At 72.6% G+C, this 43,629-nt stretch carries 38 protein-coding genes, 6 pseudogenes and 1 riboswitch; of the genes and pseudogenes, 21 read left to right on the forward strand and 23 right to left on the reverse strand.

The window, feature by feature from the left end:
* Nucleotides 1-148: 148 nt before the first annotated feature.
* From ACFXAE_RS30315 to ACFXAE_RS30350, 8 genes and pseudogenes are all read right to left on the reverse strand, one after another.
* A complete protein-coding gene (locus tag ACFXAE_RS30315) occupies nt 149-1,369 on the reverse strand; it encodes an FAD-dependent monooxygenase (protein WP_384720832.1) in 1,221 nt (406 codons plus the stop codon).
* Nucleotides 1,366-2,763, reverse strand: a complete 1,398-nt coding sequence (locus ACFXAE_RS30320; RefSeq protein ID WP_384720835.1) for an MFS transporter — start codon at nt 2,761-2,763, stop codon at nt 1,366-1,368. The genes ACFXAE_RS30315 and ACFXAE_RS30320 overlap by 4 nt, the downstream gene beginning before the upstream one ends.
* Nucleotides 2,764-3,187: 424 nt before the next feature.
* Nucleotides 3,188-5,731, reverse strand: coding sequence for an FtsX-like permease family protein (locus ACFXAE_RS30325; RefSeq protein ID WP_384720839.1), 2,544 nt, complete (start codon nt 5,729-5,731; stop codon nt 3,188-3,190).
* A complete protein-coding gene (locus tag ACFXAE_RS30330) occupies nt 5,728-6,558 on the reverse strand; it encodes an ABC transporter ATP-binding protein (RefSeq protein WP_384720842.1) in 831 nt (276 codons plus the stop codon). Before ACFXAE_RS30330 ends, ACFXAE_RS30325 begins: the two co-directional genes overlap by 4 nt.
* 441 nt (nt 6,559-6,999) lie before the next feature.
* Nucleotides 7,000-7,299: pseudogene (locus ACFXAE_RS30335) on the reverse strand (response regulator transcription factor); the annotation flags it as partial.
* 451 nt (nt 7,300-7,750) lie between these two features.
* The gene (locus ACFXAE_RS30340; RefSeq protein WP_384720845.1) at nt 7,751-8,962 is read right to left on the reverse strand and encodes an acyltransferase; all 1,212 of its coding nucleotides are present in this window, start codon (nt 8,960-8,962) and stop codon (nt 7,751-7,753) included.
* A complete protein-coding gene (locus ACFXAE_RS30345; protein ID WP_384720848.1) occupies nt 8,962-9,936 on the reverse strand; it encodes an alpha/beta hydrolase in 975 nt (324 codons plus the stop codon). The genes ACFXAE_RS30340 and ACFXAE_RS30345 overlap by 1 nt, the downstream gene beginning before the upstream one ends.
* A 294-nt stretch (nt 9,937-10,230) precedes the next feature.
* Nucleotides 10,231-10,486 (reverse strand): annotated as a pseudogene (locus ACFXAE_RS30350) (response regulator transcription factor); the annotation flags it as partial.
* Nucleotides 10,487-10,620: 134 nt separating this feature from the next.
* Between ACFXAE_RS30350 and ACFXAE_RS30355 the strand changes: the two are divergent.
* On the forward strand, nt 10,621-12,531 hold the full coding sequence (locus ACFXAE_RS30355) for an SMI1/KNR4 family protein (RefSeq protein WP_384720851.1): 1,911 nt from the start codon (nt 10,621-10,623) through the stop codon (nt 12,529-12,531).
* A 79-nt stretch (nt 12,532-12,610) separates the two neighbouring features.
* Here the strand turns inward: ACFXAE_RS30355 and ACFXAE_RS30360 are convergent, their stop codons facing one another.
* Nucleotides 12,611-12,796, reverse strand: coding sequence for a DUF397 domain-containing protein (locus ACFXAE_RS30360; protein ID WP_384720854.1), 186 nt, complete (start codon nt 12,794-12,796; stop codon nt 12,611-12,613).
* Nucleotides 12,750-12,965, reverse strand: a pseudogene (locus ACFXAE_RS30365) (Scr1 family TA system antitoxin-like transcriptional regulator); the annotation flags it as partial. The pseudogene ACFXAE_RS30365 and the gene ACFXAE_RS30360, both read right to left, overlap by 47 nt.
* On the opposite strand from ACFXAE_RS30365, the pseudogene ACFXAE_RS30370 reads away from it, so the two are divergent.
* The 3 genes and pseudogenes from ACFXAE_RS30370 to ACFXAE_RS30380 form a co-directional block, all read left to right on the forward strand.
* A pseudogene (locus tag ACFXAE_RS30370) lies at nt 12,963-13,178 on the forward strand (hypothetical protein); the annotation flags it as partial. The pseudogenes ACFXAE_RS30365 and ACFXAE_RS30370 sit on opposite strands and share 3 nt — an antisense overlap.
* Before the next feature lie 131 nt (nt 13,179-13,309).
* Nucleotides 13,310-14,329 (forward strand): hypothetical protein, encoded by a 1,020-nt coding sequence (locus tag ACFXAE_RS30375; protein ID WP_384720857.1) that lies wholly within the window; start codon nt 13,310-13,312, stop codon nt 14,327-14,329.
* A gap of 297 nt (nt 14,330-14,626) precedes the next feature.
* Entirely contained in the window at nt 14,627-15,058 is a 432-nt protein-coding gene (locus ACFXAE_RS30380; protein ID WP_384720860.1) for a hypothetical protein, read from the forward strand.
* A 138-nt stretch (nt 15,059-15,196) separates the two neighbouring features.
* On the opposite strand, the gene ACFXAE_RS30385 is transcribed toward ACFXAE_RS30380, so the two are convergent.
* A complete protein-coding gene (locus ACFXAE_RS30385; RefSeq protein WP_384720863.1) occupies nt 15,197-16,123 on the reverse strand; it encodes an SDR family NAD(P)-dependent oxidoreductase in 927 nt (308 codons plus the stop codon).
* A gap of 100 nt (nt 16,124-16,223) precedes the next feature.
* On the opposite strand from ACFXAE_RS30385, the gene ACFXAE_RS30390 reads away from it, so the two are divergent.
* Both ACFXAE_RS30390 and ACFXAE_RS30395 read left to right on the forward strand, forming a co-directional pair.
* Nucleotides 16,224-16,889, forward strand: a complete 666-nt coding sequence (locus tag ACFXAE_RS30390; protein ID WP_384720866.1) for a TetR family transcriptional regulator — start codon at nt 16,224-16,226, stop codon at nt 16,887-16,889.
* Nucleotides 16,890-16,995: 106 nt separating this feature from the next.
* Nucleotides 16,996-17,484, forward strand: a complete 489-nt coding sequence (locus tag ACFXAE_RS30395) for a carboxymuconolactone decarboxylase family protein (protein ID WP_384720869.1) — start codon at nt 16,996-16,998, stop codon at nt 17,482-17,484.
* A 263-nt stretch (nt 17,485-17,747) separates the two neighbouring features.
* On the opposite strand, the gene ACFXAE_RS30400 is transcribed toward ACFXAE_RS30395, so the two are convergent.
* Nucleotides 17,748-18,158: a (4Fe-4S)-binding protein gene (locus tag ACFXAE_RS30400; RefSeq protein WP_384720872.1), complete on the reverse strand. Its 411-nt coding sequence runs from the start codon at nt 18,156-18,158 to the stop codon at nt 17,748-17,750.
* A gap of 31 nt (nt 18,159-18,189) precedes the next feature.
* Nucleotides 18,190-18,498 (reverse strand): GNAT family N-acetyltransferase, encoded by a 309-nt coding sequence (locus ACFXAE_RS30405; protein ID WP_384720875.1) that lies wholly within the window; start codon nt 18,496-18,498, stop codon nt 18,190-18,192.
* Nucleotides 18,499-18,703: 205 nt separating this feature from the next.
* Between ACFXAE_RS30405 and ACFXAE_RS30410 the strand changes: the two genes are divergently transcribed.
* The gene (locus ACFXAE_RS30410) at nt 18,704-19,171 is read left to right on the forward strand and encodes a MarR family winged helix-turn-helix transcriptional regulator (RefSeq protein ID WP_384720878.1); all 468 of its coding nucleotides are present in this window, start codon (nt 18,704-18,706) and stop codon (nt 19,169-19,171) included.
* Nucleotides 19,172-19,498: 327 nt separating this feature from the next.
* Here ACFXAE_RS30410 and ACFXAE_RS30415 read toward each other — a convergent pair whose 3' ends face one another.
* Nucleotides 19,499-20,155 (reverse strand): hydrolase, encoded by a 657-nt coding sequence (locus tag ACFXAE_RS30415; RefSeq protein ID WP_384720880.1) that lies wholly within the window; start codon nt 20,153-20,155, stop codon nt 19,499-19,501.
* A gap of 322 nt (nt 20,156-20,477) precedes the next feature.
* On the opposite strand from ACFXAE_RS30415, the gene ACFXAE_RS30420 reads away from it, so the two are divergent.
* Nucleotides 20,478-20,630, forward strand: a complete 153-nt coding sequence (locus ACFXAE_RS30420) for a hypothetical protein (RefSeq protein ID WP_384720883.1) — start codon at nt 20,478-20,480, stop codon at nt 20,628-20,630.
* A gap of 113 nt (nt 20,631-20,743) precedes the next feature.
* On the opposite strand, the gene ACFXAE_RS30425 is transcribed toward ACFXAE_RS30420, so the two are convergent.
* Nucleotides 20,744-21,058: a trypco2 family protein gene (locus tag ACFXAE_RS30425; RefSeq protein WP_384720886.1), complete on the reverse strand. Its 315-nt coding sequence runs from the start codon at nt 21,056-21,058 to the stop codon at nt 20,744-20,746.
* A gap of 91 nt (nt 21,059-21,149) precedes the next feature.
* Here ACFXAE_RS30425 and ACFXAE_RS30430 point away from each other — a divergent pair, with 91 nt between their 5' ends.
* The 6 genes from ACFXAE_RS30430 to ACFXAE_RS30455 all read left to right on the forward strand — a co-directional run bounded on the left by ACFXAE_RS30430 (nt 21,150) and on the right by ACFXAE_RS30455 (nt 30,620).
* Nucleotides 21,150-22,472: a serine protease gene (locus tag ACFXAE_RS30430; RefSeq protein WP_384720888.1), complete on the forward strand. Its 1,323-nt coding sequence runs from the start codon at nt 21,150-21,152 to the stop codon at nt 22,470-22,472.
* A 43-nt stretch (nt 22,473-22,515) separates the two neighbouring features.
* Complete coding sequence (locus tag ACFXAE_RS30435) at nt 22,516-24,825, forward strand: tetratricopeptide repeat protein (RefSeq protein WP_384720891.1); 2,310 nt, start codon at nt 22,516-22,518, stop codon at nt 24,823-24,825.
* A gap of 63 nt (nt 24,826-24,888) precedes the next feature.
* Nucleotides 24,889-26,283: a hypothetical protein gene (locus tag ACFXAE_RS30440; protein WP_384720894.1), complete on the forward strand. Its 1,395-nt coding sequence runs from the start codon at nt 24,889-24,891 to the stop codon at nt 26,281-26,283.
* A complete protein-coding gene (locus ACFXAE_RS30445; protein WP_384720897.1) occupies nt 26,280-27,299 on the forward strand; it encodes a hypothetical protein in 1,020 nt (339 codons plus the stop codon). Before ACFXAE_RS30440 ends, ACFXAE_RS30445 begins: the two co-directional genes overlap by 4 nt.
* Entirely contained in the window at nt 27,296-28,564 is a 1,269-nt protein-coding gene (locus ACFXAE_RS30450; RefSeq protein ID WP_384720900.1) for an ABC transporter substrate-binding protein, read from the forward strand. The genes ACFXAE_RS30445 and ACFXAE_RS30450 overlap by 4 nt, the downstream gene beginning before the upstream one ends.
* Nucleotides 28,565-28,904: 340 nt before the next feature.
* Complete coding sequence (locus ACFXAE_RS30455; protein WP_384720903.1) at nt 28,905-30,620, forward strand: hypothetical protein; 1,716 nt, start codon at nt 28,905-28,907, stop codon at nt 30,618-30,620.
* A 25-nt stretch (nt 30,621-30,645) separates the two neighbouring features.
* Here ACFXAE_RS30455 and ACFXAE_RS30460 read toward each other — a convergent pair whose 3' ends face one another.
* Genes ACFXAE_RS30460 through ACFXAE_RS30470 form a run of 3 tightly spaced genes read right to left on the reverse strand, consistent with a single transcriptional unit; the run spans nt 30,646 to nt 33,303 of the window.
* The gene (locus ACFXAE_RS30460) at nt 30,646-31,902 is read right to left on the reverse strand and encodes an NAD(P)/FAD-dependent oxidoreductase (protein WP_384720906.1); all 1,257 of its coding nucleotides are present in this window, start codon (nt 31,900-31,902) and stop codon (nt 30,646-30,648) included.
* Complete coding sequence (locus tag ACFXAE_RS30465; RefSeq protein WP_384720909.1) at nt 31,899-32,312, reverse strand: GtrA family protein; 414 nt, start codon at nt 32,310-32,312, stop codon at nt 31,899-31,901. The genes ACFXAE_RS30460 and ACFXAE_RS30465 overlap by 4 nt, the downstream gene beginning before the upstream one ends.
* Entirely contained in the window at nt 32,299-33,303 is a 1,005-nt protein-coding gene (locus tag ACFXAE_RS30470; protein WP_384720912.1) for a glycosyltransferase family 2 protein, read from the reverse strand. The genes ACFXAE_RS30465 and ACFXAE_RS30470 overlap by 14 nt, the downstream gene beginning before the upstream one ends.
* 121 nt (nt 33,304-33,424) lie before the next feature.
* On the opposite strand from ACFXAE_RS30470, the gene ACFXAE_RS30475 reads away from it, so the two are divergent.
* The 3 genes and pseudogenes from ACFXAE_RS30475 to ACFXAE_RS30485 form a co-directional block, all read left to right on the forward strand.
* Nucleotides 33,425-34,549, forward strand: coding sequence for a hypothetical protein (locus tag ACFXAE_RS30475; RefSeq protein WP_384720915.1), 1,125 nt, complete (start codon nt 33,425-33,427; stop codon nt 34,547-34,549).
* A gap of 119 nt (nt 34,550-34,668) precedes the next feature.
* Nucleotides 34,669-34,970: pseudogene (locus ACFXAE_RS30480) on the forward strand (histidine kinase); the annotation flags it as partial.
* Nucleotides 34,964-35,200 (forward strand): annotated as a pseudogene (locus ACFXAE_RS30485) (response regulator transcription factor); the annotation flags it as partial. The pseudogenes ACFXAE_RS30480 and ACFXAE_RS30485, both read left to right, overlap by 7 nt.
* A gap of 24 nt (nt 35,201-35,224) precedes the next feature.
* Here the strand turns inward: ACFXAE_RS30485 and ACFXAE_RS30490 are convergent.
* The 5 genes from ACFXAE_RS30490 to ACFXAE_RS30510 are packed head-to-tail and all read right to left on the reverse strand — an operon-like array spanning nt 35,225 to nt 40,322.
* Entirely contained in the window at nt 35,225-35,884 is a 660-nt protein-coding gene (locus ACFXAE_RS30490) for an ABC transporter ATP-binding protein (protein ID WP_384720918.1), read from the reverse strand.
* Nucleotides 35,877-36,854 carry an ABC transporter ATP-binding protein gene (locus tag ACFXAE_RS30495; RefSeq protein WP_384720921.1) on the reverse strand — a complete coding sequence of 326 codons (978 nt, stop codon included), beginning with the start codon at nt 36,852-36,854 and terminating at the stop codon, nt 35,877-35,879. Before ACFXAE_RS30495 ends, ACFXAE_RS30490 begins: the two co-directional genes overlap by 8 nt.
* Nucleotides 36,851-37,738: an ABC transporter permease gene (locus ACFXAE_RS30500; RefSeq protein WP_384720923.1), complete on the reverse strand. Its 888-nt coding sequence runs from the start codon at nt 37,736-37,738 to the stop codon at nt 36,851-36,853. The genes ACFXAE_RS30495 and ACFXAE_RS30500 overlap by 4 nt, the downstream gene beginning before the upstream one ends.
* A 5-nt stretch (nt 37,739-37,743) precedes the next feature.
* Nucleotides 37,744-38,712, reverse strand: coding sequence for an ABC transporter permease (locus ACFXAE_RS30505; RefSeq protein WP_384720940.1), 969 nt, complete (start codon nt 38,710-38,712; stop codon nt 37,744-37,746).
* 20 nt (nt 38,713-38,732) lie between these two features.
* Nucleotides 38,733-40,322, reverse strand: coding sequence for an ABC transporter substrate-binding protein (locus ACFXAE_RS30510; RefSeq protein ID WP_384720926.1), 1,590 nt, complete (start codon nt 40,320-40,322; stop codon nt 38,733-38,735).
* A 202-nt stretch (nt 40,323-40,524) separates the two neighbouring features.
* A riboswitch (cobalamin riboswitch) is annotated at nt 40,525-40,708 on the forward strand.
* Nucleotides 40,709-40,737: 29 nt separating this feature from the next.
* On the opposite strand from ACFXAE_RS30510, the gene ACFXAE_RS30515 reads away from it, so the two are divergent.
* The 4 genes from ACFXAE_RS30515 to ACFXAE_RS30530 are packed head-to-tail and all read left to right on the forward strand — an operon-like array spanning nt 40,738 to nt 43,429.
* Entirely contained in the window at nt 40,738-41,448 is a 711-nt protein-coding gene (locus tag ACFXAE_RS30515; RefSeq protein ID WP_384720929.1) for an energy-coupling factor ABC transporter permease, read from the forward strand.
* The gene (locus tag ACFXAE_RS30520) at nt 41,445-41,813 is read left to right on the forward strand and encodes an energy-coupling factor ABC transporter substrate-binding protein (RefSeq protein WP_384720931.1); all 369 of its coding nucleotides are present in this window, start codon (nt 41,445-41,447) and stop codon (nt 41,811-41,813) included. The genes ACFXAE_RS30515 and ACFXAE_RS30520 overlap by 4 nt, the downstream gene beginning before the upstream one ends.
* Before the next feature lie 6 nt (nt 41,814-41,819).
* On the forward strand, nt 41,820-42,569 hold the full coding sequence (cbiQ, locus tag ACFXAE_RS30525) for a cobalt ECF transporter T component CbiQ (RefSeq protein WP_384720934.1): 750 nt from the start codon (nt 41,820-41,822) through the stop codon (nt 42,567-42,569).
* Entirely contained in the window at nt 42,566-43,429 is an 864-nt protein-coding gene (locus ACFXAE_RS30530; RefSeq protein ID WP_384720937.1) for an energy-coupling factor ABC transporter ATP-binding protein, read from the forward strand. Before cbiQ ends, ACFXAE_RS30530 begins: the two co-directional genes overlap by 4 nt.
* Nucleotides 43,430-43,629 lie beyond the last annotated feature (200 nt).

Raw genomic sequence — 43,629 nt, forward strand, 5'->3', positions numbered from 1 at the left:
GGTCCCGGGATCTCCCGGGACGCCGCGCCGACGGCGGCGGGCGGCTCCGCTTCTTCCGCTGCGCGAGGCCGTTGTCACACCACGCCGCGGGACTCCGCTCTCGATCGCACACGCACCCACCCGCCGTCGTCGGCGGTCGGGGCCGGACTCATGTCGTGGGCATGAAGTCGGGCAGCGTGAGGGCCGAATGGGCCGGTCGTCCCTCCGCGGAGGGAATGGCGCCGAGTCCGCGCAGCCTGCTGTTGCGTTCCTCCAGAGCCTGGGGGGTGGCCGGGAAGAGGGTGGCACCGCCCTTGCCGACCAGCGCCTGGTTCACGGTCACGAAGTTCCGGGTGTCGTGTTCGTAGGCGGCGAAGCCCGCGGTGTGGTCCCGGTCGGCCAGGGAACCGGCAAGCATGTACGCGCCGACGAGTGCGAGGCTGGTGCCCTGTCCGGTGAGGAACGAGGGCGCGTACGCGGCGTCGCCCACCAGCGCGACCCTGCCGCTGGACCAGCGGGGCATGCGGATCTGGCCGACCGCGTCGAAGAACACGTCGTCCGCGTCGCGCATGGCGGTCAGCATGCCCGGGACCTCCCATCCCGCGTCGGCGAAGACCGTGGCGACCAGGTCCCGTTGGGATTCCGGGTCCCGGAACGCGCCGGACGGCGGTTCCGGCTGGACGAAGTTCAAGAAGGCGTGCACTTCGTCGTCGTCCTCCACGGCGTAAAGAGCCGCGGCCCTGCCCGGGGCGTTCCACATCACGGTCTCGTGGGAGAGGCCGAAGGTGTTGCGCATGGTGAACACGGCGAAGCAGTAGCCGAGATAGTGGTGGAACTGCTCTTCGGGGCCGAACAGCGTCTCCCGGGTACGTGAGTGCATGCCGTCCGCGCCGAAGACCATGTCGAAGGTACGCCTGCCGCCCCCGCGGAAGGTGACGTCGACTCCGTGGCCGGTCTGGTCGAGGGTGTCGATGGAGTCGTTGAACAAGAACTCCACGTCGTCACGGACCGCCGTGTGGAGAGCGTCGGTCAGATCCCCGCGCCGCACCTCCAGGTCCTGTCCCGCGACACCGCCGGTGACGGTGTGCGGGTGCAGCGAGGCCACCTCGCTGCCGTCCCCTTCGAGGAAGGTCAGGCGGCGCAGGTCGATGTGCGCGTCCCGCAGTCGCGGCAGGATCCCCATCCTCCGGACGACCTCCAGTGCGGTGCCGCGCACGTCGATGGGGTAACCACCGCTGCGCAGCGCGCCCGCCTTCTCCACCAGCGTGACCGCGTATCCGTAGCGGTTCAGCCAGAACGCGAGGACGGGACCGGCGATGCTGGCCCCGGATATCAGGACCTTGCGCCTCGGCGTGGTACGGATATCCGTCGGATGGTCGGTGAGGGTCATTCCTTGACTCCTTTGTTCATGGTGCGGACGACAAGCAGGGACAGCACCGCGACGACGCCGGCGATGAGGAAGCCGGTGGTGAAGGCCGATTCGGCCGGGACCTCCGACCCGGAAGGGGTCCCCGAGGTGAGGAGCGCGCCGCCGAGCATCCCGCCCATGGCGGAGCCCAGCACGCGGGCCACCAGGACCAGGCTGGTGGCGATGCCGGTGTCGCCTTCATCGACGGAAGAGGCGATGCCGGTCACCATGGCCGTGACGCACAGGCCGTTGGCGAGCGCGATCAGCGCCTTGCCGACGACGATGTGCCAGACCTCGGTGTGTGCGGCTGACAGGGCGAGCAGAGCGGCGGCCATGATGACGGTCGCAGTCATGACCACGGCACGCGAGCCGAAGCGCCGCTCCCCGATCCCGCCGAGCGGCCCGGCCAGCGTCGCGGCCACGGCGCCGGGCAGGAGGATGAAGCCGATCTCGGTGGGACCGGCCCCGAATCCGTATCCGTCGCCGGACACGTCGAGCAGTTGCGGAACGAGATAGACCCCCGTCGCGGTACCGAGGCATATCACGAACGTCACCACACACGACTTCCAGATCACAGGCCGTGCCAGCATGCGCAGATCGACCATCGGCGCGGCCGCACGGCGTTCGACGGCTGTCCATCCGGTCACGAAGGCGGCCAGAACGACGATGAGGGCGCCGAGCACGAGTGGTTGCGAGCCGGCCTCGGGCGCCAGCGCGAACACGAGCATGAGCGTGACCAGGATCCCGCTCAGGAGAAGCAGGCCGGGCCAGTCGATCCCGGCATCGTCCGACCGGCCCGGCGGATCGGACGGCATCAGCCTGTTCACCAGCAGGGTGAACCCGATGACCGCGAACGTCGGCACCGCGAACATCCAGTGTCGGGAGAACGCTTCCGCGACGGGTCCGGCCGACAGCAGTCCCACCATCGAGCCGCCCACGAACATCCCGCTGACCAGCCCGATGGCCGCCTTCGACTCTCCCGCGGGGAGGTGTTTGCGCACCACGATGAACGACAGGGGCAGCGCGCCCACCATCGCCCCCTGCAGGATCTGACCGAGCAGCAGCACCGGCAGGCTGGGCGCCAGGGCGGACACCAGTCCACCCACCGAGACCACCGCCATCAGCCGGATCAGGACTCGTTTTCCGCCGTAGCGGTCGCCGAGCTTGCCCGCGAGTGGTGTGACGAGCGTGCCGGTGATGGCGAGCACGATGTTGAGGAGCGCCCCTTCGGCCGGACTCATGTCCAGTTCGCGTTGCAGGAGCGGGAGCGTCGGTGACACGACCGACTCCAGGGCACCGGTGGAGACGGCCAGCATGCCGAGGGCCGCGACAGCGGCCTTCCCCATGCGGACCGGGGGAGCCAGGGCTGTGGTCATGAGCGTCCTTTCCGTTGTTGCCGGGCGAGTGAGGGGCCGGCCGTACGCGCAGCGCTGCCGCCCGCGCGGGCCGTCGACGGCGCGGTCGCGGAACCGCTCGTCGGGGACGTGGCCGATCCGGTCGTGGCTGCCGCCGCGTGGTCGGCGGAGTGGACGGGGTGGGCGGAGTGAGCGGAGTGGGCGGACGCGTGGCCGAGGCCGCTCACGGCCGGCGCGACGAGCGCTGCCGCCACCACCGCGAGACCTTCGTGCACCCGGCACAGCGCCGCGCCGGTGACCGCGCCGGCGATGACGAGCGCGACGGCCGCGGCTCGCCGCAGTGCCCCTTGACGGCGGGCCGCTCCCGGCCGGGAGCGGCCGCGGGGCCGGTCGGCGCGGAGGCCACGACCACGGTGGTGGACGACTCCCGGCCCGTCTGCGTGCGCTACGACCAGCGGCGCAGCGCCGCTCGGGCCGGCAGTGTGACAGCGAGCAGTGCCAGGCCTCCGGCGGCGGCCGCGAAGGATCCGTACACCAGCGGGGGCACGTACGGCGCCTCACCGGTCACGCCCCTCATCATCGGGATCAGCGTGGCCGCGGCGATCGCGGAGCCGAGGACCAGGCCCACCGCGGCCACCAGCAGGCCCTCCCAGCGGAGCATCGTCATCACCTGGCGCCGGGTGGAGCCGACGAGGCGCAGTGTGCCCAGTTCGCGGCGGCGGTCGAGGACCGTCATCACCAGGGTGTTGACGGCGGCGACGGCGGCGAAGCCGCCGAGGACCGCGGCCATGGTGTTGTTCATCCAGGCGCCCAGCTTCGCGTCGAGGTTCTGCTCGGTGGCGTAGCCGGAGGCGTCGGTCACCTGGCCCAGGGCCGTGAGCGACTGCTGCGAGCCGCCCCGTACCAGCAGCGTGCTGTCGAAGCCGGAGGTGACGTGCCCGTCCAGGGTCGCCCGGTCCATGGTCACCGTGGCCAGGCCGAGGCCGCGGCCGTAGACGGCGACGATCTCGGGGGCGGCCCCGGTGCCGTCGGGGAGGTAGAGCGGGAGTCGGTCGCCGACGCCGACGTCCGCCGAGTTCGCGAGGGTCTTGTCGATGGCGATACGGCCCTTGCCGAGCCGGTCGAGGCTGCCTTCGCGTACGTCCAGGTCCTGGACCTTCGCGAGCTCGGCGCCGGAACCGGTGACGCCCTGGGCCGCCGCGCCCTGCAGCGACTTGAACTCGCCGGAGCCGGTCGGCACGAGCACCTGTGTGTTCAGCAGTCCGACGGCCGCGTCCACACCCGGTGCGCGGGCGGCCTGTGCGACCGCGTCGACCGGGAGCCCCGCCGGGTCCGTGACCACGTGGTCCGCGGTGATGCCCGCGCGCCGTTGCTTGTCGGCGGCGTGGGTCTCGCTCGTGTGCATGAACACGAGGGTCGAGGCGAAGGCCACGGCGAGCACGATCGGGGTGATCGCGGAGGCGAGGCGGCGGGCGTTGGTACGGGAGTTGGCGGCCGCGAGCTCGGCCGCCGGGCCCGCGCCGCGCAGCGGGAGGCCGAACAGGCCGGCGCACAGCCGGGCCACCAGCGGGCCGAGCAGCCCGACGGCGAGCATGAAGAGCATGACGACACCGAGGGCGGCGCCGGCCGCGTCGTCCCCGGCGGAGTTGGCGGACACGCCGGTGAGGATCGCGCCTCCGACGAGGGCGCCGACGCCGAGGAGGGTACGGATCAGGCCGGGCCGCAGCCGCTCCACCGACGCCTCCGACAGCGCCTGGCCCGGCTTGATCCTCGCGGGCCGGCGCCCGGCCGTCCAGCCTGCGCCGAGCGCGGTGAGCAGCCCCATGACGACGGCGGCGAGCAGCGGGAGCCCGGAGACGTGCAGGTCCACGGCGCGCGGGATGGCGCCGCGGTCCTGTAGCTGCCCGAACCACCAGTGCGCGAGCCCGATGCCGGGCAGGCAGCCGACGATTCCGGCGAGCGGCGCGACGAGCAGTGCTTCGGAGGCGACCGCTCGGCGGATCTGCCGCGGGGTGGCGCCGACGGCGCGCAGCAGCGCGAATTCGCGGGAGCGCTGACCGACCGAGAGCGCGACGGTTCCGGCGGCGGTGAAGACCGCGACGATGGCGGCGATGCCGCCGAAGGAGCCGCCGATTCCGAAGAGCGTCACCTTGGCGTACCCGAGGCCCGGGTCCTCGACGGCACCGCGGTCGTCACCGGTGTGGACCTGGGCGCCGGAGCCGGCCAGGGCCTTCTTCACGGCGTCGGCGAGGGCGTCGGTGTCGGTGCCGTGCTTCGCCAGCACGACGACGGCGTCGGCCTTGCCGGGGTGTCCGGCGAGCGTGGGGGCCTGGGCGTCGGCGAACCAGGCCAGGGCGCCCGCGGCGCCGGTGTTCCGGGCAGTGTCCGCGGGTCCGGCCTTGGCGACGCCGGCGACGCGGAAGTCCTGCCGCCCGGCGGCGGTCTCCAGCACGACGGTGTCGCCGACGGCGGCCTGCGCGGCGCGGGCCGTACCCGCGTCGAGCACGACTTCGCCCTCGCGGGGCGCGGAACCGGTGGTCAGCGAGGTGCCCGTGAAGGTGTGCGAGCCCCATCCGTGCGCGGTGAGCACACCGCCCTCGACGGGCAGTTCACGAGCACCGGAGCCCGCACCGTCGTCCGTCGTGCGCACCGGGAAGGTGAAGTCCGCGACGGCGGTGGCCGCACCCGGCGCCTCGGCGGCCTGCACCGCCAGCCCGGCGTCCATTCGTGCCGTGTCCGGCAGCGGCGTCGCCTCCTTCTCACGGTCCTCGCCGCTGCCGGTGACCACGTACTCGTACTGGTCGGCCGCCGCGACGACCGGCGCGTTCGCGTACCATTCCGCCGGCACCGAGGCGCGCAGGCCGGTCTCGAGCAGGATTCCGCAGGCCGAGACGATCAGTGCGGACATCAGCAGCGCGAGGAAGGTCCCCGCGAAGGACGCGGGCTTGAAGCGGACGGCCTCACGGGCGAGTCCGTTGGGGCGCCTCATGCCGCCACCCCCGCGCTCGCACCCGCGTGGGAGGTACGGGAGGTGAGCAGTGCCATCCGTGCCGCGATCTGTTCCGCCGAACCGCGCTCCAGGCGGTCGGCGAAGGCGCCGTCGGCGAGGAACAGCACGCGGTCCGCCCAGGCGGCCGCGACCGGGTCGTGGGTGACCATGACGACGGTGGCGCCGAGGGTGTCCACCGCGTGCCGGAGCAGGCCGAGGACCTCGGCGGCGGTGCCGGTGTCGAGGGCGCCGGTGGGCTCGTCCGCGAAGATCACGTCGGGGGTGGTGACCAGGGCGCGGGCGACGGCCACGCGCTGCTGCTGGCCGCCGGAGAGCTCGCCGGGCCGGCGCCGCGCCAAGCCGTCGAGCCCGACCTGCGCCAGCACCGCGGCCGCCCGGTGGCGGTCCTGGCGCTGCCCGGCCAGACGCATGGGCAGCAGGACGTTCTGCTCCACGGTCAGCGACGGCAGCAGGTTGAACGCCTGGAAGACGAAGCCGAGGCGGCTGCGGCGCAGCTCGGTGAGCTCGTTCTCGCTCATCCCGGTGATCTCCGTACCGCCGAGGCACACCGACCCCGAGGTGGGCCGGTCGAGCCCGGCCGCGCACTGCAGGAAGGTGGACTTGCCGGACCCGGACGGGCCCATGACCGCGGTGAACGTACCGCGCGGGAGGCCGAGGTCGACGCCCGCGAGGGCGTGCACGGCGCCCGCGCCCCGGCCGTACTGCCGCCGGACACCGCGCAGTTCGACGGCGAGACCGGGTGCGGCGGCCGGGGCCGGGACCTCCGGTCGTTCGTCCGTCTTCTGCCGCTTGCTGCGTAGCCTCATGTTCCGCCCTCTCGCGATCTTCTCGTGCTGACAGGAGGGAGTGTGCGAGGACGGCTGCGTGCCCGGCGTCATACCCGGGAGCCAATGTGGAGGTGATACCCCGGTAGGGGGTGGAGGAGAGACGGCAGGCCCTCTCCGTCGCTGGTGCTACCGCCGTGGCCTGGGGGACGAGGCGCGGCCTGCGCCGGACTGAGACACCCGGGCTCGGAGCCGGCAGGAGAGCCTGGGGAAGGATCGACCGGGCTGCCCCCGGCAGCCACCATGCCGGGTGGGAAACGCCCACCCCGCCCCGGGAACACGGAGCGAACCGCCCCGAACAGGACCACGACCCGTCAGGCGCGGCTCAGGGAGACCGGCACCAGCAGCGTGCGAACACCAGGACCGCAGGAGGCCCCTCCGTCTCCGACGGCGACGTGCGCGCGGTCCCGGTCGGGGGCCGTGCTACTCGCCCGGGGCCACCAGCCCCGATTCGTAGGCGAAGACCACCGCCTGGGCGCGGTCGCGCAGGTCGAGCTTGGTGAGGACACGGCTCACATGCGTCTTCACCGTCTGCTCGGCCAGCACCAGCGTCTGCGCGACCTCCGCGTTGGACCGACTGCGGGCCACCAGGGTGAGGACCTCGGTCTCGCGTTCCGTCAGGGCCTTGAGCCGCAGCGCGGGCCTGCCCCGGGCGGCGGGACGCTGCCGGGCGAAGTCCGCGAGGAGGCGGCGCGTCACGGAGGGGGCGAGCAGCTCCTGGCTCCTGACGTCGCGCAGCAGGGGCGTGAACTCGCTTCCCGTGTCCGGTGGGGACTGCCTTCCGGTGGCGTTCTCGGGGTGTGGCAGAGCGGTTTCGCCGACCGAGGACATGGTTGTACTCCTGTGTTCGGTGGATGGTGTGGATGCGGGGGCGTGGATCGTCAGCCCGGTCCGAACGGTTGTGCGGCTTCCGGGTTCGGTAGGTCCTGAAGGCATCGCCCGGCCCGTCGGGCCGGGCCTGGCACATGGCGTGGCGCAGGCTGCCGCGGTACGGGGATCCGCTCGGCCGCGCAAAATGCTGTGCCGCGTGTCATGGGTGACGAAGCGGCGGGACGTGGCGGTCACGGCCTTGACCGGAGCGCCGGGCCGGCCGCCCGACGACGCCGCGGCCGGGGAAGCGAGTGCCCGCGCGACGGCCCCGGACCGCAGTGGTACGGCGGTGCGTGTCCATCACTCACGCCGCCAGCGCGAAGTAGGCGAAGCCCGCCGCCAGCACGCCCGCCGCCGCGCGGCGGGCCGTGCCGGTGCGGTTCCACGGGGTCTCCAGGGGCCGGGCGAACGTCGCGATCGCCACGAGCAGCCCCGCGAAGAGCGGCATCCAGGCCGTCCGCGCCAGGATCCATCCGGCCGTGTCCGGTGCGGTGGTCAGGCCGGGGATCTCGCCGACGTACGAGGCGGGGACCGCGGCGGCCAGCATCGCCGTCTGGTGCCAGCACAGGATCGTCATCGCCGACAGGTTGATGATCGCCACCGGGGCCCACAGGGCGGGGCGCTTCAGGAGGCGCGCCAGCTTGTCGCGCAGCAGGATCGCCGCACCGGACTGAGCGGCCGCGAGCGCCAGGACCAGCAGGGACGGCGGGTGGGAGTTGGTACGGGCCTCGCCGGGCACGCCCACCATCGACGCCGGGTAGTGGAAGGCGAGCAGCAGGGTGGCGAACAGGGCCGCGCCGCCCACGAGCAGCAGCCACGCCTCGCGGCGGCCCAGCCGCCTGTCCGCCCAGGACACGCCCAGTTGGTAGGCGAACATCCACCCCGGAAGCAGATTGAGCAGACTCAGCCAGGACGGCATCGCGTCCGCGTACGGCCCGTAGCGCAGGAGGTCGACCACCGCCACCGAGCCGAGCAGCGGGGCCGCCGCCCGGAAGCCGAGGCGCTCGGACGCGCGGACGCAGTACGGCGTGAGGGCCGTGATCACGGCGTAGACGCCGACGAACCACAGGGGCTGGACGACCAGTGTCGACGCGGTGTGCAGGGTGGCGGTCGGGACGCCGAGACCGTAATGGAGGGTGGGAAGCAGCAGCGCCCATACGGCGGTGACGCCGATGACCGGGCGGCCCAGGCGGGTGAGCCGGCCGGTGATCCACTCGCGGGCCGATCCCTTGCGGCGCCGGTAGGAGAGGTACGAGGAGTAGCCGCCGACCAGGAAGAAGATGCCCAGCATCTGGAGGATCCAGCTCGCCGGGGCCAGCGCCCCGAACGTGGTCAGCGGGCTGGCGTTGTGCAGGCCGCCGCCGGTGTCGAGGGTGAAGCCGCCGAGCAGCCAGTGGCCGGTCGGGACGGCCAGGAGCGCCAGCGCGCGCAGGCCGTCGACGGCACGGTCGCGGTGGGCGGGGGTCCGGTCGTCGATCCTGGCGGTGATCTTCGCGAGCTTCGTGGGCGTCTTCATCACAGGTCTCCGCCGGCGATCGCCGCGAACGCGGTCAGGGTGGAGGTGCCGGGCGTGAAGTACGCGTCGTGCGCCGGGACGTCGTCGGCGGGCAGGACCCTCGCGCCGAAGCCGGGCGCGGTGGGGTCCGCGCCGTGGCCCAGGCCCAGGAACTCGACATGGGGGACGCGGTCGATCCAGTCGTCCGGGGACTTCGCCGCCCAGACGCGGGCATCGGTGTCGAGTGCGGTGACGTCGTCGGCGCGCATGCCGGGCGAGCCCATGACGACGATGTCGCCCGCGTCGGTGTCGTCGGCGGCGAGGCCGCAGACCACCGAGCCGTAGCTGTGGCAGAACAGGGACGGGTCGGGGAGGCCGGCCGCGTCCAGGCCGTCGGTGAAGCGGGCGAGACGCTCGGCGCCGGTCCCGGCGAGCCGGCCCGTCGCCAGGTCCGGGCCGATGCCGGAGGGGGTGGTGTAGCCGGCCCAGGCGATGACGGCCGTGTCGTCGCCCGCCTCCTCCTGGAGGTCGGCGGCCCACTGTGCCGTACCGTCGGACGTCGAAGCGTCGATGTCCGAGCCGGGGACGATCACCGACACGTGGGCGGCGTGCTCCAGGTCGCCCACGACCCGCGCGATCAGGCCGCGACCGCGCGGGTCGTACGCCAGGACCCGGTCGCCCGCGGGGCCGTTGGCCTCGTAACGGAGGCTTACGGGGGTGCCGTCGAGGTTGCCCACCACGGTGGGGTGGTCCTCGGCCAGTCGCCGCTGCTGAGCGTCGGTCAGGCCCGCGAAGAAGGCCGCCACCTCGGACGGGGTGGCCGTGGCCGGGTCCGGCAGCTGCTTGCCCAGAGAGCTGTCCGCCAGCCAGGCGGCGGTGCCGGGGAGCGGACCGCTCGGCGCGCTCTCGCTGCTCGCCGAGGCCCAGCCCGCCGTGCTGCCGACCAGCAGTGTGGTCAGTACGGCGGCGGTCAGGGTCTTCCTGAAGCGGCGCATCCGTCCGTCTCCCTCTGTCTCGTCCGTGGTGACGGGGAGGAAGGTAGGAAGACGGTGGAGGGCGGAACGTCACCCTGGGGAGCCAAGTCGGGAGTGATACCCCGGTAGGGGGTGGGTGAGCGCGTGTCCCTTCGATGGTCGGTCAGCTGATCGAATGTGTCCGTCCGACCAGTGATCGCCGATGAGAGCCCGTCGGGGTGATGCCGTCGACATGCCCGCCGAGGTCGGTGCCGGCCACCGAAACGCGCCGGGCCGCCCGGGCGGTCCGCGAGGTGCTGGAGGAGGTCACCTGTGTCACCCGGCAGTCCGGGGCGTGTTCCAGGATGCGGCGGGTGGCCTCCAGGCCGTCCATGTTCGGCATGCGGATGTCCATCAGCACGACGTCCGGCTGGAGTTCGCGTGCCGCCGCGACCGCTTCCGCCCCGTCGGCCGCCTCACCCACCACCTCGATCCCGCGGGCGGTGGGAATCATCCGGAAGCGGGTTCTGATCAGTGTCTGGTCGTCGGCGACGAGCACGCGGGGCCGGCGCCCGGCTGCGCCCGATGTCATGGGCGGTCCAGGGGAATGCGGGCCCGGACGCGGTAACCGCCGCCGAGGCGGCGCCGGTCGTCCAGTGGTCGGGCCACGGCCGCCGGGACCCTAGGACCGGCATCGATGTCAGTGGCGGCTGCCACACTCGGCCCGTGACCGAGGAAACCGAAAACCGCTTCGACTGGCAGCAGTTCCTCCGTCGTTGGCAGGAGGAATGGGTCCCGGGCGAGGACGACCTGGAGGACCTGGCGGAGGGCGGCATGACCCTCGCCGACCTGGCTCTCTCCGCCCCGCCCGCGACCGAGGCGGAGACAGCCGCCGCCGAGGAGCGCCTGGGAACCCGACTCCCCCCGTCCTACCGGCAATTCCTCGCCGCCAGCAACGGCTGGCGGCTCGACGGGGGGTCCATATACCGGCTGGGCGCGGCCCATGAGATCGGCTGGTTCGGGGATCCGTTCGACATGACCCCGGCCTACCAGCAGGGGCTGACCGAGCGCTCGACCGAGCAGGAGGTGCTGCTGGCCGGGATGTGGCGGCGGGCGCTGCAGCTGGAGACCGACTCGGACATGTCCTACGCCCTGCTGGACCCGGGTGACACCGACGAGGACGGCGAGTGGGCCCTGTACGTCCACAAGGGGTGGAGCGGCGAGTTCCCGGACCGGTATCCGTCGTTCCGCGCCTATATGCAGCGGATGTACCAGAGCTTCCACTCCGACCGGGCGCGCGATCCCGGCTTCGTGAACGCCACCACCCGCGCCCTGGACGCCGACGTGGAGCGGGCGCGGGAGGAGGCCCTGAGCGGGAGGTGGGAGACCGCCCGGGAACTGCTCACCGAGGCGCACCACTACGGGCGGCCCCGCGCCTGGGGCATGCTGCGGCAGCTGGACGCGCTGGCGCACGGCGTCGGGTACGGGTACCACGGCTTCGGTGAACTCGTCGCCGATCCTCGCTGCACGGGCGAGTTGGTGCCCGTGATGGCCGCCGCGCATCTGAAGGACGACCGGACCGGCCGCATGCCCCACCGGTTCGTGCTGGGCACCGAGACCGATGACGGTGTCACGGCGGCCGCGGACGAGATCCTGGCCCAGGTGCGCGACCGCACCTACCGCTACGCGCCGGGCGGTGCCTTCGGAGAGGCGGTGGCCGAGGCGTGGGAGTCGGCGAGGTGGGGGGACACGGACACGGCGTGGCGGGTGATCCGTGCCGCGCTGCCGTCGTGGTCGCCGCCGGGGCCGGACCTGCTGGCGCCCCTCGGTCTGCTGGGGGACCCCGTGCTGGGCCCGGTGGTGACGCGGGAGCGCGGCCTGGAGCTGCTGGCCACGCCCCGGGCCGGCCGACCGGGCCCGGCGCCCGATCCGGCGCCGGACCTGGATCCGCCGGGACTGTGCTGGCTGGCGGAGACCATGCGGTGGAACGCCCCGCACGGCTCCTACCGGTGCCTGTGGGTGGAGGGCGCGGAGCCGGAGGCACTGCCCGGTCTGGCCGGGGAGGACGGGGGTGCGGGCCTGACCGCTCCGCCCCGCCGTCCCGCCGGGTGGTTCCCCCACGACGTCAGGCAGCGGGACGACTCGGCGCCGTGGGAGGACCGGGCCGTGGTGGCGGTGGGCCGGACGGGCTCCGGGTGGACGTTCGGCTTCGACACGGCCCCCCGGTCGTCGGAGCCCGGGACCTTCTTCGTCTCCCCGGCCGCCGCCGCCTCGCGCGACGGACGCGCGGTGGTGCTGTGGGTACGCCGCGGTCGCGACGACGCCCCGGCGGTGTTCCACCTCTCGGTCGCCGAGCGGGGCGAGGAGCTGTACGCGTACACGCTGCGCGGCACGGACGTCGAACGCACGGCCCCGGTGCCCGCGGCCCTCGACCCGGAGCACCTGCTGCACGGCGTCGACGAAGCGGACCGCGAGCGGCGCCTGCTGGCCGCCGTGCAGGACGAGTTCGGTCTGTCCCTGCCCCGGCACGCCCTGGCCGAGGGCATCCTGCCGCACTTGACCACCCGGTCCTGGAACCGGGCGCCGCGGGAGGACGAGAGCTACGCGTACGTCACGGTCCACTTGGGGCGGCGATGAGGACGCACGGCCCGCGCTCCAGAACGCGGTGAGGGCGTGCCGTCCGCCGCTCCGGCGGACGGCACGCCCTCAAAGTCGCTCAGCGCTCCGACGCGAACCGCACGAACTGCCCCCGGCCTTCACGGCCGACGGTGAAGGCCGGGCGGGTCACGTTCTTGGAGTCCCGTACGTGGATGGCCTGCTCGGTGACGGCGACCTCCACACAGTCGTCGCCCGAGCTACCGCTGTAGCTCGACTTGAACCAGGCGAGTTCCGTCGCGCTCATGCCTCTCCTCGCAGGGGTGCAGGGCCTGCGACCGCAGTGTGTCATAGCGCTGTTGGAGAACTCTCACCTCTTTCGAGTCACCGATCAGCCACCCGCTCTCCTGGCCTTCCGAGTACGCGAATCGACGCCCCTCCGGGGTCCCCAGCAGGCGCAGAGGCCCATCCATGCACGGCTGGCCGAGTACGCGCCCCGGTTCGCGGCGGAGGCCGACCGGGACATCGCGCGCCTGGCCCGGCTGGTGGACGCCGCCGCCGAACGCCTGGGCGCGGGCGCCGACGTGTCGTACGGCCACTACCTCGAACGCCCCTCGTACCTCACCCTGACCGTGGTGACGTGCTCCCCGAACCGCGCGGTCCCCGGACTTCCCTGCCCGTGCGCGTAGCGCAGGCTCGGCACTCGCCCCCGCTCTGATCGCACACCTCTGCGTCAACTTCCTCCCCGAGAGCTCCATCAAACGGGTGATCGCATCTCAAAAGCCAACGAATGTTCTTGCCTCGTGCATAGTTTCCCGTCATGCCCAACGTCAGTCACGACACCCTGCACGGCTTCCTGCCGGGACGTCCGAAAGCGCTGAACCGTGCGCTGGACCTCCTGGACCTCGGAATCCCGCCCGGTGTCACCACCGAGACCCTTCCGACGGACGCGTCCGGCGCCCCGAAGATGTTCACCCGGCAGATGGACTCCGTGCTGCGGGTGGTCCGTCCCGACGGGCGTGATCCGTTCATCCTGCTGGTCGAGGCGCAGACCCGCATCGAGGCGAAGAAGGAGACCTCCTGGCCGTACTACGTCGCCTACTTGCGTGACCGGTACAGACTCGAGGTCGTCCTGCTGGTCCTGTGCGTGGACACGGCGACGGCGGCATGGGCGGCCAGACCTCTGCGCACCGGCCTGGGGCGCCCCACCCAGGTGACAGTGCCTCACGTGCTGGGCCCGTCCAACGTTCCGCGGGTGAGCCGGATCCAGGACGCCTCGGCCGACCTCGACTTCGCCGCGTTCTGCCTGTGGATCCACAGCAACGACCCGGACATCGAGGGCATACTGACGGTCATGGGCGAGGCACTGGCCCAGGACACGGACCGCGAAGCCCGGGACGACCTGGCGGGACTGATCGAGGACGGCTTGGGCAGCGAACACGCCCGGAAAATCTGGAGGAACCTGATGGAAACCCTCTTCACCCCCAGGCGAGGCACCATCGTGGGCGACGCCCGCCTCGCAGGACAGGAAGAAGGACTCAAGGAAGGACGCCAGGAAGGACGTCAGGAAGGACGCGTGGCCGGAAAGGCCGAGCAGCTGCTGCGCCTGATGGAGCGCCGCGGCTTCTCGCTGACGGAGGAGACCCGACAGCGCGTCACCACCTGCACGGACATGCCGCTCCTGGATCTCTGGTTCGACCGCGCCATCGACGCCACCGCCCTCGACGAGATCTTCGCCGCCCCCTCCTCCACGGACCGCGTCCCCGCCCCCGCCCAGAGCCCGCAGCACACCGAAGTCCCCAGCCGAGGGCCGACGGACCCCGGGCCCGCGGCCGACTGACACCAAGGGCGCACACCCGGCCGCACCCCACTGCGGGGCGCGGCCCGCTCGGTTCACGGCCCGGTCCCCAACACCTCGTGAATGCCCGTTCCGGAAGCACACGGACTTCTCTCCGCCTCCGTACGGCCACTGCGCGCACGGGACGTGGCGCCCGTCCCGCCCAGCGGCAGGATCGTCCGGGCGATGCCGACCGGTCCCTGAGGGCAGGTGCGCCCACGGATGCAAGATGATCTGGAGAAGTTCACCGACAGGCACAACTCCCCCGTCCCACAAGCCAGTCGGGAAGGACCGACCACGATGAGGACACGGATCAAGCCGACCGGAGTCGGGGAGGCGTTCCAGGGGCGGCTCACGGCAACGCAGACGGACCTGATGCGCGAGGCGTTGAGCGCACTCGACGGCTGGGCCTCCACGGACGAGGCCCTGGTCGTCCAGCTCGGCGCGGACCGCGAAGAGGTCGGCCGGCTGCGCGACAGGCTCAAGGGGGACCACAGGACCAGCCGGGAGTTCACCCTGACCGCCCGCGAACTGCATGTCATCCACGCGGCGCTCACGGCCGTCGCCCCGATGTTCCTGACGAGCGGGGGATTCTCGGAGGAGGGGTTCCACAACAGGACCGGCTTCTTCCGGGAGAACTTCGACGCCATGGCGTCGAGCATCGTCAGCGCGGTGTCCGAGGCCACGGCACTGCAGGTGACCCGGCCGTCCCGCCCGGCATCACGCCCGTGACAGCACCCGCCCGCCGGCGCCGCCCGGCGTCACCTGACGACTCGACTCTGCCGGGCCCCACGCCCCCACCGGCCTCATATCCCGGGGATCGCGGGTTCGCATCCGGTTGCGGCCTCAGAGAACCTCTCCGCCGTGAAGTCACCGCTTCACCGCACGGGAAACGTCACCCACGGGGAACGTCACCCCGGTGAGCTCCTCGGAGACGGTCCACAGGCGCTGCTGAACGGCCCGGTCATGGGAGTCGGGGCTGGACGTGACCGGCTTCGGGTAGCCCCGGGTCTCGATCCGGTTGCCGGGGCCGTAGTACTGCCCGCCGACGACCGCGGGATCGGTGGCGGCGCGCAGCGTGGGCAGGGCGCCCATCTCCGCCTTCTGGGTGAGCAGCGGCGCGAGCCAGGTGACGGGCGTGCGAAGCGGGGCGGGCATGTTGCGGGCGAGCTCGGTGTTGGACACGCCGGGATGGGCGGCCACCGCGATCGTGGTGCCGTGCGCTGCGAGCCGGCGCTGCAGTTCGTACGTGAACATCAGGTTGGCGAGTTTGGCCTGGCCGTAGGCGGCGACGCGGCTGTAGGAGCGCTCCCACTGCAGGTCGTCGAAGTGGATGGCGGCCTTGATGCGGTGACCGGTACTGCTGACCGTCACGACGCGGGAGCCGGGGACGGGCAGCAGCCGGTCCAGCAGCAGGCCGGTCAGGGCGAAGTGGCCGAGGTGGTTGGTGCCGAACTGCAGCTCGAAGCCGTCGGCGGTGGTCTGCCTCGGGGTGTACATCACACCCGCGTTGTTGACCAGGAGGTCGATGCGCGGGTGGACCGCACGCAGGTCGGCCGCCGCGGACCGGATCGACTCCAGGGAGGTCAGGTCGAGGGCTTGGACGGTGACGTCGCCGGCGATGCGGGCGGCTGCCCGCTCGCCCTTCTCGACGTCGCGGACGGCCAGGACCACCGCCGCCCCGCGCGCGGCGAGCATCCGGGCGGTCTCGAAGCCCAGCCCGGTGTTGGCGCCGGTCACGACCGCCACCCGGCCGCTCTGGTCGGGGATGTGCTGTTCGGTCCAGTCACTGCTCATGACACTCTCCTAAAGAACCGCCGGTCCGTTACAAGGACCAACGTAAAAGACCGCCGGTCTCCTGTCAAGGGACCGCCGGTCTTTAAGCTAGGATGAGGGTGTGACATTTCAGCGGGCGCGAAGCGAGGAGCAGCGGAAAATCCGCCGCCGGGCGATCCTGGACACCGCGGCGGCGATGCTCGACGAGATGCCCGTGGCCGAGGTGAGCCTCAACGAGCTCAGCCGGCGGGTGGGCCTGGCCAAGTCGAACGTCCTGCGGTACTTCGAGTCACGCGAGGCGGTACTGCTCGAACTGCTGGACACCTTCCTGGAAAGGTGGCTCGCCGAGCTGGCGGAGGAGCTGGCCGCGGGCATCGAGGCGGATGCCGCACCAAAGGTGCGGGCGGGCCAACTGGCCGAGACCCTCAGCCGCTCGCTGGCCGGCCGGGTGGTGCTGTGCGACCTCTTCGGCGCGCAGGGCGGCGTCCTCGAGCACAACGTCTCCGTCGAGGTGGTCAAGCGGCACAAGCGTTCCTCCCTCACCAGGCTCGCGGACATGGTCGAGCTCGTGCGCCGCCACGTGCCCGAACTCGGCGACGACGCGCAGACGTTCTGCCTGATGAGCCTCGTCTCGGCGGGCGCCCTGTCGTCCTACGTCCCGCCGCCGCCCAGCCTCCTCGCCGCCTACGCGGAGGAGCCCGCCCTCGGCGTGCTCCACATGGAGCTGCGTGACGCCCTGCGGGTCTCCTTCACCTCGATGCTCCTGGGCATACTGCCGCGCACCTGAACATCTCCGTGACCGGCGCTTCCGTGCCCGCCCGCGCCGGGGCCGACGGCCACAGCATCCGCACGCGCACAGGCCACTTCGAACGTGGCCCGGAGGAGGCCCCGACATGAGCAACCGCACCCACGGCTCCCCGCCCCGCAGGATCTTCATCGACAAGCAGAGCCCCAAGGCCTTCCATGCCCTGGTGCAGGTCTCGGAGGCGGTCCGGGCGACGGCCTCCGAGGCCGGACTCGACCGTGCCACCGTGGAACTGATCAACCTCCGCGTGTCGCAACTCAACGGCTGCGCCTACTGCCTCGACGTGCACACCAGAACGGCCCTGCGCGCCGGTGAATCACCGCAGAGGCTCGGAGTCCTGAGCGCATGGCGGGACACCGGCCTGTTCACCCCCTCGGAGCGCGCCGCCCTGGCGCTGGCCGAGGCCACGACCGATCCGGGGAACGCCGCGACCCAGACATCCGCCTACGAGACCGCCCGGGAGGTTCTCTCCGAGGACCAGATCTCAGCCGCGATCTGGGTGGCGGTCACCATCAACGCGTTCAATCGCGTGTCGATCATGAGCAAGCACCCGGTGTCGCAGCTCCACGAGGAGTAGAGGCGGTCGGCCCGCCGCACCGCCGGCCTCCGCCCGCGGAAGCCCGCGACAGACCGTGGCGTCATCCGGCAGCGTGGCGGGCCTCCACCTCGCCAGGACGAGTCGGCGCCCACGCCTCGGGAGGACCGCTGAACACGGTCCCCGCGAACGCCCGCGGCCCGTACCGCGAGCCGTACCCGCCCGGGGCCCGCGGTGAGCGGCGGGACATCGACGACACGCAGCACATCAGGAGTGCCGCACGGGGGAAGGCCGGCACGGCCGCGTCACTGGCCGCAGGGCCCCGCGTGGTCGCAGTACGGCTGGAGGCGGCTCTGTCCGCAGCCGCACAGCACGGCTCTGGTCTCGGCGCGCGGGCCTCGCGGCGTGTCCACGCTCAGTTCCCCGCGCACGGTCAACTGCCCGGTGGCACCGCGGGTGACCGTGGTGGGCCGGTCGGGGGTTTCCGTCCCGCCGTCCACGAGTTCGTACCGGAGCGCGCCCGAGGGACAGCGCCGTACGACCTCCGCCAGGCGCTCGGCCGTAGCCTTGTCCGGCTGGATCCACGGCCGCTTCGCCGGGTCGAACACCTCGGGAAGGCCATGGACGCATGCGGCGGCGTGCAGGCAGCGCCCGGCCTCGAAGGTCACCGTGATCGACTCCGTCCGGTATGCCTTCCGCCCGGATTCGCCGCTCACGCCCGCCTCCGTTCCTGCCGTGCCCGGCCTGTCAGTCACTGACCCTGCTCCGGGACTGGTACAGCAGGTCCTGGTACTCGGGGTGCCGGCCGATCCAGCCCGCGAAGAAGGGGCAGGTGGCCAGCACCCGCAGGTGCGCGGCGCGTGCCTCGTCGAGGGCGGTGCGGACCAGCGCGGACCCGACTCCCCTGCCCTCGTACTCCGGCTCGACCTCGGTGTGCACGAACGCGACGAGTTCCGTCGTGCGGATGTACTCCGCGACGCCCGCCACCTTGGACTCCCCGTCGACACGGGCCTCGTAGCGCTTCGCCTCGGGCACGTCGCCCACTTCGACCGTCATGTGTCCTCCTCGTGGGGGCCCGATCCCGCTCGACTCGGCAGGATTCCGTCAGCCGGGACATCAGCCTAACCCTACGAGGTTGATGCATCAACTTAACTTTCGGCGAGGACGTCCGCGGCGCAGAGCGAGCGCGCCGCCCCACCCGGGGCCGCATCGCCACCACCGCCAGTAGATGAGCTGTCAACGATTTCGTTAGACTGCCCCCATGGACGCACAACCACGCTGGCTCGACCCGGAAGAGAAGGCCGCCTGGGACAGCTTCATCCGCATGCAGGAGACGCTCATCGGACGGCTGTCCCGCCGCGTCCAGGCCGACTCCGGAATGTCAGCAGCCGACTACATCGTGCTCGTCAGCCTCACCGAAAGGGGCGGCGGGCGGATGCGCTTCCTGGATCTGGCCAAACTCGTGGAGTGGGAGAAGAGCCGGATGTCCCACCAGGTCACGCGGATGGCGAAACGCGGGCTCGTGGCCAGGGAGGAATGCCCCGAGGACGGGCGCGGAGCCTTCATCGTCGCCACCCCGGCCGGCTACAGGGCGATCGAAGAGGCCGCGCCCCAGCACGTCGAGCACGTCCGCCGCCTGTTCATCGACGCCCTGACCCCGAACCAGCTCAGCACACTCGGCCGGATCTCCAAGCGCGTCCTGGAGCACATGGAGAAGCAGCCGGACTGACCGGGCGAGGGGCGCGGCTCCCCGGGCACGGGAGGGCGGCCCCGCGCCGGCCCGGCGAGGACGTCCTGGTGCGCGGGCCGCCGGCCGAGTCCGCGACGGACGCGCTCACCGCCGAGGCCGCTGAACAGCGGGGCACGGATCTCGTGACGTGGGGCGCGGAGAGCCCGCTCGACGAGAAGCCGCCCGTCGCCGGTCAGTGCGGCTTCGGACGCGCGACGCCCGCCCGCCGTGGGGAGACGCGGGACGAGCCGACCGGCTGTTGTCCGCGAGGGAACCGGTCGACGACAGGCAGTACCGATACGGACCGGTGCCGGGGCGGCGGCGATGTCAGGCCTCGTTTCCCGTGGGTGTGGCCAGGAGCTGCGTCTCCCAGGCGAAGGCCACACCGCTGGCACCACCGTGCTGCGCCTGGACCTCGGCAGCGCCCGGCACGGTCTTCTCACGGGCCCAGTCGCGCTGCCACTCGCCCAGCGCGACCATCCAGGTGATCGGGACCACGCCCGCCTGGACCATGCGCCGCACCGCCATGTCGTGGGCCTCCTTCGAGACACCACCCGACGCGTCGGTGACGGCGAAGACCTCGAAGCCCTCGCCCGCCGCCTGTATGGCCGGCATGGCCACACACATCTCCGTCCAGAGACCGGCGATGATCAGTTTCTTGCGCCCTGTCGCCTTGACGGCATCCACGACCCGCTCGTCCTGCCAGGTGTTGATGAAGGTCCTGTTGATCGGCTTCTGCTCCGGGAACACATCCTGCAGCCCCTGGATGAGGAGGCCACCGCGCTCTTCCAGAACGGTCGTCAGGATGGTCGGGACGTCGAACACCTTGGCGGCCTTGGCGAGCCCGACGACGTTGTTGACGATCATCGTCGGTTCATGGCTGTTCAGATTGGCGAACTGGAACGGCTGGTGGTCGATGAGAACGAGCACGCTCTCCTCGGGCGTCAGCAGCGCGCCGAGTCCGTTCTTGTTCTCAGTACTCACGAGGTTTCCCCTTCTGGAACTTCGCGTCCGCGGGTCTCCGCGGTGCACCGGCATCCCGATGCCCCGCGGCGAGCCGGATACGGGCCGACCGGGCGGCGACCCCGAACCATTTGGTTGACGCATCACCCACGCTAGATGCCAGTTGATGACGCGTCAACAAGCGTCGGCCCCGGGCGTTCGGGCGAGCCGGTCGGGCACGGCCCGCCGGCATCGGTGAAGCGCGACCGCGCTGCGGGGAGGGGTCACACACGCCGGTTCCGTGCGGAACCACACGTGAGCGGCGCGCTCGTCGACGCCCCGGGACACGCCGGCGCGCCGGGTGGTGACCCGGGACCCCGCGTGCGACTCCTCCTCGGCCGCCGCGCCGGCGTACGGCTACGACGCCTCCGGCCCGGAGTCCTGGCGCACCGCCGAGGGGCATCCGCTCTCCGGCCGGCGCCTGCCGGGCGGGCGGTACGCCGAGGCCGTCCAGTGAGAGGCTCGAGGCGTCGGCGTACAAGGCGTGCAGGACGGAGCCGGCGGCCCCGTCGGCGCCCGACGACGCACGGCCACAGCAGCGCGACGGGAGGGCTTCCGGGACGAAGCGGCTCAGCTTCGGGCGGCGGTGTCCTCGCGGCCGACCTCGTGGTGGCGGCCGTCGGGGCGGGGAAGGGGCTTGAGGGCGACCTCGACGCGGTGCGTGGAGTCGTGGCTCACCGAACCGCCCAGGCGCGCCTCGACCACGCCCAGGCGCAGGCCCGCCCCGCCCTCGCCGGCCCGGTGGAACTGCACCGAGAACTCCAGGCTGACCTGCTCCACGTGGAACCGCCAGTCGCTCTCCGCGCCTTCCGCCTGGGCCCGCGCCAGCTCCGCGCGCACCGTGCCGATGGCCTCCGCCAGACCGATCGGTTCCGCATTCGTCATATCAACACACCGCCACTTTCGGCTGATTGAACGATGCACCCTGCTCACAAGTCTAGGGAGGTCCCGTGCTTTGCACGTAGTGTGAGACGGCATGGGGGAACTGCGTGCGGACTGGAGACTCAGGCTGCGGCGCGAGGACGCGCACGGCCCCGTCTGTGGCGCCGGCGTGCTCGTCGACCAGTACACGGCACTGACCTGTGCGCACGTGGTGCGCCGGCCGGACGCCGTGATGTGGCTGGAGTTCGCCGAGAACGGCGGGCTGGAGCCGGTCTCCGCGCGCGTCATGCCCGGCGGCTGGCTGGCGGAGGGCGCCGGCGGTGAGGACGTCGCCGTGCTGCGCCTGGACAGCCCCCGCCCGCAGGCGCGCCGCGCTCCGCTGGACACCCGGCTGCGGGGTGGCATGGAGGTGTACGCGACCGGTTACGCGGAGGGCTTCGACGACGGCATGAGCCTGTGGGGGCGGATCGGCGGCGCCAGCGGTGAGCGGGTGCAGCTCGACGCCGTCACCCGGTCGGAGGTGGTGCGCGCCGGGTTCAGTGGCGCCGGCGTGTGCACCCGGCCCGAGGAGGGCCGGCCCGCCCGGGTGGTGGGCCTCGTCGTCAGCTGGCGCGGGGACCTGGGCGCGGCTCTGCCCGAGGACAACCGGCTCTCCTTCTCGTATCTGATCCCCGTCGACCGCATCGCCGAACTCTCGCCCGTGATAAAGGAGTTGAGCAGCCCGGGCGCCTGGGACCACGGCTTCGAGGAGCGGCTCGGCCGGTGGTTCGACGATCCGGACGAGGACCCGGTGAAGATCACCGTGGTGTCCCCGGGCAGCGGCAAGGACCGTTCCCTGCGCCATCTGCTGCACCGTGCCCACGTCGTCCATCGCGGCGGCGCCAGCAGACCCGATCTCATCGACCACGCCCTGGACCAGGTCACCTTCCCGGCCGGTGAGTACCTGGCGTACTGGGACTGGCTGCGCGGCGCCAAGGCCCGGCCCGTACGGGCGGCCGACCGCGCGCCCGTACGGCCGGTCACGGTCCTCGTCGACGGTCTCGACGAGGAACCCCGGCCGGAGCTCCTCATCGACGTCCTCGCCCGATTACGGATGTTCGGCTTCCGGCTGCTGCTCGTCTTCCGTCACGAGGGCGGCCCCGGCTGGACCGCGTCCCGCGACCTCCTCCTGCGGCCCGCGCTGCTGGACCACGCGGACACGCTGCTCGACCGCCTGCGACGCGCGGAGTTCGGCCGGGCGATACGCCGCGACATCGTCGACAGCGCCTCCCTCGGCTCCGTGACCGAGACCGCCGACCGGCACCGCGCCACCCGCCGCCACCTCGACGACGTACGGGATCCGCAACAGCAACTCACCTTGCTGCGCGCGCTGATCAGGGCCCTGCGCGCCGACCTGAGCCGCTGCGGGGACCGGTGACGCGGCGCGCCGTCCGGCCCGGGCGGGGAAGGAGCACGAGAGGATGACGACCTGCCCGCACCGGCGCTTCACCGGAGCCCCCTGCGGCGGCACCGTACTGCCCACCGGCTACTGCGCCGCCTGCGGCCGTGCGGCGAGCGGCCCCGGGCTCCCCGAACTGCCCGGGGTCCCCCGGGAACTCGGGCCCCGCGAACTCCTCGCCCTCCCCGAGCGCGAGCCGCGCCCCGCCGAGGAGCGCCTCATCCGCCCCGGGGCACCGCCGCGCATCCGCATGAGCTGCTCCTCCGCCGACTGCGGCATCACCTTCGCCCCGCCCTACACCGAGGGCCCGGTGCCGATCGAGGGATTCTGCCCGGCGTGCGGGGAGCGCTACTCGTACCGGCCCGAACTCGTCGAGGGCGACCTGCTGCGCGACCAGTACCGCGTCATGGGACCCATCGCACACGGCGGCCAGGGCTGGGTCTACCTCGCCGAGGACACCCATCTCGGTGACGTCGTCGCCGTCAAGGGACTGCTCAACCGGTACGAGCACGACGGCGCCCGTCTCGCCGACGTCGAACGCCGCAACCTCGTCGCCATCCGCCACCCCCGCATCGTCCAGATCCGCGACTTCGTCGCCCGCAGGGACGACAGCGGGCAGGTCACCGGCGGCTACATCGTCATGGACGACGTCGGTGACGGCACCCTCGCGAAGGTCGCCGAGGAGGTCCGGCGCGGGGAGTCCGTCCTCGACATCGAGCACGTCGCGGCGTACGGCTGCCAGATCCTCGAAGCCTTCGTCCACCTGCACGCCGACGGCGAACGGGTCTTCGTGTACGGGGACATGAAGCCCTCCAACGTGGTGCACCACCGGGACGGCATCAAGGTCATCGATCTCGGCGGCATGCGCGAACAGGGCCAGAGCCTGCCGCCCGCCCACGTCACGCCCGACTACATGGCGCCCGAGACCGGGACGTCGGCCGTGCCCACCGTCGCCCACGACCTGCACACCGTCGGCGTCACCCTGCGGGAACTCGCCCGCTGGGCCGTCACCGAGGTGCCCGGCCTCGGCACCGCCTCCTTCGACCGGGTCGTCGACCGTGCCGTGCGGACCGACCCGGGCCGCCGCTTCACCGACGCCCGTGAGATGGTCGGTCAACTGCGCGGCGCCCTGCGGGAGATCCGTGCGCTGCGCGGCAAGAGCGATCCGCCGGAGCCCTCCGACCACTTCCGGCCGTCCACCCGGCTGCCCGGCGCCCGGCTCGGCATGGTGCCGGCCATCGGGCACTGGCTGGAGAGGCCCCGCCGCGACCGGTACCAGCCGCCCGTGGCACCGGTCCTCGACCTCGGCACGCCCACACCCGCCGAGATCGCCGACTGCCTGCCGGTGCCCAGGCCCTATCCGGGCGACCCCCAGGCCACACGGTTCGAGGTGAGCAGTGGTTACGCCCCGGACCGGCTCCTCGACCAGGAGGACGAGAAACCGCGCTCGGTGGAGATCTGTCTGCACAACGTGCGCGTCCTGCTGGGCCGGGACACCCCCGACGACCTGTGGCGGGCCCAGGAGGAGCTCAACACGGCCGACTCCGTCCCCGGACCGTCCGCCGTGCGCCGATGGCGGCTGGAGTGGCACCGCGCCCTGCTCGCGCTGCGCGGCGCCGACCTCGACGACGACCCGCGGCAGGTCGCCGAGGCCCGGAACCACTTCACCCGGGTCCACCTCGAACTGCCCGGCGAGTACGCGCCCAAACTGGCCCTCGCCCACTGCGCGGAGTGGCTCGGCGACGACACCGCCGAGCCCACGGCCAAGGAACTGTACGAGGCCGTGTTCGCCCGCAATCCCGCGCACGGCGGCGCCGCCCTCGGCCTGGCCAGGCTCGCGCTCCGGGCACGCGACCGCCGGGCGGCCATCGACGTGCTCGGCCGGGTCCGGCAGGGCACGCTGGACCACACCGTCGCCCGGATCGCCGCCTTGCGCATCCGCGCGGCCCGGCTGCCCGGAGACGGTGATCCGCTGCCCCTGCCCACCGAGGTCGACGCGGCGCTGGCCGACCTGCACGGCCTGGTGGGCCGGCGTCCGGGCGACGGGGAGCCGGGCCTGTCCGAGGACGAGGCGCTGCGCCTGAGCGCCGAACTCCACGAGTGGAAACTGGACGCGGTGCACAGTCTCAGCGACCGTCCCGGCTCCCCGGGAAGCGGTGCCGGACGGCTCACCGCCCGCGCCCTGCGCCGTCTGAGCATGCCGGAGCGCGCGTTGCGCGAGCAGCTGGAGTCGCACTACCGGCGGCTGGCGGCCCACCACCAGGAACCGGCCACCGCCCACGAGCACCTCGTGGACCTCATGCACGCGGTACGGCCGCAGACCGTTTTCTGACCGCACGACCCGGCGGACGGAACAGCACCCGGCGACGAAGGCGAAGGAGCGGTGACATACGACATGAGCAGCCCCACCCGGCCGCCGCAGCCGGGCATCCGACTCCGCGTCGACCTCGGCGGCGATCCGCGCCCGCACCGCAGTGCGAAGATCGAGGCGCATCTGCGGGTCGACGTGTCCGCCGACGGCGCCCCCGCCGACCTGCCCGCGGTCCGACTCGCCGTGATCATCGCGGTGGACGTCGCCGAATCCCACCGGGCGGCCGTCCGGCACGCCCTGCCGGCGGCGCTGCGTGCCCTGCCCGACCGCCTCTCCTTCGCCGTGCTCGGCAGCGGTCCCGAGCCGGTCCGGTGCTATCCGCGGGGGGACGACGAGTGGGCCGTCGCCGATCAGGACGCGAGACGCCGGGCCGCCTTCGTCGCGGGATCGCTCCCGCTGCACCGGGAGGGGCCGCGTCCCGTCGGGTACGCCGCCTGGGTGGCCGCGGCGCGCGCCCTGCTCGTCGGCCGGCCGGTGTCCGTGCGCCATCTCGTACTGATCACCGACGGCAGCAGCGCCCGCGCCGACGACGGGAACCGTATGGAGGAAGAACTGGACGCCTGCGCCGGGCAGCTCACCTGCGATGTGTTCGCCGTGGGCACGGACTGGGCGCCCGACCCGCTCCTGACTCTCGCCGAACGGCTGCACGGCACGGCCGAGTTCGTGGACGACGGGCTCGGCCGTGCGATCACCGCCGCCATCCAGCGGCTGCGCCGGGTGCACACCCCCCAGCTGCCGATCGAGGTGACCGTACGGCCCTCCGTGCGGCAGGTCTCGCTCAGCGAGAAGGCGCCCCGGCCGCACCGGCTCGGCGGCCTGCCCGCACCCGGCCGGCCGCACTGCTGGAGCTTCCCGACCTACCAGTGGGAGCAGGGCCGACGCGACTACCTGCTCACCCTGGTCGCCGACTCCGACGCCGACCCGCTGGAGACCGAGCTGCAGTTCGCCATGGTCTCCGTCGGTGACGTCCACGCGCCCGTCACCGCCCGCTGGCACCTCCCCGAGCAGCCCTCGCCGCACGCCGCCGCGGGGGCCGACAGCGTGCGTACCCTCAACGCCACCGCCAGGATGCGCAGCGCCCTTCGCCAGGGACTCGTCGCCCTCCAAGAACACCGGCGCGACACCGCGGAGGACCGCTTGGGGGAGGCCGCCCGGCTGGCGGTGCGGTTCGGCACGGACTGGGTGCTGGACGAGATCCGCGCGGTCGCCCGCATCGAGGACGCGGCCGGGGGGCGGGTCCGGCTGCGCACCGTCGACGCCGGCACCCTCGGCCCGATGATCCTGCGCGCCGGGTCCCGTCCCGGCGGGCCCCTGGCCGATCCCGTCGCCGCGCCGCCGGGTCCGCGCTGCGCCGGCTGCGGCACCCCGGCGGGGAGCGAGGCCCGTTACTGCATCGCGTGCGGGGAGAGGCTGCTGTGACGGCCGGGCGCGCCGTGTCCTGGCGCCGGTACTCCCCCGCCGCGTTCTGGCGCGGGCGCCTGGGCTCCTGGCGGACCCGCCGGCTGCTGGAGGTGCACCTGCTGGTGCTGTTGCTGCTCACGGCCGTCGCGTCGGCCGCCCTGTTCCTCTCCAGCCGTCAGGTCCAGCACAGTGCCGAAGCGCTCGCGTCCCGCGAGGCGCCGGCCGTGCAGGGGCTCGCCGCCAGCCGGCTCGCGGCCCTGCGCGCCGACGAGGAGGTCGACCGCCTGGCGAGGATGGACCTCATCGGCGTCGCGGGCTCGGGCGAGGCCTACCGTTCCCAGCTCTCGGCCGCCGACCAGGGCCTGTCCCGGATCGCCGACCGCACGGACCAGGACCTCGGCACGGTCAAAGGGCTGCTCGCCACCTACAGCGAATCCCTCGCTCTCGGCACCTCCCTCTACCGTGACCAGCCCCTCATGCGGGAGCTGAGGCTCCTGGAGGCCAAGTCGCTGCTCACCCGCGACACGGTGGGAGTCGCACCGCGTCTGAAGGTCCTGCAGCAGACCCAGTTGGAGCACGCCGAGGGCACGGCCGCCATGGGGTGGTGGCAGCGCGCCGGATGGTGGGTCGCCGAACTCGCCCTGGCCGCGGTGGCGCTGACCCTGCTCTCGGCGCTGTTCGTGCTGCGCGACCGCTGCGGCCGTGACTGGAACCCGTACCTGCTCGCGGCCTTCGTCCTCACCGTGCTGCTCGCGGTGGTCCCGCTGATGACGGCGTACTCCACCCAGAACGATCTCGCCGGGATGCTCGGGGATCTGCGGAAGATCACCGAGGAGTCCTGGCGGAGCGGTCCGCCGACCGTGGTGCAGCAGAAGGTCACGGAGATGTCGGAGGGCGTCCGGCAGCGGCCGGCCGAGGGCGCGTGGGCCGAATCGGTGTACCGGGGCGCTCTCGTCGGCAGCCTGCTGGCCGTCGTCCTGCCCGCGCTGGGGCTCGGTCTGCGGCTCGACCACGACTACTGGAGGCGACGGTGACCCGGCGGTTCAGGATGCTGGTGTTCGGTGTGGTCCTGCTGCTGATCGCGGCCGGCGGCATGGTGGTGGTCTGGGCGCAGCACGACGACGAGGAGCCGGTGACCATCCTCGGGACGTGGACGGCCGGGCAGGCGGAGCAGTTCGAGAAGGTGCTGCGGGGCTTCGGCATCCCCTTCCGCTACCAGGGCACCGCGGCCCAGCGGGAGGTGCTGCTCTCCAAGGTGCAGTCGGGAGAGCCCCCGGACATCGTGATCATGCCGGGCCTCGGTGAACTCGCCGAGTACGCCGACCAGAAACTTCTGGAGCCGCTGGACGATCTCTACGATCCGCGGGAGTACGGCGCCCCCTGGATGCCGGCCGCCTCGTCCTTTGGGCACGTGTACTGGGTGCCGGTCAAGGCGGACCTGAAGAGCATCGTCTGGTACCGCGAGGGCCAGAAGCCAAACGGCGCACCGGCTCCGCTGAAGAGGTGGTGCGTCGGCATGGGGGACGACGGCGCCTCCGGCTGGCCCGGCACCGACTGGATCGAGGACCTCGTGCTGCAACGGGAGGGCCCGGGCGTCTACGAGAAGTGGGCGCTGGGCACCGGCGGGGCGAAGTGGTGGCGAAGCGATCCGGTGCGCACCGCCTGGGAGGCCTGGGCCGGTCTGCTCCGGCAGGACGAGGAAGCGGCCGAGTCGGCCCTGCTCACCGACCACCGCGGCGCCCCGCACGGCAACGGGCTGCTGTTCGACGGCCCGGACGGGTGTGCCCTGGAGCACCAGGGCTCCTTCGCGCTCTCCTTCTACCGGGACGACGCGAGGCGTGCGCGCTTGACGGACTCCGCCCCACTGCTGCCCGAGGGGGACGGCCGGGTCCGGGGGCGCGAGGTGGCCGGCGACTTCGCGGCGCTGTTCAGCGACCGCCCCGAGGCCGGTGAGCTGATCGAACGGCTGGCTTCGGAGAAGGGCCAGCGGGAATGGGCCGAACAGGCGGGCGTCTTCTCGGCGAACCGTCAGGTGACGCCGCGAGGCGACGCGGTCAAGGGCGAGATCGCCCGGCGGCTTCGCGAAGGGCCCCGCTGCCTGGACGCCTCGGACGTCATGGCACCCGCCGTGCGGGACGCCTTCTACGAGGCCGTACTGCTGACCATCGCCAGGGCCGCCGCCGGCAAGGACCCCGACGTTCCGGGCCTCCTCCACGATGTGCAGCGGGTGCAGGACGCGCAGTCCGCACGGGGCGCCGGCGGCAGGGCGGCTCCGAAGACGGTGTGCAGCAGGCGGTGAGCGGAACTCCGGGCCTCTTCCCGCGGGAGGACGCCCCGGGGCGCCGCGCGACGGTGAACCCTGCGCCGCCCGCCCACAGGCCGTGACCGGATGCGGCCTGCGTTCCCGTCAGCCGTCTCCGCCTCGTGGAGTGATAAGGATCGACCGGTGACCGATGCGGGGCGTGCTCCCACGGGAGCGACGATCCCGACGGGATTCGGCGGCACTCGCGCGTAGCGCCGAATCCCGGCACGGTGTCCCCAGGAATTCTCCCGCGAATTCACGGGCAACCGGAGATGTCCGGAGAATGAACGACCCGGTGCGCCGAATTCCCTGCGAAGGATTTCACGGCATACTGTTAATGTCCCGCATCGTGACCGACTCGCTGATATCGCAGATCCGTACGCAGCCGTCGGCCGGGCGACGAACGCGCGTGGCGCGGCCGGTCGTCGGGCTCGTAGCGGGGGCCGTGCTGGTGTACTCCGTGGCGACGGCCCGACTGCATGGGGACATTCGGTATGTGCTGGCGTGCCTGCGGAGTGGTGAGGCGGTCGGCATTTCACCGTCGGAGACCTTTACTCACCGGCCGTATTTCTACCGGTGGTTCCTGTACGGCCTCGATCAGCTGAGCGCCGGGCCCACCGCGGTGCGCGAGGCGGTCCTGCGTGGCGTCGGTGTGCTGTTGTGCCTCGCCGCCGGGCTCGCTCTGCGTGCCGCGCTGCGGCGGCGGCTGCCGGGGCGGGAGGCGGATCTGGCCGGTGGCGCGGTGGCGCTGGTGCTCGCGCTGGCGCCGCGCACCGACTTCCTGCAGCCGGAGTGGACGGCGGCGCTGCTGTCGGTGCTCGCGGTGGCCGTCGTGCTCGCCGGCGTAGAGCCCCTGCCCGCCGCGGCGCTCGCGGCCGTGCCGCTGGGGCTCGCGGTGATGATGAAGTACTCCACGGCCGCCACCGCCCTCGTCGCGCTGCTGGCCGTCTTCGCCGCCGACCGGGTGCGCGCGCTCCTCCTCGCCGCCACGACGGCCGCGTCGAGCGCGCTGCTGCTGGGCCTCAGCCTCTGGTCGGGGTCGCGGGAGTGGCAGTGGATCCGGGACATGCCGCGGATCAACCAGGGTTCGCTGTCCCGGCAGGGCGTGCGGCCGGGTGAGCTCTTCGCCCGGTCGGTCGACTTCCTCGCGGACCGGGCCGTCCTGAGTCCCGTACTGCTTCTGCTGCCCGCGGCGCTGCTCCTGCTGCTCGCCTGCCAGGACGACCGGCGCCGGCGCACCGAGTGGGCGGTGCTCGCCGCGGCGGGGGCCGCCGCAGGGCTGGGCGCGGTCGTGGTGCAGGGCAACTGGTTCGCGTACCACGCCGCCGCGCTGCCGGTGGGCGCCGCCGCGTTGTGGGGGCTGGCGGTGGCGCGGTGGTACGGGGCGCGGGGGCGGGTGCCGCTGGGTTTCCTGGCGGTCAGCGGCGTGATCGCCGTCCTGACGCCGCTGTACTCCGCCGCCCCGCACGGGCTGCAGCGGTCGGCGGTCGTGTGGGGGGCGGGGGGCGTCGCGCTCGGCGCCGCGTTCTCCGACGTGCGGCGCCCGGTCGGGGGCGGTACCGGGTTCCGGGTGCCGGCCGCCGTGGTGGGGGCCGCCGTGGCGGGGGTCGGGCTGGCCGCGGTGGCCGTCTGGCCGTCCTCCCCCCATCTCATGGACCGCGGCGAGGTGCTCGGGACCAACGCCGCGTACCTGCGGGACTCGGAGCAGAGGGCCGGCGCGGCGGCCGAGGTGCGGCGGCAGTTGCCGGACGGGGCTCTCGTGCAGTACCTGGCCTTCGGCCACGAGGCGTACTTCATCGGGCACGCCTCGCCCTGCCCCTACCCGATCCCGACGTTCCTGCAGCGCACCCGCTACCTGCCGGACGTCCGCACCCTCGACTCGTACGCCGAGAACGCCCGCTGCCTGGACGAGGACCCGCCGCGGTACGCGGTGCTGCACCGCGGCTGGTTCCCGCCGGGGAGGATCGACCCGGGGCTGGCGCGGCGGATCGAGGCGCGCTACGACTGTCCGCCGGCGCCCGCGGAGGAGTTCGTGGTGTGCCGGCTGCGGTGACCGCGGGCCGTCGCCGTACCGCGGCTCACCGGGCGCCGATCAGCTCCATGACCCGGTGTGCCATCGCCACGGCGTAGTTCTGTCCCCGGTCCTGCGGGTAGACCTGCGCCATCGTGGCCAGCGTGACCCGGCTCATCGTCGTCTCGTGCGGCGGGATGAGCTCCCGGTACTCCGGGGTGACCACGGGCTGCGCGAAGGGGGCGCGGGAGAAGTGCCGGCGGGAGATCCAGGAGCGGTCGAAGTCCGGGTTCAGGCATCGCAGCCAGGGCATGTACGCCTCCAGCAGGTCCTCCGGGTCGGAGGTGAAACGCCAGTCGTCGCGCGGCACGTAGTTCCCGACGTACACGACGTGCTTGCCGCCGTACTCCGCCGGGTCCACCATCCGGGTGTGCTCGACGACGGCCAGGAACGGGAAGTCGGTGTCGTTGACGTTGAGCCAGTAGTACGGGATGAGGCTGCGGTCCAGCTCCAGCACGAGGCAGGTGGCGCCGAGGTACTGGTTGCGCCACGTCACGTCGTCGGACGGCAGTCCGGCGGCGCGGGCGAAGGCGGGCTGCGGGGTGGTGACGACCACGTGGTCGAAGCCGTACGACGCCCCGTCCCCGGTGTCGACCGTCACCGTGTCGCCGTCCTGCCGGATGCGCGTCAGCCGCTTGCCGAACTCGATCTTCCCGCCGCGCGAGGTGACCGCGTCCGCCAGCGCCGCGTACACCTTGTCGAACCCGCCGTGCACATAGCCCAGTTCGAAGGTGCGGCAGTGCACCCGGGCCCACAGCCAGGCCATGGACACCTCCTCGGCGCGCTCCCCGAACTTGCCGCGCAGCAGCGGCTCCCAGATCTCCTCCGTGGCGCGCCGCCCGGCCCAGCGGCGCAGCCAGCCCAGCGCCGTGCGGTCGTTGAAGCGCTCCCCCTTGCGTACGGCCTTCAGCGCGGCGGAGGACAGCGCGAAGCGCAGCGCCGGGAGCGGCGGGAGGAAGCGCAGCATCTGCAGCGGGGTGCTGAAGGGGCGCAGGCGTCCGGCGCGGTAGATGCCGGTGGTGGGCCTGTGGAAGCGCAGGGACGCGCCCAGGCCCAGTTCCTCGATCAGTTCGATCATGGCGTGGTCGGAGCGGAAGATGTGGTGGTAGTAGCGCTCCAGCGGCGTGCCCTGCACGGTCAGTGACGCGGCCAGGCCGCCCAGTTCGTCGGCCGCTTCCAGCACCGTGACCGTGTGCCCGGCCTTGACCGCGTCGTAGGCGGCGGTCAGTCCGGTGGCGCCGGCGCCGATGATGCCCAGGTTCACGCGAAACTCCACTTCCGGTTGAGCAGGAACTGCACCGCCAGGACCAGCGGCAGGGAGGCGGCCTTGACCAGGTTCGGGTCGGTCCCGAGCCGGCCGGCGAAGAACCACAGCAGCCCGAAGGTGAGCGCGATGCCGACCAGTCCCACGGCGTAGAAGCGCACGAAGCGCAGCGCCGGCCGGTCGCGCTTGCCGAAGGTGAACACCGCGTTGAGGACGAAGTTGTTGGTGATGCCGAGGGTGGTGCTGACGGCGTTGGCGACCTGCTCGTGCCATCCGAGGACGTTGTGGAGCAGCGCGAACGCGGCCAGGTCCAGGACGACACCGCTGCCGCCGACGAGCGTGTAGCTGATGAGCTGCCGGAAGGTCCGGGGGCGTCGCCCGGTGCGGGCGGGCGCGTCAGTCGCCGTCATGCCGGACCACCTGCCGGACGATGTACAGCGGCCGCCCCTGCGCCTCGCTGTACGTCCGCCCGATGTACGAACCGAGCACCCCGAGCGAGAGCATCTGCACCCCGCCCAGGAACAGCACGACGACCATGAGCATGGTCCAGCCGGACACCGTGATGTCGGGCCGGAACACCTTCATCGCCAGCGCGTAGAGGATGCCCGCGAAGGACAGCGCCAGCACCACGAACCCGAGGCGTGTGATCAGTTTCAGCGGCACCGTGGAGAAGCCGGTCACCCCGTCGATCGCCAGCCGCGCCATCTTCCGCAGCGGGTACTTGGTCTCGCCGGCGAACCGCTCGTCGCGGTCGAAGTGCACCTCGGCCTGGACGAAGCCCATCGAGGCGACGATGCCCCGCACGAAGCGGCTGCGCTCCCGGTAGCGCCGCAGCTCGTCGGCGACCCTGCGGTCCAGCAGCCGGAAGTCCCCGGTGTCCAGGGGGATGTCGACCTCCGTGCACGCCCGGAGGACCCGGTAGTACGTGGCGGCCGTCGCCCTCTTGAACAACCCGTCCCGCCGGGACCGGCGCCGCGCGTGCACGATCTCCGCACCGTCCCGCCAGGCGTCGATGAGTTCGAGGCTCACCCGCGGCGGGTCCTGCAGATCGGTGTCCATCACGATCACCGCGTCACCGCGCGCCTCGTCCAGTCCGGCCGTGATCGCCATCTGGTGCCCGAAGTTGCGCGCGAAGTCGACCACGCACACCCGCGGATCGTTCTTCGCCAGGTCGCGGAGGATCGCCAAGGAGGTGTCGGACGAACCGTCGTTGACGTACACCAGCTCGAAGGAGAGTTCCGGGCGGGTACGGATCGCTTCCACGAGTTCGTCGTGGAAGCGCCGGATGCCGTCCTGCTCGTTGAACACCGGCAGCACATAACTGACCAGCGTGGTTCCCTCGGGTGTCCCCCGGGGGCGCGGCACGGCCGGCGGTGTCGTGGCAGCGGATACGTCTGACATTGCGGCGACGCTAGGGAGCATGGCTGAACGGCGGGCAAATAGCCGATGGTGTCCCGTACTCGAACAGTTGGCGAGCGGTAGTCCCCGGAAAGTCGGGTGCGGCGTACAACCGTTCGGGGTGATGATCGGTCTTTACAGCGACCACATCGGTCGTATTTACGAGGAGACCGTCATTCCCGCCATACGCAAGACCCTGACCGCCACCGCCGTCGCCACCGTTGTCCTGGCCGGGTCCGCCGCCTGCGGCACCGTGGAGAACCTGTCCGCCGGGCAGAAGCTCGACCAGGCCTTCGAGCAGCTCGGCAAGGAGCGCTCGCTCTCCTTCGAGCTGGACCTGGACACCGACGCCGCGTCGCTGAAGGCACTGGACTCCGGGGCGGCGCCCGGTGAGGAGATGCCCGACGAGGTCGCCGAGTTGCTCAGTGACGCGCGGCTCTCCTTCTCCGTGCAGTCGAAGAAGCCGATCGAGAAGTCCGGCGAGAAGGACTTCACCGGCATGGCGATGAAGCTCAGCGGTGCGGACGGCGCCGCCCTGCTCGAGTACCGGCTGGTCGGCGACCACCTCTACGTGCGCCTTGACGCGCAGGCGATCGGCAAGATGTCCGGCAGCCCCATGCCGTCGGCCGACGAACTGCCGGACAGCGCGGGGGCGTTCAAGCAGGTGCTGAGCGGTGAGTGGATCAAGATGTCCACGAAGGAGGTGGAGGAGGCCCGTGGGCAGATGTCGGGGGCGGAGGGCGCCGGGGAGCCCTCGGCTGAGCCCACACTCGACGCCAAGACGCAGCAGAAGCTCACCAAGGCGCTGCGGCAGGTCATCGCCCAGCAGGTCGACTTCAAGACCTCCGACGGATCGGACGGCACCGAGCACATCACCGCCACGGCGCCCTTCCGCACGCTGATGACCGAGCTGTTCGACAAGCTCGGCTCGCTGGCCGAGCAGCTGCCGGCGGGCACCGAGATGCCGACGGCCAAGGACTTCAAGGACGCGCCCAACGAGAAGGTCACGGCCGACTTCACGCTGAAGAACGGCGAGCTGACCGAGGTGTCCGTCGACCTCGCCAAGCTGGCCGAGAAGGCGAAGGTCAAGAAGTTCGCGCTGGTGCTGCGCCTGGGCGAGGGCGAGAAGGCCACGGCCCCGGCGGGCGCCACCGAGGTGAACATCGACGAGCTCATGGAGGGCTTCTTCGGCGGCTTCGCGGCGGGTGCGCTCGGCGAGGAGGAGTTCGTGGAGGGCACCGAGGGCTGACAGCCACCGAGGTCCGTGGCGGGGCGCCGTCCTCCCCGAGGAGGAGACGGCGCCCCGTCCCGTGCGAGCGCACCAGGGGAAAGTGACGGCAGGCGCACGACGCCGTGACGGGCTCCGCCCGCGAGTACGCCGCCGCCAGGACCGAGCACATCGCCCGCGAGCGCGAGGAGGAGGCCCGCCACCGGGTCGTCCGGGAACGCCTGCGCGTCGCCCGCGAACTCCATGACGTCGTCGCCCACCACCTCGCCCTGGCCAACGCCCAGGCGGGCACCGCCCCCCTCGCACGGGCCGATCCGGAGACGGCGTACGAGATCCTGGGCAAGCTCTCCGGGACACCGCGGCGGCCCTGCGCGAGCTCAAGACCACCGTCGGACTGCTGCGCCAGGACACCGACACCGACGACGGACTGGCGCAGTCGCCGCGCCCGAACGCCTCACCGCCCTCACCGAACGCGAGCGCGAGGTCATGGCCCTGGCCGCGCACAGCAGGTCCAGCACCGAGATCGCCGACCATCTCGTCGTCAGCCCGCTGACCGTGCGCAGCCACGTCCAGCGCGCCATGACCAAGCTGCACGCCCGCGACCGGGCGCAGCTCGTCGTGATCGCCTGCCGGGGCGGCCTGGTGCGTCCCCCCGCACAGGGCGACGGCTGAGTCCCGGCGGCAGGCCACACCGCGTCAGCGACCGGTGACCGTCTCCCAGTCGGCCGTGCGGTCGCACCAGCGGTTCAGGAGGGTCCGGTCGTGGCCCACGGCCAGCAGGCCCGCGCCCGTCGAGGTGCGGTAGTCCTCGACGACCCCGACCAGCGCGGCCGTGGTCGACGCGTCCAGCATCGCGGTCATCTCGTCGCAGATCAGCCAGCGGGGACGGAGCACCAACGCGCGGGCCAGGCAAGCGCGTTGGAGCTGTCCGTCGCTGACCTCGTGGGGGCGTCGGGTGAGCAGGTCGGGGGTCAGTCCGACGGTTTCGGCGAGTTCGGCCACGCGGTCGGGGACGGACGGGCGGCGGCCCGTGGCGCGCAGGGGTTCCGCGATCAGGTCGGTGAGGCGCAGGCGGGGGTCGGCGGAGAGGCGGGGCTGCTGGAAGACGACGCCGACGGCGGTGCGCAGCTCGCGCGGGGCGCGGTGGCGCCAGTGGCGTACGGGGGTGCCGTCGAGGAGCAGCGTGCCGGCGTCGGGGCGGTGGAGCAGGGCGGCGACCCTCGCCAGGGTGGACTTGCCGCAGCCGCTGGGGCCGAGCAGGCCGACGGACTCGCCCGGGGCGACGGTGAGGGTCGCGTCCCGTACGGCGGGGGCGCGGCGGTCGTATCCGGCGGTGATGGCGCGCAGTTCAAGCACGGGTGTTCTCCGGGGTGGGTGCCGGGGCCGGGTGGTGGCAGGCGATCGCCCCCGTGAAGGGCGGGAGGGCCGTGCAGGTGTCGGTGGCCCGGTCGCAGCGGGCGGCGAAGGCACAGCCGTCGGGGAGGTCGCCGAGTTCGGGGGGCATGCCGGGGATGGGGGTGAAGGCCCGGTCGGGGAGGGCGTCCAGGAGGCCCCGGCTGTAGGGGTGCTGGGGGCCGGGGGCGCCGAAGAAGGCTTTCGCGTCGGCGAGTTCGACGATGCGGCCCGCGTACATGACCGCCACCCGGTCGGCGACGCGTTCCGCCGCCGCGAGGTCATGGGTGATCATCAGGAGCGCCCGGTCGCCGTCGGCGTCGACGTGGCGGCGCAGTTCGTCGACGGTGCGGTCCACGAGGTCGCGGTCCAGGCCGGTGGTGGGTTCGTCGGCGAGCAGCAGGGGCGCGTCGCCGATCAGGGCGAGGGCGGTGGCGGCGCGCTGGGCGAGGCCGCCGGAGAGTTCGTGGGGGTGGCGGTCGAGGTGGTCCGGCGGGAACCCGGCGCGTTCGGCGGCCCGTTCGGCCGCCGAGCGCAGGGCGGTGCGGCCCCGGACGCCGGTGAGCTGGGCGACCGTCTCCTCCATCTGGGAGCGGATGGTGCGCACCGGGGTGAGGTGCGCGGCCGGGCTCTGCGGGATGAGGCCGATCCTGCGGCCCCGTACTGTGCGGGCGAGGGTTCGCTCGTCGGCGGTGAGCAGGTCCAGGTCGCCGAGGTGGGCGTGGCCCGCGGTCTGCGCGTTGGCGGGGAGCAGGCCGAGCAGGGCGGAGGCGAGGACGGACTTGCCGCAGCCGCTCTCGCCGATCAGGGCGAGGCACTCGCCGGGCGCCACGTCGAAGCGGGCGTCGGTGACGGCGGCGATCCGGCGGCCGCCCGGCAGCAGGAAGCGCACGGAGAGGCCGCGCACCGACAGCACGGGGGATCGCTCGGTCACAGCGACAGCTCCGATCTGCGGCGGGGGTTGATCCGCTCCCGCCAGACACCGGCGAGGCCGGCGACGGCGAGGGTGGGGACGATCAGGAACAGGCCGGGGAAGAGGGTCGGCCACCACTGTCCGGCCAGCAGGGAGCCGCGGGCGCCCTGGATGAGGGTGCCGAGGCTGGCCGTGTGGGTGGGCAGGCCGAGGCCGAGGAAGGACAGGGCCGACTCGTGCCACATGGCGTGCGGCACCATCAGGACGGCGGCGAGTCCGGCCTGGGGCAGCACGCCGGGCAGCAGGTGCCGTACGACGACCCGCCACCGGGAGGCGCCGCCGGAGACGGCCGCGTCGATGTAGGGGCGGGAGCGCAGCGAGAGGACCTCGGCGCGGACGATGCGGGCGGTGGACAGCCAGTGGGTGAGGCCGACGGAGATCACCACCGGCCAGACGCCCGGCCGGAACATGGCGACGATGAAGACGCCGAGCAGCAGGTGCGGTACGGAGGAGAAGGTGTCGACCAGGCGCATGACCGCGCGGTCGGTCCAGCCGCCGAGCGCCCCGGCGGTGGCGCCGACGGCGGTGCCGATCACGGTGGCGGTGAGGGCGGCCACCACGCCCACGAGCAGGGAGACCCTGAGCCCGTAGACGCAGCGCAGCAGCAGGTCGCGGCCCACGTCGTCGGTGCCGAAGGGGTGGGACCAGGACGGTGGCAGGAGTTTGGCGGCGAGGTCGACGGCCTGCTGGTCGAGCTGGACCAGCGGCGGTACGAGGAGCACCGCGAGGACCGTCACGGCGACCAGGGTCGCGGAGACGCGCAGGCGGAGGGTGTGGGTGGAGCGGCGGGCGGTGCCGTGCGCGCGCCACACCGTTTTCGTCACGGCGGTGGTGGTGTCAGCCATGGGGGTCACATCTCATTCAGCTTCACCCTCGGGTCGATCAGTCCGTAGAGCAGGTCGGCGAGGAGGTTTCCGGCGAGGACTGCGGCGGTGGCGAGGGTGGTCAGCGCGGCCAGCAGCGGGAAGTCGACGGAGGTGGCCGCCTCCACGGTGGCCGCGGCGATGCCCGGCCAGCTGAACACGGTCTCCACCAGCAGGGCGCCGGTGATGAGTTCGGGGACGCGGGAGCCGATCAGGGTGAGCACGGGCAGCAGTCCGGAGCTCAGGGCGTGGCCGAGCAGGACGGTGCGTTCGCTCAGGCCGCGGGCCCTGGCGCCGCGCACGGGGTCCTCCCCGAGGGCGTCGCCGACGCCCTGCCGGACGTACAGCGTGAACCAGGGAAGCTGGGAGACGGCGAGGACGCCGGCGGGCAGGATCAGGTGGCTCGTGACCTGGCCGAAGGTGACCTGTTCGCTGCCGGTGTCGGTGAGGCCGCCGGCCGGGAGGACGTCCAGGTGGAGGGCGAACAGCCAGACGGCGAGCAGGGCGATCCAGAAGACCGGGGCGGCCTCCAGGGCGTAGGCGAGGGAGGTCACCGTGCGGTCGAGGACGGAGCCGGGGCGGCGGGCCGCGAGGACGCCGAGCACGGTGCCGAGCAGGACGGCGGCGGCGAACGCGACGGCGCACAGGAGGGCCGACCAGACCAGGCGTTCGCCGATCACCTCCGCCACGGGCTGGCGCATGACGGTGGACCGGCCGAGGTCGCCGCCGAGCGCGGAGGTCAGCCAGTCCCACCAGCGGGCGGTGAACGGCCGGTCCACGCCGAGGTTCTCCCGCAGCCGGTCCAGGGTCTCCTGGTCGGCGCCGAGCGCGGCGGTGCCGGCGTACGCCTTGACGGGGTCGAAGGGGGAGGCTGCGGCGACGGCGAACACGCCGAAGGTGACGACGAGCAGCACGGGCACGGCGAACAGGGCCCGCCGTGCCGTGAGCCGGGTCATCTCTCCCCAGGGGAGGGAGCTCATGCCGTGGGCTGCCAGTCCTCGACGTTCCACCAGGGGCCGCTGGCGAAGCCGTGCTCGTGGGGTTCGGTCTGGGTGGTGAGGTCCTTCCAGCGGTCGGCGAGGACGTACATGTGGTCGATGTGGGTGAGGAAGGTGTAGCCGGGGTTCTTCACCAGTTCGCGCTGGAGGGTGTCGTAGGCGGCCTTGCGGTCCTCGGGGTCCTGGCCGCGGCGGCCGGTGTCGAGGGCCTCGTCGACGGCCGGGTTGTCGTAGAGGGCCATGTTGTTGAAGCCGTCGCCGGCGAGGGAGGAGTGCAGGAGCGTGTAGAGGCCGAAGTCGGGGTCGCCGGTGCTGCCGAAGCCGGCGAGGACGGCGTCGTGCTTCATCCGGGGTTCGATGACCTCCCAGGTGGCGCTCTCGACCTCGACGTCGATGCCGGCCTTCTTGGCGTCGGAGGCGTAGGCGAGGGCGTGGTCCTGGCGGACCTTGTCGCCGGAGGGGTAGTAGAGGGTGAAGCGGGCGGGGCGGCCGTCCTTGGCGCGGATGCCGTCCTTGCCGGGCTTCCAGCCGGCGTCGTCGAGGATGTCCTCGGCCTTGGCGAGGTCCTGGGAGCGTTCGACGTCCTCGGCGAACCAGGGGTCGTCGAGGGGCAGCGGGCCGTAGGCGGGGCGGCCGGCGCCGTCGAGGATCTTGTCGACCATGGTCTCCCGGTCCACGGCCAGGTCCAGGGCGCGGCGGATCGCGGTGTCACCGGTGACGGGGTTGCCGGTGGGGAGGGTGACGGCGCGGAAGTCGTACGACGTCGCCCGGTACGTCTTCTTGCCGTCGTCGTCCTCGAAGGTGGCGGCGAGGTTGGGCGGGAGGGTCGCGCCGTCGAGGTCGCCGGAGCGCAGTCGGGTGGCGCGGACGTCGTCGTCGGCGATGATCGCCATGGTGAGCTTTTTCACCTTCGGTGCGCCGCCCCAGTAGTCCGGATTGGCCTTGAAGGTGAGCTTTTCGCCCTTGCTCCAGCCGGTGAGGACGTACGGCCCGGTGCCGACCGGCTTCGTGTTGAAGGAGCCGGTGTTGGGGTCCTGCTCGCCCGCGATGTGCTCGGGGACGATGGGCAGCACCGTGCGGGCGGCGAAGGCCGCGTAGGGGTGGTCGAGGGTGAAGACGACCTTGTCGTCGCCGTCGGCCCGGACCCCCTTGACGGCGTCCAGTTCGCTCTTGGCGGTGTTGTTGGTCCTGTCGTCCAGCACGGTGGTGTACGTGAAGACCACGTCGTCGGCGGTCAGCGGCTCGCCGTCGCTGAACTTCACGCCGTCGCGCAGGGTGTACGTGTAGGTGCGGCCGCCGTCGGTGACCTCGGGGAGCGCCTTCGCCAGGGCGGGCTTCAGGTCGAGGCCGGGGCCCCGGGCGAGGAGTCCGTCGAAGATCTTGGAGTTGCCGTCCTTGCCGTAGCCGAGCAGGGGACTGAGGGTGTCCGGTTCGGAGGGGACCCCGATCACGACGGAATCGGTGGACGCACCGCCGTCCGCGCCGCCGCCCCCCGGCGCCGAGCAGGCGGCGACCGCACCGGCCATCGCGACCGCGGCGGCGGCACCCCGTATTCGTCGGGTCGTCATCGAACCTCACATCCCTGATGCCCGGAAATCGTTGTTGCATATTAATTGCAGCAAGGTACTGCCCAGGACGCCGCCCCCTCACTCCCCCGCCCCGACGGGCGGCGCCGCTCGTGTCAAGTGCGCAGGTGTGCGCCGGGGTGCGAGCCTCCGGGCGCCGTCCGCGCGCCCCCGGTGGCCGCTTGTCACCGGACCGGAACGGGCACTACTGTCACCACGCCTTGGTGACGGGAAATCGGTGCGATACCGGTGCGGCCCTCGCCACTGTGATCGGGAAGTCCGGCTCCAGTCCTCGCGGACGGCCACTGGGTCCCTCGGGACCCGGGAAGGCGGAGCACGGGCGGTGGTACCCGTCAGCCAGGAGACCGGCCAAGGCACGTCAACCATCCACGAGGTGCTGGAGAGGGTCTGCTGAGCCATGCACATTGCCGAGGGTTTTCTGCCTCCGGCGCACGCGGTCGCCTGGGGCGTCACGTCGGCGCCGTTCGTCGTCCACGGAGCCCGGTCGCTCATCCGTGACGTCAGGGAACATCCCGAGAGCACACTGCTGCTGGGCGCGTCGGGAGCGTTCACGTTCGTCCTGTCCGCGCTGAAACTCCCGTCGGTCACCGGGAGTTGCTCCCACCCCACCGGAACGGGGCTCGGCGCGATCCTGTTCCGGCCACCGGTCATGGCGGTACTGGGCACCATCACCCTGCTGTTCCAGGCGCTGCTGCTCGCCCACGGCGGGCTGACCACGCTCGGCGCCAACGTCTTCTCGATGGCGGTCGTCGGGCCGTGGGCCGGGTACGGCGTCTACCGGCTGTTGCGCCGGTACGACGTACCGCTGATGGTGGCGGTGTTCTTCGGCGCGTTCGTCGCCGACCTGTCGACGTACTGCGTGACGAGCGTGCAACTGGCGCTCGCCTTCCCCGACCCGGGAAGTGGATTCCTGGGCGCGCTCGGCAAGTTCGGCTCCATCTTCGCCGTGACGCAGATCCCGCTCGCGGTGAGCGAGGGGCTGCTGACGGTGCTGGTGATGCGCATGCTGGTGCAGTCGAGCAAGGGGGAGCTGACGCGGCTCGGGGTGCTCGTCACGTCGGTGGCCGGGCGCAGGACGGCGGACTCGACGGGGGCGGTGGCCCGATGAGCCGCAACGCGAAGATCAACACGCTGCTGCTGGTGCTCGTGGCCGCGCTCGCCGTGATTCCGCTGGTGTTCGGGCTCGGCGACCACAAGGAGGAGCCGTTCGCCGGCGCGGACGCCGAGGCGGAGACGGCGATCACCGAGATCGACCCGGACTACGAGCCGTGGTTCTCGCCGCTGTACGAACCGCCGTCCGGCGAGATCGAGTCGGCACTGTTCGCCCTCCAGGCGGCGCTCGGCGCGGGCGTCCTCGCGTACTACTTCGGGGTGCGGCGCGGGCGGCGGCAGGGAGAGGCGCGGGCGCTGGAGCGGCTGCGGGCCGAGGCGGACGCGGGCGCCGGGACCGTTTCCGAACGACGACGGGTCTGACGGCACGTGCTGTCGATCGACGCGGCGGCGCACAGCAGTCGCTGGCGCCGCCGCCATCCCGTGGACAAGGCCGTACTGGGGCTGGGGCTCACCGTGCTGGCGATCTCGCTGCCGCCCTGGCCGGGCGCGGCCCTGGTGCTGGTGACCGCGCTGGTGGTGCTGCTCGGCCCGGCGGGCGTGCCGGCGCGTCGGCTGTGGCGGGCGTACCGGGTGCCGCTGGGCTTCTGCGTCACCGGGGCGCTGACGCTGCTGGTGCGGGTGGGCGGGCCCGGCGGATTCGTGTCCTGGGCCGAGGACGGGCCGCTGCGCGCCGGGGAGTTGCTGCTGCGTACGTCGGCGGCCTCGCTGGGCGTCCTGCTGTTCGCCTTCACCACGCCGCTGTCCGATCTGCTGCCGCGTCTGGTGCGGGCCGGGGTGCCGGCTCCGCTCGTGGACGTGGCGCTGGTGACGTACCGGATGAGCTTCCTGCTGCTGGACTCGGTGCGCCGCGTCCGGGAGGCGCAGGCGGCCCGGCTCGGGCACACCACCCGGGCGGCTGCGTGGCGTTCGCTGGGCGGGCTCGGCGCGACCGCGTTCGTCCGGTCCTTCGACCGGGCGGCGCGGCTGCAGACCGGCCTCGCCGGACGCGGCTACGACGGCACCCTGCGCGTGCTGGTGCCCGAGGCCCGTGTCTCCGTCCGGTTCACGGCCTTGAGCGTGGTGCTTCTGACGGCGCTGGCCGCCCTCACCCTCGTACTGGAAAGGCCGTTGTCGTGAGCGAGTCCGTCCTGGTGGCCCTGCGGGGCGCGTCCTTCGCGTACGAGGACGGCCCGCCCGTGCTCAGCGGCCTGGACTTCCAGGTGCGTGAGGGGCGCTCGTTGGCGCTGCTGGGGCGCAACGGAAGCGGGAAGACGACACTGATGCGGCTGCTGAGCGGTGGACTGCGGCCGAGCGGCGGCGAGTTGACCGTCGAGGGCCGGGCGGTGCGCTACGACCGCAAAGGACTGACGGCGCTGCGTACCACCGTGCAACTGGTGGTGCAGGACCCCGACGACCAGCTGTTCGCGGCGTCGGTCGGCCAGGACGTGTCGTTCGGACCGCTGAACCTCGGCCTGCCCGACGCGGAGGTACGTACCCGGGTGGCGGAGTCACTCGCCGCGCTGGACATCACCGCCCTCGCCGACCGTCCCACGCATCTGCTGTCCTACGGGCAGCGCAAGCGGACGGCGATCGCGGGCGCGGTCGCCATGCGGCCCCGCGTGCTGATCCTGGACGAGCCGACGGCGGGCCTGGACCCCGACGGCCAGGAACGCCTGCTCGCCACCCTCGACGGGCTGCGCGAGGGCGGCACGACGGTCGTCATGGCGACGCACGACGTGGACCTGGCCCTGCGCTGGGCCGACGACGCGGCCCTGCTCACCCCGTCGGGCGCGCACACCGGGCCGGCGGCCGAGACACTGGCCCGCACGGACCTGCTCGCGGCGGCGGGGCTGCGGCTGCCGTGGGGTGTGGCGGTCGGCCGGCTGCTCCGGGCTCAAGGGCTGCTGGCCGGCCCGGCCGCCGGCCCCCGCTCCCCGGAGGAACTGGCGGCCCTGGTGGCCGCGTCCGCCCCCGGCGGTGACGCGCACGTGCCGTGAGGGACGCCACCGGCGCGATCACCTGGGCACGGGCGGCACCTCAGATACCCCCCGGGGGTTGCCGCACCGCGTGTCGGGACCCCGGGCCGGCCGCGCGGGTGATGGCCGACTCGACGGCGGCGATGCGCTCGCCGAGGAGGGCGAGGGCGGCCACCGCTCGGGCCAGGGCGTCCTCCTTGCCGGTGAGGACGGCGCAGAGG

Source organism: Streptomyces sp. NPDC059454 (assembly GCF_042749965.1).
In the GTDB taxonomy this organism is placed as follows: domain Bacteria; phylum Actinomycetota; class Actinomycetes; order Streptomycetales; family Streptomycetaceae; genus Streptomyces.

Bases quoted from the DNA above. Each gene is read 5' to 3' on its own strand.
- ACFXAE_RS30315 (WP_384720832.1), bottom strand. From the start codon at position 1,369: ATGACCCTCACCGACCATCCGACGGATATCCGTACCACGCCGAGGCGC.
- ACFXAE_RS30320 (WP_384720835.1), bottom strand. From the start codon at position 2,763: ATGACCACAGCCCTGGCTCCCCCGGTCCGCATGGGGAAGGCCGCTGTC.
- ACFXAE_RS30325 (WP_384720839.1), bottom strand. From the start codon at position 5,731: ATGAGGCGCCCCAACGGACTCGCCCGTGAGGCCGTCCGCTTCAAGCCC.
- ACFXAE_RS30330 (WP_384720842.1), bottom strand. From the start codon at position 6,558: ATGAGGCTACGCAGCAAGCGGCAGAAGACGGACGAACGACCGGAGGTC.
- ACFXAE_RS30340 (WP_384720845.1), bottom strand. From the start codon at position 8,962: ATGAAGACGCCCACGAAGCTCGCGAAGATCACCGCCAGGATCGACGAC.
- ACFXAE_RS30345 (WP_384720848.1), bottom strand. From the start codon at position 9,936: ATGCGCCGCTTCAGGAAGACCCTGACCGCCGCCGTACTGACCACACTG.
- ACFXAE_RS30360 (WP_384720854.1), bottom strand. From the start codon at position 12,796: ATGAGCGCGACGGAACTCGCCTGGTTCAAGTCGAGCTACAGCGGTAGC.
- ACFXAE_RS30375 (WP_384720857.1), top strand. From the start codon at position 13,310: ATGCCCAACGTCAGTCACGACACCCTGCACGGCTTCCTGCCGGGACGT.
- ACFXAE_RS30380 (WP_384720860.1), top strand. From the start codon at position 14,627: ATGAGGACACGGATCAAGCCGACCGGAGTCGGGGAGGCGTTCCAGGGG.
- ACFXAE_RS30385 (WP_384720863.1), bottom strand. From the start codon at position 16,123: ATGAGCAGTGACTGGACCGAACAGCACATCCCCGACCAGAGCGGCCGG.
- ACFXAE_RS30395 (WP_384720869.1), top strand. From the start codon at position 16,996: ATGAGCAACCGCACCCACGGCTCCCCGCCCCGCAGGATCTTCATCGAC.
- ACFXAE_RS30405 (WP_384720875.1), bottom strand. From the start codon at position 18,498: ATGACGGTCGAAGTGGGCGACGTGCCCGAGGCGAAGCGCTACGAGGCC.
- ACFXAE_RS30410 (WP_384720878.1), top strand. From the start codon at position 18,704: ATGGACGCACAACCACGCTGGCTCGACCCGGAAGAGAAGGCCGCCTGG.
- ACFXAE_RS30425 (WP_384720886.1), bottom strand. From the start codon at position 21,058: ATGACGAATGCGGAACCGATCGGTCTGGCGGAGGCCATCGGCACGGTG.
- ACFXAE_RS30430 (WP_384720888.1), top strand. From the start codon at position 21,150: ATGGGGGAACTGCGTGCGGACTGGAGACTCAGGCTGCGGCGCGAGGAC.
- ACFXAE_RS30435 (WP_384720891.1), top strand. From the start codon at position 22,516: ATGACGACCTGCCCGCACCGGCGCTTCACCGGAGCCCCCTGCGGCGGC.
- ACFXAE_RS30440 (WP_384720894.1), top strand. From the start codon at position 24,889: ATGAGCAGCCCCACCCGGCCGCCGCAGCCGGGCATCCGACTCCGCGTC.
- ACFXAE_RS30455 (WP_384720903.1), top strand. From the start codon at position 28,905: ATGTCCCGCATCGTGACCGACTCGCTGATATCGCAGATCCGTACGCAG.
- ACFXAE_RS30465 (WP_384720909.1), bottom strand. From the start codon at position 32,312: ATGACGGCGACTGACGCGCCCGCCCGCACCGGGCGACGCCCCCGGACC.
- ACFXAE_RS30470 (WP_384720912.1), bottom strand. From the start codon at position 33,303: ATGTCAGACGTATCCGCTGCCACGACACCGCCGGCCGTGCCGCGCCCC.
- ACFXAE_RS30475 (WP_384720915.1), top strand. From the start codon at position 33,425: ATGATCGGTCTTTACAGCGACCACATCGGTCGTATTTACGAGGAGACC.
- ACFXAE_RS30500 (WP_384720923.1), bottom strand. From the start codon at position 37,738: ATGGCTGACACCACCACCGCCGTGACGAAAACGGTGTGGCGCGCGCAC.
- ACFXAE_RS30505 (WP_384720940.1), bottom strand. From the start codon at position 38,712: ATGACCCGGCTCACGGCACGGCGGGCCCTGTTCGCCGTGCCCGTGCTG.
- ACFXAE_RS30510 (WP_384720926.1), bottom strand. From the start codon at position 40,322: ATGACGACCCGACGAATACGGGGTGCCGCCGCCGCGGTCGCGATGGCC.
- ACFXAE_RS30515 (WP_384720929.1), top strand. From the start codon at position 40,738: ATGCACATTGCCGAGGGTTTTCTGCCTCCGGCGCACGCGGTCGCCTGG.
- ACFXAE_RS30520 (WP_384720931.1), top strand. From the start codon at position 41,445: ATGAGCCGCAACGCGAAGATCAACACGCTGCTGCTGGTGCTCGTGGCC.